Genomic DNA, 57,671 nt, shown 5'->3' on the forward strand with positions numbered 1-57,671 from the left:
CCATTGCCGATCATCAAGCCAGAATTCTCCTGCCATGCTCCAAAACTCCCGTTATCAGGAGAGTGAATCATGAAGAAGTAATTTGATCAAATGTTTAATTGGGTTTGGAGCCTAGAGCGTGTTGCGCTTAATCGCACCCATGGCGCTCGCTCTAGATTCTTTTAACTATCGCATGTTCGTGGCAGCTCAAATGAATCCATTTGAGCGCGACATGCTTTAATCAGCATGTCCTTACTCCCAGAACCGGTTCCCAGTTTTGGATGCATGCTTTAGCGGATATGAAAGCGCACCTTGCGCGCTTCCTTGTGAGCCGCACCCCGCGTTATGCCAATATCCCGGAGTTGTTCATCCGTCAGGTCCATCAACTGAATGCGACTGCGGCGCAGCATGAGACGTAGAGAACACCAATCAACGAAACTCTGCCAGATCGGGCGCGGTGTATAAGAAACAACGCTTTCCCTGCCTTGCATTGTACCAATTGTATCTATTTCATCATGCTTGACTGACACATAGGTCATAGCACACTGCCTTCATTTCTGGGCTTAATCACTATTTTGCACCAATCAGGCGCCTGTGAAGTAAATACAATTGACTCAAATATCGATACAATGCTTATATTGTGACCATGACAAATTGGCTCCCAGACCTCACCGATAAATCCGGCCCTCTCTACCTTCAACTGGCTGATGCCATTGAAGAAGCAATTGTAGATGGCGCGCTGCCAGCCGGACAGAAATTGCCACCGCAACGTAATCTCGCCTATGATCTCAAGGTGACAATCGGCACAATTGGACGAGCCTATGCTCTCGCGCATGAGCGAGGACTTGTAACCGGTGAAGTCGGCCGCGGTACGTATGTACTGGGCAATCAAGATCGCAAGAATGCACCTCCGGCCTATTCAAGCGATGGCATCGCCGGTACGCGCGTTCAGGATGCTCCCCTCGATAAGGGGCGTTTCGATACGACTGCTGCACCCGATGTTGGGCAGAACGCCGTGCTTGAGCCGCTTATCGCATCCGTTATCCGCAATTTCCCACATGAGGTCGTCAATTACACGCGGCATTTCCCGCAACATTGGCTGGAAGCCGGGCGACAATGGCTCAATCAGGAAAACGCGCCCGCCGATGCGAGTAACATCGTGATTACCAATGGCGCTCATGCGGGAGCAATCGCTGCAATCACGGCTTTTACCGCCCCCGGCGACCGGATCGTCTTTGAAGACCTCACCTATACGCAGGTCAGTCGTTCCGTGCGGATTACGGGGCGGCGCATCGCCATTGCTGCGAGTGACGAATATGGCATGATCCCTGAAGAGTTCGAGCGGGTCTGCAATCAACAGCACCCGGCAATGGCATTTCTGATGCCAAGCATTCACAATCCAACGCTCGCAACCATGCCCTATGAGCGTAGGTTAGCTATTGCCAGTATCGCAGCACGTCATAATGTCTGGCTTATCGAAGATGACACCTACGGGGTCATGACGCGATCAAACATACCGAAAATCGCTGATATTGCGCCGGAACGCACTTTCTTGCTGGGCAGTCTTTCAAAGGCTGTGACTGCCGGCTTGCGTTGCGGATGGGTCGCCTGCCCTCCGCATTGCGCGCAGCGTTTGCGTGTCACGCACAAGCTGATGACGGGAGGCGTTTCGTTTCTGCTTGCTGAAACCACCGCTCAAATGGTGCTTTCCGGTCAAGCGACAGCTCTTCTGGACAAATGCTCTGCTGAAATCGAATGGCGGGAGCAACTGGCCCGCAAAATCTTTGCCGGTTATGACTTTGTTTCTTCGCCGCACGTGCCAATCCTGTGGTTGAAGCTGCCGGAACCCTGGCTCACGAGCACATTCAAAGCAGCCGCATATGAAAACGGCCTGTTGATCGATGACGAAGACGAGTTCAAAGCTGGACGCATTGATCGGACATACCACCGGGTTCGCATTGCGTTTTCTTCGCCAACAGACCGTGCTCTGGTGGAAAATGGCTTCACAACTTTGCGCCAACTGCTGGAAAATGAACAAGCAGGCTATGAAGGCAGCATTTGAGCCGGGAAATCGGCATTTTCCTGTCGCGCTTCTGACAGAGTTAGGTTAAAGAGGCCCCTTGAAACCTTAGGTGTCCGCCCTTCGGCAGAAGTTTTCGGGTACCGCAGCCTGCCACGGGGTCCCTCAGCTCAATGACTATTTCCAATAAGCGCGACATCACGCCGGAACTTATCTCTGCCCACGGCCTCAAGCCGGACGAATATCAGCGTATCCTCGACCTGATCGGACGCGAACCAAGCTTCACGGAGCTCGGCATTTTCTCGGCCATGTGGAATGAACATTGTTCCTACAAGTCGTCGAAGAAGTGGCTGCGTACACTCCCGACAACCGGCCCTCGTGTTATTCAGGGCCCCGGCGAAAATGCCGGTGTTGTGGACATTGGCGATGGCGATTGCGTCGTCTTCAAGATGGAAAGCCACAACCACCCATCTTACATCGAGCCTTATCAGGGCGCGGCAACTGGCGTTGGCGGTATTTTACGTGACGTGTTCACAATGGGTGCTCGCCCGGTGGCAGCAATGAACGCGCTGCGCTTTGGCGAACCTGATCATCCAAAGACCCGCCATCTTGTTTCCGGCGTTGTTTCCGGCGTTGGCGGCTACGGCAATGCTTTCGGCGTTCCGACCGTTGGCGGCGAAGTGAACTTCGACAAGCGCTATAACGGCAATATTCTCGTCAATGCATTTGCTGCAGGCCTTGCCAAACATGACGGCATCTTCCTGTCCGAAGCCAAAGGCGTTGGCCTGCCGGTTGTCTATCTTGGGGCCAAGACCGGTCGTGATGGCGTTGGTGGCGCTACTATGGCATCGGCAGAGTTCGATGAATCCATTGAAGAAAAGCGTCCTACTGTTCAGGTTGGCGATCCATTTACTGAAAAGTGCCTTCTGGAAGCCTGCCTTGAGCTGATGGCTTCGGGCGCAGTTATCGCCATTCAGGATATGGGTGCCGCTGGCCTCACCTGCTCGGCTGTTGAAATGGGTGCCAAGGGCGATCTTGGTATCGAACTCATTCTCGACCACGTTCCTGTACGCGAAGTAAACATGACAGCGTATGAAATGATGCTGTCCGAAAGCCAGGAGCGTATGCTCATGGTTCTCAAGCCGGAAATGGAAGAAGAAGCGCAGGCAATCTTCCGCAAATGGGGCCTCGATTTCGCAATTGTCGGCAAGACCACCGACGATCTGCGGTTCCGCGTCATCCATCAGGGCGAAGAAGTTGCCAACCTGCCGATCAAGGAACTTGGCGACGAGGCTCCTGAATATGATCGTCCATGGATGGAACCGGGCAAACATGCTCCTCTGCCAGCAAGCAATGTGCCTCAGGTTGAAGACTATTCTGAAGCCCTGTTGAAGCTTATCGGATCGCCTGATGGCTCATCGCGTCGTTGGGTTTATGAGCAGTACGACACACTCATTCAGGGTAATTCTTTGCAGCTCCCGGGTGGCGACGCAGGCGTGATCCGTGTTGAAGGTCACGACACCAAGGCTCTCGCCTTCTCGTCGGACGTCACACCGCGCTATTGCGAAGCCGATCCGTTTGAAGGCGGTAAGCAGGCCGTTGCCGAATGCTGGCGCAACATCACTGCGACCGGTGCCGAGCCGCTGGCTTCAACCGATAATCTCAACTTCGGCAATCCCGAAAAGCCGGAAATCATGGGTCAGCTGGTCAAGGCTATCGAAGGCATTGGCGAAGCCTGCCGTGCGCTTGATTTCCCGATCGTTTCTGGCAACGTATCGCTCTACAATGAAACCAATGGTCAGGCGATCCTGCCAACACCAACCATCGCTGGCGTTGGTCTGATCCCTGATTGGTCACAAATGGCCAAGATAGGCGGCATGCAGGACGGCGATACGCTGGTACTTTTGGGCACCGACGGCACGCATCTCGGCCAGTCCGTCTACCTGCGAGATCTGTTTGACCGCGCTGATGGCCCTCCTCCGCCTGTTAATCTTGCGTTTGAAAAGCGCAACGGCGAATTTGTCCGTTCGGCGATCCGCAATGGTCAGGTAACTGCTTGTCACGATTTGTCCGATGGCGGCCTTGCAATTGCAATTGCTGAAATGGCAATCAAATCAGGCAAGGGCGCTGTGCTTGACGCAGGTGACGGCCTGCCTCATGCGGCTCTCTTCGGTGAAGATCAGGCGCGCTATGTTATTGCCGCAACACCTGAAATGGCAAAACTCATTGCATTGAATGCCGAAGGTGCCGGAATTCCATTCCGCGTACTGGGAACAGTCGGTGGCGATCGCCTGCAATTCACAGGAACTGCGGACGTTGCTGTTGCTGATCTCAACCAGGCTTTTGACGGTTGGTTCCCAGGCTTCATGAGCGGTGAAGCTGCAGTCGACAACTAAACCTTATTGGCTAGAACTGCTACCAATGAACGCCCGGCTGGGGACACCTTGCCGGGCGTTTGCTTGCCGACAATTTAAGCCTTCGCTTTTCGCATTATCCGAAGCAATACCGCTGCGCACTTTTGCTGGAAATGCTGTAGACAGTTCAATGTTGACGTATCACGATGATACGTTACGATTCGATGTACCTATTTGTTCTTCGCATTATCCAACGCAAAACCGCTATGCACGTTTGTTGGGAATGCTATAAAAAGCCAGAAATGGCGGGAGTTTTTGCATGGCTATGGACGCTCATGAGATCGAAAAACTGATACGCGAAGGGATTCCCGGCGCAAAGGTTACGATCCGCGACCTTGCCGGAGATGGAGATCATTATGCTGCCGAAGTGGTCGCGGAAAGCTTCCGTGGCAAGTCGCGCGTTCAGCAGCATCAGATGGTTTATGACGCTCTAAAGGGTAATATGGGCGGCGTACTTCATGCGCTCGCCCTTCAGACCAGCATACCGGAATAACTGAAATACACCGCCTCTGATTATTACGCTTGCGGGACAAACTATCTGGGCATGGAAACGTGCAAGAGCAGCATCGGAATTAACAATTAGAGGCGGTGATTTTCTTCCTGCGGCAAGATGTTGCCCCCAATCTAGCCCGAATTCGCGCTAATTTGACTTGCTTTCACCTCTAGAGGGTGATTACCAAAGCTCAGCTTACTATATTGAGGTAGAACCTCTCCCTACGCGGGCCGGGATTTGAACCGGCATCCTGAAAGGAATTGAAATGACCGGAATCAACGATTTTATCGACAATGAAGTGAAGACCAACGATATCGTGCTGTTCATGAAGGGCACGCCAGGCTTCCCACAGTGTGGTTTTTCCGGTCAGGTCGTACAGATTCTTGACTATCTCGGAGTCGACTATAAAGGCGTTAACGTGCTCGCTTCCGACGATATCCGTCAGGGCATCAAGGATTATTCCAACTGGCCAACCGTCCCTCAGCTCTATGTCAAGGGCGAGTTCATTGGTGGCTGCGATATCGTACGCGAAATGTTCCAGTCAAACGAATTGCAGACACTTTTTGCTGACAAGGGTATTGCCACCAAGGCTGCTTGAGGATTAATTACCCCTCATACGGCTTTTGCCTCCGTTTTATTCTAAAAGGCGCCGATTAGTGGCGCCTTTTATATTGGCCTGATATTCAAGCTAAGCGGGTCTCGACCGCCAGACTTGTTTAAGAAATCTCCGATCTCACGCCGCCTGTTCTGCAAGTGGCACATAATTATGCCAAGGAATACCAGTCATGCCGCTAGACATCAGGAACGGTTCGCCGGACCAGAAAGCATCCATGCGCGGACGCACCGAATTTATCGCTCTTATCGCTGCAATCATGGCAATCAATGCGCTTGCGGTTGATATCATGCTGCCCGGCCTGCCGCAGATTGGAGCTAGCCTTGGGGTTCTCACTGAAAACCACGCGCAGTTTGTCATCACGGCCTATCTGTTGGGCTTTGGCGTATCGCAGCTGTTTTACGGCCCACTGAGCGACCGCTTCGGTCGACGACTGCCGCTATTTGGTGGCTTGGCGATCTATATTCTCGCAGCTCTCGGAGCTGCGGTTGCAACCGATTTTACAACGCTCATTGTCTTGCGCGTGCTACAGGGGCTGGGTGCCGCAGCAACACGTGTCATTGCCGTTTCCGTCGTGCGTGATCGCTTTGCCGGACGCCAGATGGCTGAAGTCATGTCGCTTGTCATGATGGTTTTCATGATCCTGCCAGTCATAGCGCCGGCCACGGGACAGCTGATCATGTTGTTTGGCGAATGGCACCTGATCTTCCTCTCGATGGCGATAATGGCCGCGGTTGTCGCCGTCTGGGCCTATATCCGCCTGCCTGAAACCCTGCCCGTTGATCATCGCCGTCCGCTTACAGTGAAGAGTGTTATTGGAGGTTTCGGTATTGTTCTCTCCAACCGTGTTGCTCTTTTCTACATGTTCGGCACGTCATTCATTCTCGGCGCGTTGTTTGGCTACATCAATTCCGCGCAGCAGATTTTCGTCGGCATATACCAGCTCGGCACGATGTTCCCACTGGCTTTTGCTGCCGTGGCAATGACGCTTGCACTCGCCTCATTCCTTAATTCGCGCCTTGTCGGGCGTTACGGAATGCGCCGAATTTCGCAGACAATGTTGCTGGTATTCGTCGGCTTTAGCCTGCTTTGGGTTGTGCTTTCAGTAGTGTTTAGTGGCCCTGTGCCGTTCTGGATTCTGATGGCGATCTACATGACTATCATGTTCTCGTTCAGCCTGGTTGTATCAAATTTTAACGCCCTCGCCATGGAGCCACTCGGTGAAGTGGCTGGCACTGCATCCTCCGTTCTGGGTTTTGCACAGACGGTGATCGGTGCAGCACTTGGCGCAGTCATCGGTCAGGCATTTGACGGAACGACGACGCCTGTTGCAGCAGGTTACTGTGTGTTGGGCTTCATTGCATTCATCTGCGTTTTGATTGCCGAGCGCGGTAAAATGTTCAAACCGCACAACAAACCGATCTGATGGCTACTAAAAAGCCCGCCAATTGGCGGGCTTTTCGTTATTCTGCCCAAAGGGCAGTCTGAATAGCCTTCCAGCTTTCCTTGTCAGGCGCGACCAGTATTCCGCCACCGGTATGTGGCGGCAGATATGGGCTTTCATCCCAGCGCGCGAGATATCCGCCTGCTTCCTGATGAATGAGCGCACCCGGTAAATGATCCCATGGCATCAGCTTGTTATAGACCGCAAAATGCGCGCCACCGGTCGCGATAATGCGATATTCATGTGCGGCACAGCGATAGCCGATTTGTGACAGGAACTTCGTGTGATTGCGCGCAAGACGCGACCGTGTCGGCTCGGCTGTATATTGCCAGGAAACCGATCCCGTCATCTGCGATATATCCGCAGCTACTGCCACGCGCACGGGACTCGTGGAACCATTTAGGTAGCGGATATGACTACCACCGCCTTTTGCGGCCAGTATCCAGTCCTTGCCAACCGGATCATAAATAATACCGGCAACCGTTTCACCCTTCGACACAACTGCCAACATCACACCAAACAGCGGAACGCCTGATGCGAAGTTGAAGGTGCCGTCAACCGGATCAATGGTGAATGCAAGGTCCGCATCGCCGAGGCCATTCAACAGCGTTTCATCGTCGGAACAAGCTTCTTCGCCAACAATCAAAGCGCCGGGAAAGCGTTCATTGAGACGTGCTGTGATATAGCGTTCTGCGTTTACATCGGCTTCGGTCACGAGGTCTGCCGGAGAGGTCTTCTGGCGAATATCACCCTGCCCCAACTGCCGAAAGCGCGGCATGATTTCTTCGTTTGCGGCGTCTGCGAGAAGGTCAGCCAACCAATCGATCTGATTTTCATCAAACTTCACTGTCATTCTCCATATCACCACCCGCCGTCAGGCCAGCGAAATCAAACAGGTTGCGATCAAGCAGATGGCTTGGGCGCACGCTAGTCATGGCGCGGATCATTGTATCCTTGCGGCCAGGCATACGCTTTTCAATGTCGGTCAGCATCGCCTTCATTGCATTGCGCTGAAGACCTTCCTGACTGCCGCACAGATCGCACGGAATGATCGGAAACTCCATTGCCGTGGCAAACTTTTCGAGATCTTCCTCAGCTACGTACGCAAGCGGACGGAACACCATCAGATCGCCTTCGTCGTTGAGAAGCTTTGGTGGCATGGCCGCGAGACGACCACCATGAAACAAGTTCATGAAGAAGGTTTCGAGAATATCTTCTCGATGATGACCGAGAACGATTGCAGAGCAGCCCTCTTCACGCGCGACGCGATAAAGATTGCCACGACGCAATCGCGAGCAAAGCGAGCAATAGGTGCTCGTTGCAGGCAGCTTCTCAGTCACAATCGAATAAGTATCCTTATATTCGATGCGGTGTTCGATGCCGTAATTGTTCAGAAATTCAGGCAGAATATGTTTTGGAAAATTCGGTTGCCCCTGATCCAGATTGACCGCCAGCAATTCCACCGGCAGCAAGCCACGCCATTTAAGATCGAGCAGCAAAGCAAGCAGACCGTAAGAATCCTTGCCGCCTGAGAGGCACACCATCCAGCGCTCACCGGGCTTTACCATGGCGAAGTCATCAACAGCCTGACGTGTCAGCCGCAACAGGCGCTTGCGCAGCTTGTTGAATTCGACCGACGTCGGCACATCACGAAAAAGCGGATGACAACCGTCAGCTCCGGCATCTTCAGCAATGTTTGGATCGAAAGCGTTCATAGTGCTTCCTACGAATGAGAGAAATTTAGACCTACATACAAAAAAGCCGCCCTTGGGGGAACCAAGGGCGGCCATTTATTTCTGCAGACTGAGCTAGAGGCTCAGAATTAACGCGAATAGAATTCGACGACGAGGTTTGGTTCCATCTGAACTGCGTATGGAACGTCACCCAGAACTGGAACGCGTGCGAAGGTTGCAACCATCTTGTTGTGATCGACTTCAACGTAGTCAGGAACGTCGCGTTCTGCGAGCGAAACTGCTTCGAGAACAATAACGAGCTGCTTCGACTTTTCACGAACTTCAACAACGTCACCAGCCTTGAGGCGGAACGACTGAATGTTGACGCGGCGACCGTTCACGTTCACGTGGCCGTGGTTGATGAACTGGCGTGCAGCGAAGATCGTTGGAACGAACTTTGCGCGGTACACAACCGCATCCAGACGCGATTCGAGCAGGCCGATGAGGTTTTCACCGGTATCGCCCTTGCGGCGAGCTGCTTCGTCATAGGTCTTGCGGAACTGCTTTTCCGAGATATCGCCGTAGAAGCCCTTGAGCTTCTGCTTTGCACGGAGCTGTACACCGAAGTCGGACAGCTTGCCCTTACGGCGCTGACCGTGCTGGCCTGGGCCATATTCACGACGGTTCACAGGGGACTTCGGACGCCCCCAGATGTTTTCGCCAAGACGGCGATCAATTTTGTACTTAGCGGATTCGCGCTTGCTCATCGCATTTCCTTTAAAAAGTTGGTGCGCCTTGCGGCACAGATAGGAAACGCGCCCTCCTCTGCCCTTGTTTTACAAGGACTGACAGAATGAAGCGCGCAGCTGCGATCTTCATCCACGGGACACGTCAAATGAAACGCCGGAGCGTTTAGGCTCCAGCGATGGCGGCTTTTAGTCATGGAGGTGTCATCTTGTCAAGGCTGAAGCCCTGATTTTCGGCCATTTCAGCCGTTTATCGCGCATCCAGAAAAGTGTGAAGCCATTTTCGGGTACATACACGTTGATATCCCCCCGAAGACTAAATGCAACGATCTGCCATCAAGTGTGAAGGAACGACAAGCCCTCCTTCGACATTAGGCCATAGCGCTCGCTATCAAAAGAGGTGAACATGGCCGTTTCTTTCTCTTTCTTTCAAAAGATTATTATTACCTGTCTCGTCGCCGTCGCTATCACGATACTCCCCGGTGAAAACATGACCGGACCTACAACGGCAAATGCACAGAACCTCATTGAAAGGGTGTTGAGCGGTAACGCAAAGCAGTCGTCTGCCAAAAAACGCCCAAAGAAAAAACGCAATACGAAGCGCCAGCAATCAAAGGCCGCCTCTTCGACCCAGAGCAAGGCGTTACCATCCTCCAACATAGTTCCGGTGCCAACGCCTGCCCCGGCACGTGAAGAGGCAAAAGAGCCTACACCAGTGGTGCCTGTGCCTGCGCCCGCCGATGTAACGCCATTGCCTGAGAAAAAACCCGAACAACCTATGAAACAATCCAAGCCCGTTGATGAACAGCCTGAGCCAAAAAAGGCCGAACGTATCTATCAGGTATCGTGTCCAGCATTGATGGCAGGCGACGTGGAGGGAAAGCTTTTGCCACCGATCGAAGATGGCTCGCAATGCAGGGCGCTTTCGCCGCTCTCACTCACTGCTATTGGCAAAAATGAACCTGTAAAATTTGCAAATGCAGTCACGACAAACTGCGCCATGGCCGTCACACTCGCTGAATGGTCTACAAACGTCAAAGATGCCGCTAAAAAAGTGTATGGCGATAGCGTCAAGATCACCGAAATTGGCACTGGATCGGATTATCAATGCCGCAACGTTAATGGCGCATCAACCGGCCGTGTTTCTGAGCATGCATTCGCCAATGCGCTCGATATCATGTCGTTCAAATTCTCGGATGGGTCTAAAACTGAACTCGAAAGCGGCTGGAACGGATCAGAAAAAGACAAAGCGTTCTGGCGTGCTGTGCATGGCGCAAGTTGCAAGCTTTTCATGACCGTGATCGGACCAGATGGGGATGCGGCACACCTTACAAACATGCATCTGGATCAGGGTTGCCACGGCAAATCCTGCCTTGCTCGAATCTGCCAATAAGATATTCTCGAGCTGGTATGATATTGAATCGAGTGTGGTTTACGGATTTGAAGTTCCTAAACGTGGATGCAACACAAATGATGGGAACTTCAAATCCACCACACTAGACGGGGGACATCATTAAAAAGCCCAAACTGCCTTTCTAATAGCATCGTCATTATCGATTTTGCTCACTGCACTTTTGCGCGGTGACCTTTCAAAGGAAACGATCCATGAAATCGACCAAAATTATACTTTCGGCAATTTTTACTCTTGGCATCGCGGGCGCGGCTCATGCAGACGCTGTACCGAAACGCTCCAAGGATTTCACTGGCAACTACCAGACCCTCGTGAAAGACCAGCAAGCGTCGCCACAAGTCGCTGATTGCATAGCCAGCGCCTATGATTACGTGAAGAAGAGTAAGAAATATGATCGTCTCGGCTTCACCAAGGACGATATCGCTGCTGCCACAACCAATGACAAATCATCGAAGTTCAGTACGAAAGACGCGAGCAAGGTTTCTGCCGTTATTTCAGTACCCGGAGAAGCCCGCACCAAAAGCGGCGGCACACAATGGGATACGATCACCCTGCGCTGTGGCATAACTGGCGGTAAGCTTAAGGCAATTGAATTGGCACCCGGAAAAGGCGCGTAATAAGCGCTGGTTGCTCCGGATATCAGAGCAGCTGATGTTAATCAGTTGCTCTTTTTGTCTGAGACGTGTTCTGGCAGGCCTTTATGTTTGGTCTCAGCAAACTCTTCGAGCTCTTTCTCGGTCATCGATTCGTACATTTCTTTTGAAGCGCCGATCAGCTCGCTTTTCTTGATCTCGCCACGCTTGGCGGCAAGAGCGGCACCTGCAGCTTTTTGCTGAGCCTGTGATTTTGCTGGCATTGTTCTTACTCCCTTTGCTGGGAGAGTAACGAATGCGCCGGTATCAGGTTCCCTATTCTTCGACACCGCCATCAAAGCGTGAACGAGCTTCGCGCATTTCCTTACGATTCCTGACCGCCCACTGGCCAAGAACATCAATCGGCACCGCCAGCGAGTGGCCAAGCTCGGTCAGCGAATATTCAACCTCTGGTGGCGACGTTGGACGGACATGGCGCGCCACAAGCCCATCACGCTCAAGCGAACGCAAGGTGACAGTAAGCATCCGCTGGGAAATCCCTTCAATAGCACGACGCAATGCATTGAAACGCATCGACCCCGTTTGCAAATTGAAAACAACGAGGATGCTCCACGTATCACCGACCCGGTCGAGAACTTCGCGGATAGGACATAAGCCTTCGCCATCGGGGGCGGACTGAAACGCAGCCGTCGATGACAATAACGGCACCTTAGCATCCGGGCGTCTGTTGATCGTCATTCTATCTCCTTGGGCAAACTTCTGGCGCTTCATTCTCGACTGATCGCCCTTGCCAGCCGCGCGGTTACTTCCATGTACCCTAATCATGAAAAAGTGCGTTCTTCACAAGGCTCGTCGTATCGACTACCTAGTTACCATAAAGAACCTGATTATTAAATATCACTTCTCCAGTTGGAACTGAAAGGAAACTGTCATGGCTAAAATCGCACTGATCGGCGCTACGGGTTTTGTTGGCACTGCCGTTCTCAAGGAAGCCGCATCGCGCGGCCATAGCGTAACCGCGCTCGTCCGCAATACGGATAAGGTTGCGAAACTCGATAATGTTACTGCGGTGAAGACGGACATATTCGACACCGATGCGCTCGCAAAGCAGATTGCAGGGCATGACATCGTCATTTCTGCGTTCAATCCCAGCTGGGCGGACGCCAACATCCGTGAAAACCACATCAAGGGTAGCCGTTCCATCAATGAAGCTGCCAAAAAAGCAGGTGTTAAGCGTCTCATCGCAGTAGGCGGAGCCGGTAGCCTCGCGATCAAGGGCCACCAGCTTGTGGATTCCCCTGAGTTCCCTGCCGAATGGAAAGAAGGCGCACTAGGTGCACGCCAGGCATTGAATGAGTTGCGCGAAGAGAAGGATCTGGACTGGACCTTTGTCTCTCCTGCAATCATCCTCCAGCCCGGCGAACGCACAGGCAAATATCGCCTTGGTGCAGACGAGCCTGTTTTTGACGACAAGGGCGAAAGCAAAATCTCGGTAGAAGATCTGGCCGTTGCAATCGTGGATGAAGCAGAACAAGGCAAGCAAATTCGGAAGCGCTTCACCGCAGCATACTAAAACCATCTATTGCCGGGCGGGCAACCGCCCGGTTTCCTCAAGGTAACCCAATCACCTTTCAGTGCGTTCTTAACAAGCGGCATGAGTCATCTTAACTAGGTTGCAACAGCCAACGAATTGATGGAACGCCATGGAACTCGGTATTTATACATTCGGCGATATCGGGCCTGATCCCGAAACCAATCGCCTCCTTTCGCCGCAACAGCGGCTCAACAATCTTATTGAAGAAATCGAGCTTGCCGATCAGGTGGGGCTTGATGTTTTCGGTGTGGGCGAGCATCACCGCCCAGACTATGCCGTTTCTGCGCCACCAATTGTGTTGGCAGCAGCCGCATCGCGCACCAAAAACATCAAACTGACCAGTGCCGTGACGGTTCTCTCGTCCGATGATCCGGTACGCGTTTATCAGCAGTTTTCGACGCTTGATCTCATCTCCAATGGTCGCGCCGAAATCATGGCCGGACGCGGGTCGTTTATCGAATCCTTCCCGCTGTTTGGATATGATCTCGACGATTACGACACGCTTTTTGCTGAAAAACTTGACCTCCTCCTCAATATCCGGGAGAATGAACGCGTAGACTGGACCGGAACTACGCGCCCCGCAATTGATGGACGCGGTGTCTATCCCCGTGCCTTCCCGGGCTCTTTGCCAGTATGGCTTGCGGTTGGTGGGACGCCTGCCTCGGTGGGTCGCGCAGCGCTTCTTGGCTTACCGTTGGCAATTGCCATTATTGGCGGATACCCGGAACGCTTTTCACAGCTGACCGATTTCTATCGCGAGGCTGGCCTCAAGGCCGGTCATACTCCTGAAAAGCTCAAAGTTGGAATCAACTCACACGGCTATATTGCTGAAAACTCTCAACAAGCTGGCAATGAGTTTTTCGACCCTTTCTCTCATGTGATGAGCAAAATCGGGCGGGAACGCGGCTGGCCACCAACCACTCGAGAACAATTTGATGCCATGTGCCAGCCGCGCGGTTCGCTGCTTGTCGGTAGCCCTCAGCAGGTGATCGATAAAATTCTAACCCAGCACAGCTATTTCAAACATGATCGTTTCTTGTTGCAGACCGCCCTTGGTAACCTGCCGCATAAGCATACAATGAAATCGATAGAGTTGTTCGGGACCAAGGTTGCGCCAGAAATACGCAAAGCATTGAACCTGAAAGCATCTGCATAAAGAAAAAACCGGCCAATCACCATTGGCCGGTTTTTCATTAAAGCGCGTTTCGATCTGATTGGATCAGATCGGCGCTCTAATTATCTGTTTTAACGCGCATCTTTGTCCGAAAACCGTTTCACACTTTTCGGGACGCGCTCTAAACCAGTTCGACTTCCACGACACCGGGAATTGCCTTCATGGCGCTGGCGATTTGTGGACTGACGCGATAGCGGTGCGGAAGTTCGATCTCGACTTCGCGCTGGCCTTCTTCCTTGATCACGATAAGGCTCACCTGACCGTCACCACGCGTGTTGAAATGCGGCACGATACTTTTAACCGCCTCTGCAGAGCGCAGATAAAGCCTCAATGCCTTCTGCATCCGACACGCTTCATCTTCGAGAGACTGGACCGTCTGGATGCGCAGACCAATGCCTTCTGGACGGTTTTCAGCAGCAACAGTTATCACCACCGATTTGCCGCTTTCGAGAAGATCGCGATACTGCGCAAGACCTTCCGAAAAGAGCACGGCTTCAAACTGACCACTGGCATCCGAAAGCTGCACGATACCCATCTTGTTGCCAGTGCGAGTCTTGCGTTCCTGACGGGTCGTGACAGTGCCTGCCAGACGCCCGGCATTTGCACCGCGCTTCACAGCAGCCGAAAAATCGGCCCAGCTCTGAACGCGCATACGGTCGAGAACCTGACGATATTCATCCAGCGGATGAGCGGACAGGTAAAAGCCTACCGCCTGAAATTCACGATGGAGCTTTTCTGACGGCAGCCAGGGTGCTGCCTGTGGCAGGATCAATTGTTCTTTCGGTGCTCCCGAAAGGCCGAAAATATCTGACTGGCCACTTGCTGCATTTTCCTGCGTGCGCTGTGCAAAGCCCATGATGCGGTCCATGCCGGCGCTCATAGCGGCGCGATCACGCCCGAAGCAATCCAGCGCGCCTGCATTGATCAGGCTTTCCGTCACACGTCGATTGACGATTTTCGGATCGATCCGCTCGCAAAAATCCTCGAGACTTTCAAAAGGCTTCTCAGCCCGTACGTTGACGATGTGGTCTACAGCCGCTTCGCCAACGCCCTTGATCGCCGCCAGCGAATAGAAAATCTTTCTTTCGCCCACCTCAAATGTGCGGAAGGAAGTCATGACGGATGGTGTCACGACATCAATACCCAGACGATTGGCCTCGCGCCGGAAGTCATTGAGCTTGTCGGCGTTGGACATATCGTAGGTCATAGACGCGGCGAGAAACTCGACCGGATAATGCGCCTTCATGTAGGCGGTCTGATAAGACACGATAGCGTATGCTGCGGCGTGAGACTTATTGAAGCCATAGTCGGCGAACTTGGCCAACAGGTCGAAGATCATATTCGCCTGCGCCTTATCGACACCGCCTGCAATCGCCCCTTCGACGAAACGAACGCGCTGCTTGTCCATCTCCACGCGGATCTTCTTACCCATGGCGCGACGCAGAAGGTCAGCTTCACCGAGCGAGTAGCCCGAAAGCACCTGCGCGATCTGCATTACCTGCTCCTGATAAACGATAACGCCTTGCGTTTCCTTGATCAGGCCATCAATTTTTGGGTGAATGGAGGCGATTTCCTCCTCCCCATTCTTACGCGCATTATAGGTCGGGATATTCTCCATCGGACCCGGACGATATAGGGCCACAAGCGCGATGATGTCTTCAATGCGGTCGGGACGCATGCCGAGCAGCGCCTTGCGCATGCCCGCACTTTCCACCTGAAACACACCGACCGTCTCGCCGCGCGAAAGCATTTCATAGGTCAGTTCATCATCAAGAGGCAGGCGCGCAAGGTCGATTTCAATGCCTTTACGGGCGACAAGCTTAACCGCTGTTTCCAGCACAGTGAGCGTTTTCAGGCCAAGAAAGTCGAACTTGACCAGCCCCGCTTGCTCAACCCACTTCATGTTGAACTGCGTAACCGGCATATCCGAGCGCGGATCGCGATACATTGGCACGAGTTCAGAAAGCGGACGATCACCAATCACGATACCGGCGGCGTGCGTTGAGGCGTGTCGGTAAAGACCTTCCAGTTTCAGCGCCATATCGAGAAGACGGCCAACGACCGGTTCTTTCTCGCGCTCCTCGTTGATCTTCGGCTCTGTCTCAATAGCCTGCGCCAGAGAAACTGGGTTGGCAGGATTTTGCGGTACCAACTTACAAAGACGATCCACCTGCCCGTAAGGCATCTCGAGAACGCGGCCCACGTCGCGCAGCACAGCGCGCGCCTGAAGCGTTCCGAAAGTTATAATCTGTGCGACCTGATCGCGCCCGTATTTCTCCTGCACGTAGCGAATGACTTCTTCGCGACGTTCCTGACAGAAGTCGATATCGAAATCGGGCATCGATACGCGGTCTGGATTGAGAAACCGCTCAAACAGCAGCGAGAACCGCAACGGGTCAACGTCAGTAATGGTCAATGCATAAGCGACAAGAGAACCGGCACCCGAACCACGCCCTGGCCCAACGGGAATGCCATGCGACTTCGCCCATTTAATAAAGTCCGCAACGATTAGGAAGTAACCCGGGAACTTCATGCGGGTGATAATGCCAATCTCGTAATCGAGACGTTCGGAATATTGTTCTTCCGTATATCCTTCAGCAAGACCAGCTGTTTCGAGCCGCATCTTCAAGCCTTCACGCGCCTGTCGGGCCAGCTCCTCCGCTTCGGCCTCAATAGCTGCTTTCGGATTGTCAGATTCGCCAGTAAAGCGCGGGAGAATTGGCTGGCGTGTCTGTGTGAACCAGCTGCAACGCTCTGCAATTTCAATCGTATTTTCGAGCGCTTCCGGCAGATCGGCAAACAGAGCCGTCATTTCGGCGCGGCTTTTAAGATGATGGTCGGGCGTCAGACGGCGGCGATCATCATTGGAAAGGATTTGTCCCTCAGCAATAGCGAGCAGCGCATCATGCGCCTCAAAGTCCTCCGCCTTGAGGAAGAAGGCTTCATTGGTTGCCACAAGCGGCAAGTCCATCGCATAGGCGAGTTCAACGGTCTTCGCCTCAAGCCCGCGGTCATAGCCAGATTGACGCTGCAATTCGACATATAGCCGATTGCCAAAAGCTTCTTTCAAGAAAGTTAGACGCGCTTCTGCACGGTCCGGGCGATCTGCAGCAAAAGCCCGTCCGATTGGACCGAGCTGTCCACCCGAAAGCACGATGACGTCATCGGACAAGCCGGACAGCCAGCTTGCATCAATGTGAACCGGATCGCCCGATGGGGTATCGAGGAATGCACGGCTGACGAGCCTTACGATATTGGCATAGCCCTCTTCGGTCGAAGCGAGCAAAACGATAGGCGCCAAATCAAGGACCAGTCGGCGATTGGCACTACGGCTATTATCGTTGTGATCGCCGAACCCTACGTCCAGTTGACACCCGATAATTGGCTGCAAGCCATCTTTCGAAGCCTTCTGGGCGAATTCCAGAGCACCAAAAAGATTATTGGTGTCGGTTATCGCGATGGCCGGTGCTTCATCGGCAATCGCCTGTTTGATGATCTTGCCGACGGGCAGAGCACCTTCGAGCAAGGAATAAGCAGAATGTACCCGCAAATGAACGAAACGAGGTGACGACTTGCCCTCGCCCGCTGCAATGCTTGCTGTATCACTCATTCTATTTCCCCGATCTATGCAGAGCTGATAGCACCGCCATAACATGATAGCGAAATCATGTTCCGGCGCAAACCGAGCACGTCTCAGTGAATGAGAGCTGCACCCGGTAACGGGCGACTCTTATCGCCCACTACGCCAGTTTCGGGGAATACGGCAACGATGTCCAGAGCGACGGTCGTTACAATCAACGGGGTTCACAAGAGAACCCTTATCACGTTTTCAGATTACACTTACCCAGATGGCGAAAGTGGCAACGAACAGGCTGACGGAGACGAAAGACAAAACGTCGTAGACGAGATCGGTCATAGGAATAACTCCTCTTTGTTCACGTATGTTTAGTTTTTGTTCCATTTTTGTTCTAATGTCAATACCTGCCTTAATGGCCACGTGTATTTAAGGTTTATGAAAAATAAACGTGCAATCGCCGGCAGCGTGGCTGTCGGCGTTGAACAAATGAGATATGTGGGAAATTGCTTTGATACCGCATGGCAGACACGCTTCCCGCCTTGCCATATGCTTACAGCGGCTCCAGTTGAGATCGAATTGTTGGAACCGCTGTTACTATTTGTTTGTACGCTTTTACCTCACGCAAAACCGCTTCGCACTTTTGGCTCAAACGCTATGATCAGACGTCGACGACCTTGCCTTCGCGAAGCGTCACGCGACGATCCATACGGCGGGCCAGTTCGTGGTTATGCGTCGCGATTAATGCTGCAAGCCCCGACTGGCGCACAAGAGCCTCCAGAGCACCGAAGACATAAGACGATGTCGTCGGATCAAGATTGCCCGTTGGCTCATCAGCCAACAGCACCAGAGGCGCATTGGCAACTGCACGCGCAATCGCGACGCGCTGCTGCTCACCACCGGAAAGCTCTGACGGACGATGGGATGCGCGCTTGCCGATCTTCATATAGTCGAGCAGCTGCTGTGCCCGTGCTGATGCTGCCTTCTGCGGCAAGCCACGGATCATTTGCGGCATCATCACGTTTTCGAGTGCTGAGAATTCCGGCAACAGATGATGGAACTGATACACGAAGCCAACATCGTTTCGGCGGATAGCCGTGCGTTCATCTTCAGAAAGCGTGCTGCACGAGCGACCATCCAGAATAACGTCGCCGCTGTCCGGACGCTCCAGCAGACCCGCAGTATGCAGCAAAGTCGACTTGCCCGCACCAGATGGTGCAACGAGCGCCACCATCTCACCACGACGCAAAGTGAAACTCGCATCCTTCAGGATAACCAGTTCACGATCGACTTCCTTATAGGCCCGGCTCACATTTTCCAGGCGCAGAATGACTTCAGCCGCCATTATTCATACCTCAGTGCTTCGACCGGATCGAGTTTGGCAGCGCGCCAGGCCGGAAAAATGGTGGCAATAAAGGAAAGGATCAAGGCCATCGCAATGACGGAAACTGTTTCACCGACGTCCATCTTTGCTGGAAGCGTACTCAAGAAATACAGTTCCGGATTGAACAATGTCGTGCCTGAAAGCCATGAGAAGAACTGTCGAATCCTCTCGACATTAAGACATACCACGACACCTAAAACCACACCGGCAAGAGTACCGGTCACACCAATCGCCGCACCAGTCATCAGGAATATACGCATAACCGCGCCACGCGTTGCTCCCATGGTTCTGAGGATCGCAATATCCCGCCCCTTGTCCTTCACCAGCATGATAAGGCCGGAGATAATATTGAGCGCAGCAACAAGCACGATCAAGGTCAGGATCATGAACATAACATTGCGTTCGACCTGTAGTGCCGAGAAGAAAGTCTGGTTGCGCTGACGCCAATCAACCAGAGAAATCTGCCTTGCCGCCACCTCCTCGACAGGCGCGCGCATCGCATCAACCTTGTCAGGATTGTCGACAAATATCTCTAGTGATTGCACCTTGCCTTCCTGATTGAAGAAAAGCTGCGCCTCTGAAAGCGGCATCATCACAATTGACGCATCATATTCCGACATGCCGATCTCAAAGATTGCGGCAATCGGATAGGCCTTCACGCGTGGATTGACACCAAAAGGCGTGACGTCACCATCGGGCGAGATAACGCGCAGTGAATCGCCAATAGAAAGGCCCAGATTTTCAGCCATACGGGTACCGATTGCCACGCCGCCGCTCTGATCGAAGCCCTTCAAGGTGCCCTGTTTTACGTTCGTGGAAACCAGCTTGAGCTTGTCCAAATCCTCTTCCCGAAGTCCGCGCACCAATGCACCGGTGCCAGCTCCGATGTTGCCCTGAACGAGAGCCTGCCCCTCGACCACAGGAATGGCGAACTGGACGCCCTTGATACCATCTATGCGCTGGATGAGGCTCGCATAATCATCAAGCGGCCGATCCATCGGCTGCATGATGAGGTGGCCATTGATACCCAGAATGCGGGTCAAAAGCTCGGCACGAAACCCGTTCATCACCGCCATAACGATGATGAGTGTGGCAACACCAAGCATGATGCCGGTGAAAGAAAAACCGGCAATGACCGAAATAAACGTCTCGCGGCGGCGCGCTCGCAAATAGCGCCATGCGATCATCCGCTCAAAGGCTGAGAACGGACCGGAAGAAGGCGCCTTGCTCGATGCCTTCTGCTTGCCATCAGATTTTGCTGCCGCCGCATTGCTCATATTTAAGCCGTCAACAGGTTGATTGCCGCTTCAACAGTGAGGTTCTGACGCTCACCCGTCTTGCGATCCTTAACTTCGACTTCACCCGCGGCAACGCTGCGTGGACCGACGATCACCTGATAAGGCAGACCAATCAGATCAAGAGTTGCGAATTTGGAGCCCGGACGGTTGTCCGTGTCGTCCAGCAGCGGATCGAGGCCAGCATTAGTGAAGGCTTCGTAGAGCTTTTCGCTCACGCCATCACAACCTTCGTCACCTGGCTTCATATTGACAATGCCAACGCCGAACGGTGCGATTGCCTTTGGCCAGATGATGCCTGCTTCATCATGCGAAGCTTCAATCGCGGCAGCAACCAGACGCGATGGGCCAATACCATAAGAACCCATTGATACAAGGTGGTCCTTGCCATCAGGCCCCTGCACTTTCGCACCCATTGGTTCGGAATACTTGGTACCGAAATGGAAGATATGACCAACTTCGATACCCCGAGCCGAAACCTGATCGTCGGCTTTCACCGCAGACCATTCTGCTTCGTCGTGCATTTCATCAGTTGCCGCATAAGGCGTTGTCCAGCGTGTAACGATATCCGTTAGCTGCGCATCATTACGGAAATCCGTATCAGCACCTGGAACCGCCAGATCGAGATAAGCCTTGTCGCAATAAACCTGGCTTTCGCCTGTTTCCGCGAGAATGATAAACTCATGAGAAAGATCGCCACCGATCGGGCCGGTATCGGCACGCATCGGGATCGCCTGCAGGCCTACGCGGGCGAAAGTGCGCAGATAGGAAACGAACATGCGATAATAAGCCATTTTCGCGCCCTCATAATCGAGGTCGAACGAATAGGCGTCTTTCATCAGGAATTCGCGCGAGCGCATTACGCCGAAACGTGGACGTACTTCATCGCGGAACTTCCACTGAATATGATAGAGGTTGAGCGGTAGATCCTTATAGGAGCGCACATAGGAACGGAAAATATCCGTGACCATCTCCTCATTGGTCGGACCGAAGAGCATATCGCGCTCCTGACGGTCCTGAATGCGCAGCATTTCCTTGCCGTATGCATCGTAGCGACCACTTTCGCGCCAAAGATCGGCGGATTGGATCGTCGGCATGAGAATTTCGTTGGCCCCTGCACGGTTCTGCTCTTCACGAATGATGTTGCAGACCTTGTTGAGGACCTTAAGACCAAGCGGGAGCCATGAATAGATGCCTGCCGACTGCTGCCGGATCATACCGGCGCGCAGCATCAACCTGTGAGAGACAATTTCTGCCTCCTTTGGGTTTTCTTTCAGAATGGGCAAAAAATACTGCGACAGACGCATCGTGACCACCGATCAAGAGAGAGATTGCCTGAGTATCAACTGAGTGTGTGTAGAATCAGGCAAAAATTAAGCAAACTTGGCGGTTTCATATCGGGTTATGCCGCTGTTGAAAACCCGCCTCTCCGCGCTTTACTGAGGAGCCTTTTTGCCGTCCACAACCATCATCGGCGACTTGTTAAATACAGATAAGGAAAGACTGCTGAAGGATTCACTTTAATTTTCAATGTATTATGTATCTGAGATATTAAAACAGAAAAAAAATACGAAGGAAATATGACGACTCGAAAGATTTTTGGTGACAAAAGGTGTGCAGTCCGCTATTTTTTTCATCAACAAGCCTAACAACGGAATAGAACCGTTGTATCACGCGGTCAAAGTCTTGGGAGGATGGATCCAGGCGCGAAATTCCGCCGCCGCCAGTAAAATGGAAACGGGTCGAACGCGTATTCGACTAGCAAGGCGTGAGCCTTGCTTTTTTTTTGGCTTTATCGCGACTGCAATCTGCGAAACCGCAACGCTCAGCACAAGCCTTTGATATTCTTTTTACTTTTCTTATTTTCATCATGCTGAACGGCTGGCGTTAAAGCATTTCCAGCAAAAGTGGAAACCAGTTTTGCGTTCGGAAATGCGTAAAAAGAAATAGTTACAGCGGTTCCAACGATTAAACATCAACTGGAGCCGCCGTAAGCTTAGTTTCGATGCGCATCCATCTCGAAAAACTTCATTAAAATAAAGCATGTCGCTTCGCTAATTGTCTATCTATTCAAACAGTTATGCAGAAACAATAAGTTTTAGATTCACGGCATATTCTCAATAAAATGCGCCCACTGCCCAACGCAAAACGACGCCTAAATTTTAGGCGCCGCTCCGTCAAATCAGAAAAATAAGCACTATAGAACGACCGCTTTTACTTCAGATCAGGGAAGAAGTGCGGGATATCGTCAAGGCCGAAACCTTTGATCTGCGTCATGTAATAGTAAAGGCAGAAGATAGCCGTAGCCACCAAGGTTGTTCGCAGAAATGCAAGCCCGATGCGCGGCTTGGCAGGAGCGCTTGCAACCGTACCCAGTGTCACATCGTTTTCTTCTGCTTGCGTCCGCAGGCCGACAGGCAAAAGCGCAAACAGCGTCGTCCACCAGATGACAAAATAAATCGCGATGCCTGAAACCCAGGACATTATTATACCTCCTCCAGTTCGATCAGTGTCCCATTGAAGTCCTTGGGATGCAAAAACAGAACGGGTTTGCCGTGTGCGCCGATCTTTGGCTCACCATCACCGAGAATGCGCGCGCCTTCGGTCTTGAGACGATCGCGGGCAGCAATAATATCGGCGACCTCATAGCAAAGGTGATGCATGCCGCCAGATGGATTCTTTTCGAGGAAGGAGGCAATGGGTGATCCCTCACCCAATGGCTCAAGCAATTCGATCTTGGTATTGCCAACATCGATGAAGACCACCGTAACACCATGTTCAGGCAAGGCTTGTGGCGCTGTTACTTTCGCGCCCAATTGGCTGCTGTAAAGCGCGGAAGCAGCCTTTATATCTGGCACCGCGATTGCGACATGGTTCAGGCGTTCAAGCATCAGTGTCCTCCTCCCGAAAACAGAGCTACTTTATCCGGTTGATAAACACCGTCACTACCGGCTTTTTGCCCCATGCCTCATTTGTCGCAGAGCGAACAGCTCGGCGGACCGATTCACGAACCACTTCGAGATCTTTACGGCGCGCGCGTGGAATGCTGTCGATGGCCTCGATTGCAGCATCGAGCAGAATGTCTTCCATCAGATCGCCCTGCCCGTCTTCTTCCGGCAAACCGAAAGCCACGAGATCGGGTTCATCCATAATCTTGAAATCACGATCGAGCAGTACTGAAACAGCGACATGACCGACAAAAGCGAGCTTACGACGCTCTACCATGCCTATCTCGTCTTCGTCACCGATCAGCTTGCCGTCCTTGTAGATGCGACCAACCGGTGCTTCATCGATGATTTCGGCTTTGCCGGGTGCAAGACGCAGCATATCGCCGTCACGAACCTGAGCAATTTCTTCGATGCCTTCCATTGCACCAAGCGACCCTTGGGCAACCAGATGTGCTGCCTCTCCGTGTACCGGAACAAGAATTTTCGGTCGCACCCAAGAATACATGCGCTTGAGTTCATTGCGACGCGGGTGGCCGGAAACATGCACGAGCGCATCATCATCGCTGATTAGCTTGATACCCTGATCGATGAGCTTGTTCTTGATATCCAGAATAGCCTTCTCATTACCGGGAATAGGCCGCGATGAGAAAATCACTGTATCACCCGCCGACAAAGCGATGCTGCGCATTTCATCGCGAGCAAGTTTTGCAAGCGCTGCGCGTGGCTCGCCCTGACTACCCGTCAGAATAACAACGACATTTTCACGCGGAATATAGCCGTAATCGTCTTCACTGAGGAACTCCGGCAGGCCTTCCATATAGCCAAGCTCGGTTGCCACAGCGATCGTGCGCTTCATCGAGCGACCGACCACCAACACCTGACGTCCGGCATCGCGTGCTGCTTCGGTAATGGAGCGGATACGACCGACATTAGACGAGAAGGTTGTAACAGCCACGCGACCGCGTGCATTTTCGATCAGCTCACGCAGGCTATCGCCGACTTGACGCTCGGAAGGAGATTCACCTTCGCGCATCGCATTGGTGGAATCGCAGATGAGTGCCAGAACACCCTGATCGCCAAGCGCGCGAAACCGTGCTTCATCAATGAGCGGCCCCATCGAAGGATCGGGGTCCATCTTCCAGTCGCCCGTATGAACAACCGTGCCAAGTGGCGTGGTAATAGCTAGCGAAACGGGTTCAGGGATCGAGTGCGTAACGGCAATTGCTTCGAGCTTGAATGGACCGACTTCGAAAGTTTCGCCAGCCTTGAAGATCGTGACCGGGATTTCCGGTGCACCAAATTCAGACTGACGTTTTGCTTCAAGCAAGCCTGCCGTGAATGGGGTCGCGTAGACCGGCGCTTTCAAGCGTGGCCAAAGATCGAGCAGCGCGCCGTAATGGTCTTCATGCGCATGCGTAATGATGATGCCGCGCAGATTGTTCTTCTCGGCTTCAAGGAAGCGAATATCCGGCAGGATCAGATCCGCGCCAGGATGTTCTGGACCGGCAAAGCTTACGCCCATGTCGACCACGATCCATTCACGATTGTCTTCTGGACCAAAGCCATACATAGCCAGGTTCATGCCGATTTCGCCGACACCGCCAAGGGGCAGGAAGACAAATTGGGTCGATGGTGAGCGGGGCATAATGCCTCCCTGTTCTAACTCATGGTTTAGAGCGACGACTTGCCGAGTTGATTCAGCTTTACGCTCTAACTTTTTGATTTAACGCATAACCTTTAGTAAAAGTGTCTAACACCTTTTGAGCTATGCGCCGTAAGTTTTCGTTCTTTCGCCTGTCATCATGGGAAAACCTGTTCCCATCATTCAACGACACGCCCTAATTATGACCCTGTTGAACCGGCTGCCGATAGTTTGCAAGCCCGGAACAACGCGCACAGCGATCAATTGTGCACAATATTCACTTAGGAAACGGGTTTAACAGAGGCCGCTGTTCCAAAATAAACGTCCCCAGCTGTCACCGGAACACGTGTACCGTCATCCTCGCGAATGACAAGCCGGCAATCCGAATCGATAGTTTCAAAAACGCCTTCGACAATGCGACCATTCAATTGCATCACAACAGGCTGACCAAGTCCGTGTGCCCGCTTGAGCCACAGCTCACGGATCGTGTTGAGGCCACGGCCATCATCCCAAATGCGATAATAATGGCACCATGCATCAGACAACGCCAAAAACAAGATACTAGCATCGGCGTTACCGCCCAATCCGTTGATGGACGTCGCAGCGTAAGGCAAGCCATCCGGAGCGGCCACGACATTCGTGCCCATACCCACAGCAAGACCAAACAGGCCTTCGGCAAGCAACGTCGATTCCAGGAGAATACCGGACAGTTTTGCACCGTCAACGAGAACGTCGTTCGGCCATTTAAGCGCAACGTTCACGCGGGCCGCAACAGTCGATGGCAGAACCGCATCGACAGCATCGGCCAAAGCCAAACCAGCCACGAAACCTAAAGTGGCGGCAATCTTGGGATCAAAACGATCAACCAGAAGCAATGTTGCTGCAAGATTGCCTTCAGGAGCAGTCCATGTACGGCCGCGTCGGCCGCGTCCGCTCTCCTGCTTGGGAGAAACGAACCAGAGGCGTCCTGCATCGCCGGCATTCGCCCGCTCCAGCGCCTCTGCATTGGTAGAACCAACGACTGGAAAAAACTCCAGTCTGTATCCGTCTGCTAAAGCCGCAGGTGCCAGCGTGAAACCCATGCCATCACCTGCGGCTTTATTTATTGTCATGCTCAGAAGAACGTCTTGGCTGCAGTTTCAGCCAAACCGCCAAGCCAGCCGCCAATCAATCCATAGAACAGAACGAATGCACCCGAAGCGAGCAGTACCAGACGAAGCTCGATTGCCGGTGTAACGAAGGTCGTTACCGGCTCATCGAACCACATGATCTTGATCATGCGCAGGTAGTAGAACGCGCCGACAACGGAAGCGACAATACCGATGATTGCGAGCGGATACAGACCCACTTCAACGGCTGCGACGAAGGTGTACCACTTACCGAAGAAGCCAGCGAGCGGCGGAATACCTGCAAGCGAGAACAGCATCATGGTCATGATTGTTGCCATAACCGGATTGGTCCGCGACAGGCCTGCCAGATCTTCAATCTGCTCGACATTGCCTTCCTTTGTCCGCATGGACAGGATGAAAGCAAAGCTACCAAGCGTCATGACGAGATAGATCAGCATGTAAAGCGCAACGCCGCGAACACCAACAACCGTACCAGCTGCCAGACCAACGAGCGCATAGCCCATGTGGCTGATCGATGAGTAAGCCATCAGGCGCTTAATGTTACGCTGGCCGATAGCAGCAAAGGCACCCAGCACCATCGAAGCGATTGCGACGAAAGTAATGACCTGCTGCCAGTCGTGGGTGACAGGAGCGAAAGCGCCTTCCACAACACGAACGATCAGAGCCATTGCAGCCATCTTAGGGGCAGCAGCAAAAAACGCGGTTACAGGTGTTGGCGAACCTTCATAAACGTCCGGCGTCCACATATGGAACGGAACGGCAGAAATCTTGAAGCAAAGGCCTGCCAGAATGAACACCAGACCGAAGACCAGACCGAGCTGACGCTCGCCACCGGAAATAGAACTGGCGATTTCCGCAAAGCCGATGTGACCAGTGTAGCCGTAAACAAGGCTGATACCGTAAAGCAGCATGCCCGAAGAGAGCGCACCCAGAACAAAGTATTTCAGTCCGGCTTCTGTCGAACGAACGCTGTCACGATTGAAAGCTGCGAGCACATAGAGTGCGAGCGACTGCAGCTCGAGCCCCATATAAAGCGTCAGCATGTTGGATGCTGATACCATGATGAGCATGCCAAGCGTCGCAAGAACGATCAGCACTGGGAACTCGAACTTGTCGAACTTCTCTTCACGCGCAAAACCAACGGACATGACGAGCGTCACGATAGAGCCGATCAATGTCAGCACTTTCATGAAGCGTGCGAAACCATCGTTCACAAAGCTGCCGCCAAAGGCGATACCGTTGTGCGGGAAGATAACGACAAGAGCCAGTGCAGCAATCAAAACGGCGACAGCGAGCCCATTGACGAGTGTGGAGGCGCGCTCTCCGGAGAACACGCCGATCATAAGCAATGCCAGCCCGCTCAGCGCGAGGAGAACCTCGGGTGCTGCGAGAGACAGGGAAGCAATCAGGTCGGTTTGCATCGGGCCTTTGCCTTTACTACTGCGCCAGCGTAGCGCTAGCGGCATTCGCCAGCGCTGCGTCGTAATTATTAACCAGTGCATGCACAGCGCTTGCGGTCGCATCGAAGACCGGCACTGGATACACACCGAAGAAAATGGTGAGGATCACAAGCGGATACAGGATCAGCTTTTCACGCGGGCTGAGATCGAGAAGGCCTTTGAGGCTTTCCTTGGTCAGCGCACCGAAAACCACGTTGCGATAAAGCCACAGCGCATAGGCTGCCGACAGAATCACACCAGAGGTTGCGAACAGAGCCACCCACGTATTGACGCGGAAGACACCGAACAGCGTGAGGAATTCACCGATAAAGCCTGACGTACCCGGAAGACCGACATTCGCCATCGTCAAGATGAGGAATGCAACGGCATATTTCGGCATGTTGTTGACGAGACCGCCAAAGGCCGAAATCTCACGGGTATGCATACGATCATAGATCACGCCGACACAAAGGAAGAGTGCGCCTGAAACGATACCGTGCGAGAGCATCTGGAAGATTGCACCCTGCACACCCTGCTCATTGGCTGCGAAAATACCCATGGTGACGTAGCCCATGTGCGCAACCGAGGAGTAAGCAATCAGCTTCTTGATATCTTCCTGCACCAAAGCAACGAGCGAGGTGTAGACGATAGCAATTGCGGAAAGTGCAAAGACGAATGGAGCGAAATCGGCAGATGCCAGCGGGAACATCGGCAGCGAGAAGCGCAGGAAGCCATAGCCACCCAGCTTCAGAAGGATACCGGCCAGAATAACCGAGCCTGCCGTTGGTGCTTCAACGTGCGCGTCCGGCAACCAGGTGTGAACCGGCCACATCGGCATCTTTACAGCGAACGATGCGAAGAATGCCAGCCATAGCCACGTTTGCATGCCTGCAGGGAAATCGTACTTGAGCAGCTCCACGATATTCAATGTACCGGCTTGCCAGTACATTGCCATGATCGCGATCAGCATCAGTACCGAGCCGAGCAGCGTGTAGAGGAAGAACTTGAAGCTTGCATAAACGCGGCGCTTGCCACCCCAGACACCGATGATGATGAACATCGGGATAAGGCTTGCTTCAAAGAAGACGTAGAACAGGAACAGATCCAGCGCGCAGAACACGCCGATCATGAGCGTTTCCAGAATAAGGAACGCGATCATGTATTCCTTGACGCGCTTGTCGATAGCGATCCAGCTTGCCAGCACGCAGAAAGGCATGAGGAAAGCAGAAAGCACGACGAAGAGCATCGAAATGCCGTCAACGCCCATGTGGTAGGAAATCCCACCACCGAGCCAGTCGACCTGTTCGACCATCTGGAAGCCTGGATTTGAATTATCAAACCCAGCCCAGATAACCAAAGACAGAATGAACACGAAAACCGTAGTCAGCAGCGCAACATTCTTAATGTTACGACGCGAGGCTTCGCTGTCATCCTTGATGAGAAGGATCAACAAGGCGCCGACGAGCGGCAGAAATGTGACCGTAGAAAGAATTGGCCAATCGGTCATCAGAGAGAGCTCCCGAGCATCATCCAGGTGACGAGCGCGGCGACGCCGATAAGCATCGCGAATGCGTAGTGATAAAGGTAACCAGACTGCATCTTCACAACGCGACCTGTAACATCAAGAACGCGTGCAGCGACACCGTTTGGACCGTATCCGTCGATAATCTTGCCGTCGCCGACCTTCCAGAAGAAGCGGCCGAGCCAACGTGCAGGACGAACGAAGATGCGGTCATACAGTTCGTCGAAGTACCACTTGTTGAGAAGGAACTGGTACAGACCGCGATGACGTTCTGCGAGTGCCTTCGGAATGTGTGGTGCTCGGATATAGAACACCCAGGCCGTAACCAGACCGATCACCATCGCGATGAAAGGAGACAGCTTAACCCACAATGGAACGTGGTGATAATGATCCAGGATTTCATTGCCTGGAGCGGTGTAGAGCGCGCCCTTCCAGAACTCTGCATATTCGTGTCCGAAGAAGTATTCCTTGAAGACGAAACCAGCAAACAGAGCACCAACAGCAAGCAGCAACAACGGAACGAGCATCACTGGCGGCGATTCATGCACATGATGCATGACTTCAGCGGAAGCGCGTGGCTTGCCATAGAAAGTCATGAAAATCAGACGCCATGAATAGAAGCTCGTGAACATCGCTGCGATAACCAGAAGCGTGAAGGCGTAACCTGACGCAAGGCTGTGCGATGCGAAGACCGACTCGATAATAGCATCCTTCGAGAAGAAGCCAGCCGTACCGATGATCGTTCCTGGAACGCCCAGACCCGTAATCGCAACAGTACCGATCATCATCATCCAGTAGGTGATTGGGATCAGCTTGCGCAGACCACCCATGCGACGCATGTCCTGCTCGTCCGAAACGGCATGGATAACCGAACCGGCGCAAAGGAACAGAAGTGCCTTGAAGAACGCATGCGTGAAGAGGTGAAATACAGCCGCGCCATAAGCGCCGACACCCAGAGCCGCAAACATATAACCAAGCTGCGAACAGGTCGAATAAGCGATAACGCGCTTGATGTCGTTCTGCACAAGCGCAACTGTTGCAGCAAAGAATGCTGTCGTTGCGCCGATAATCGTCACGATCAACAATGCGGTGTGCGAATGTTCAAAGATCGGCGACAAACGTGCAACCATGAACACACCCGCGGTCACCATCGTTGCCGCGTGAATAAGTGCGGAAACAGGTGTCGGGCCTTCCATCGCGTCAGGAAGCCATGTGTGCAGCAGGAACTGCGCGGACTTACCCATCGCCCCCATGAAAAGCAGCAGGCAAACAACAGTAAGGGCTGTTTCCTTGTGCAGTTCATAGCCGAGGAAGTTGAGAACAACCGCACCGGTATCGGCAGCACCTTCAGCAGGCAAATAATTCGCAGCAGCAGCAAAGATCGTGTTGTAATCGACCGACTGGAACAGTGCGAACAGGCCGAAGATACCGAGCAGGAAGCCGAAGTCACCAACGCGGTTGACAACGAAGGCTTTCATTGCGGCGGCATTTGCCGATGGCTTCTGGAACCAGAAACCGATCAGAAGATAGGATGCCAGACCCACACCTTCCCAGCCGAAGAACATCTGAATCAGATTGTCCGACGTTACCAACATAAGCATGGCGAAGGTGAAGAGCGACAGATAGGCAAAGAAGCGCGGACGATGCGGATCGTGGTGCATATATCCAATCGAATAGATATGCACGAGTGCCGACACCGAGTTGATCACGACAAGCATGACGCCGGTCAACGTATCGACGCGCAGCGCCCAATCAAAGGACAGCGAACCGGACGTAACCCAATGAAGCACGGGGATACGAACCGTTTCGGCATCGTGGCCGAGCGGGATTTGAAAGAACACGACCCATGACAGGATCGCAACGATCACCATCAGGCCGGAAGTAAGATATTCACTCGCTTTGGCACCAATCTTGTTGCCGAAAAGACCGGCAACAAGAAAGCCAATAAGCGGAAGGAAGACGATCGCGTTATAGAGCATTTGCCCGTCAACCTTTCATAACATTGACGTCTTCCACCGCGATAGAACCGCGATTACGGAAGAAAACAACGAGGATTGCCAGACCGATAGCCGCTTCTGCAGCTGCAACAGTCAGAACGAAGAGCGCGAAAACCTGCCCGACCATATCGCCAAGCACAGAAGAAAACGCCACGAAGTTGAGATTGACCGAGAGGAGGATCAATTCGACAGACATCAGGATGACGATGACGTTCTTGCGGTTTAAGAAAATACCGAAAACGCCAAGTGTGAACAGGATGGCTGAAACGGTCAGATAATGAGAAATACCGATTTCCATATTCTTATCCTCAGATGCCTTTGCCCGTTTCGACCTTCTTGATCTCGATCGCCGTTTCAGGCGTACGAGCAACCTGATCCGGGATCGACTGGCGCTTTACATTTGGCTTGTGCCGCAGCGTCAGAACGATCGCACCGATCATGGCAACGAGAAGAACCAATCCGGCAATCTGGAAGTTGAAAACGTAGTCGGTGTAAAGAATGTCACCGAGGGCTGCAGTGTTGGTGCGTTCTGCGAGATCAGGGATAGGAACCGAGCCCTGCCCCAGCTTAGGAGTGAACATCGAACCTGCGAACACAACGATCAGCTCGCCAAGCAGGATCAGACCAACAAGAGCACCAACCGGCGCATATTGCAGCGCACCACGCTTGAGCTCAGAGAAATCGACATCCAACATCATGACGACGAAGAGGAAGAGAACCGCCACAGCGCCGACATAAACGACAAGCAGGATCATGGCGAGGAACTCGGCCCCCGTTAGCAAGAACAGTGCCGCCGCATTGAAGAAAGCGAGGATCAGAAACAGCACCGAATGCACGGGGTTGCGCGCCGCAATCACCATGAACGCGCTGGCGATCATGATAAAGGCGAACAGATAAAAGAACGCTGCCGCAATACCTGTCAGCATGGGGATCCCCCAACACCTTTCCGTGGACAAAGCCCTATTGCTTTGCCCGCTTTAGTCTTTGTTTGTCGCGAAAAATCGCGAAACTTAAATTCAGGCAACAAGCGAGGCTGCCCCCTCTTGTTGCCGCTTTTCAAACCGGATGCCGAAACAGAGGTTTCAGCAAAACCAATCAGCGATATGGCGCATCTATAGCGATGTTGCGCGCAATTTCGCGTTCCCAGCGATCGCCATTGGCAAGGAGCTTGTCCTTGTCATAGTAGAGCTCTTCGCGGGTTTCGGTCGCAAACTCGAAGTTCGGACCTTCAACGATCGCATCTACAGGGCAAGCTTCCTGACAGAAGCCGCAATAGATGCACTTCACCATATCAATGTCGTAACGCACCGTGCGGCGCGTGCCATCATTGCGGCGGGGACCCGCTTCAATGGTGATAGCCTGCGCCGGGCAGATCGCTTCGCAAAGCTTGCAGGCAATGCAACGTTCTTCGCCGTTGGGATAACGACGCAGCGCGTGTTCGCCACGAAAACGTGGAGAAATCGGACCCTTTTCATGCGGGTAGTTCAACGTCGCTTTTGGCGCGAAAAACTGGCGCATGGAGAGGAAGAAAGCGCCGACGAATTCCTTGAGAAGGAGTGATTTCGCGGCCTGTGCGAAAGAAGCCATTTTTCTTTCTCCTTACACCAGATCGAAGACTTTAATGACGGTCGCGGTCAGAACAACCATGAAGAGCGAGATCGGCAGGAATACTTTCCAGCCCAGACGCATCAACTGGTCGTAGCGGTAACGCGGTACGAAAGCCTTCACCATAGCGAACATGAAGAAGCAGAAGCAAAGCTTGAGCATGAACCAGATGATGCCCGGAACCCAATTGAGGAACCATACGTCAACCGGAGGCAACCAGCCGCCAAGGAAGAGCGTCGTCATCAGGGCGCACATCAGCGTGATCGCCACATACTCGCCGAGGAAGAACAGAAGGAACGGTGTGGACGAATACTCGATCATATGACCGGCCACGAGTTCCGATTCAGCTTCGACAAGGTCGAATGGCGGGCGGTTCGTTTCAGCAAGTGCCGAAATGAAGAAGATCACAAACATCGGGAACAGAACCAGCCAGTTCCAGTCGAGGAACGAAGCCGGCAGTCCGAGCGATGTACCGATACCCGTATTCTGCGACAACACGATATCTGTCAGGTTAAGCGAGCCAACCGTCAGAAGAACCGTAACGATCACAAAACCGATCGACACTTCATAGGAGACCATCTGCGCTGCCGAACGAAGTGCACCCAGAAACGGATACTTCGAGTTCGAGGCCCAGCCGCCCATGATAACGCCATAAACTTCAAGCGAAGAAATAGCGAAGATGTAAAGCAAACCGACATTGATGTTGGCGATTGCCCAACCTTCATTGACGGGAATGACCGCCCAGGTTGCCATTGCCAGCACAGCGGAAATGAAAGGTGCAAGAAGAAACACACCCTTATTCGCGCCGGATGGAATGATCGGCTCTTTGAAGACGAACTTCAAAAGATCGGCAAAAGCCTGAAACAGACCCCATGGGCCAACGACGTTCGGTCCACGGCGAAGCTGCACGGCTGCCCAGATCTTACGATCCGCATAAAGCAGGTAAGCCACGACGATCAGCAATACGACAAGCAGAACGACCGACTTCAGCGCTATAATCAGCGCGGGCAAGACGTAAGCTGCAAAAATTCCGTCCATTATTCCGTCTCTCTCTCGCTTACTCAGCTGCCTGTTGGAAGCTGCCGGCCGCAAGCGCCGAGCACTCGGCCATGACAGCGGAAGCACGCGCGATTGGGTTCGTCAGGTAGAAATCCTTGACCGGGGAAACGAACGCAGCGCCGCCACCCAGGTTGGTTGCCTTACCAGCCAGCGCGACCAGATCGTCGGCAGCGGCAGGTGCAACAGTGTCAATGGCCATCATATGCGGGTAATCTGCATAGAGCTTGGCGCGAAGCTGTGCCAGCGAGTCAAATGGCAGACGCTTGCCGAGCGTGTCGGAAAGAGCGCGCAGAATTGCCCAATCTTCCTTTGCTTCGCCCGGTGCGAAACCAGCACGGTTGCCGAGCTGCACGCGACCTTCAGTGTTAAGCCATGTACCCGATTTTTCGGTGTAAGCCGCACCTGGCAGGATAACGTCAGCCGCATGTGCACCGGCATCGCCATGCGTACCGATATAGACAACGAAGCTCGAACCCTTGCTTGTCATGTCGAGTTCGTCTGCACCAAGCAGAAACACAACATCAAGATTGCCGAGCATTTCGCCTGCAACCTTGCCGCCCTCACCCGGCACAACGCCGAGATCAAGAGCACCGACGCGCGAAGCTGCAGTGTGAAGGACCGAGAAGCCGTTCCATTCGCCATTGATCGCGCCGACATCTTGCGCGAGCTTTGCAGCTTGAGCCAGAACAGCAGCGCCGTTTTCGCCAGTCAATGCGCCCTGACCAACAATGATCAGCGGACGTTCGGCTTTCGCCAGCACGTCGCGGAATGCATTTTTGCCGGAAGCGACAGCTGCAAGTGTGTCTGCACCTGCGCCAAGATATTCGTAGTTGTAACGCAGTTCAGCCTGTTCACCGATCAGAGCGATTGGGAAATGGCCCATGCGCTGACGCTTGCGAATACGAGCGTTCAGAATAGCCGCTTCAACACGTGGGTTGGAGCCGATGATCAGAAGAGCGTCAGCATTTTCAATGCCTTCGATCGTCGTATTAAAGAGATAGCTTGCACGACCCAAAGCTGGATCAAGTGCTGCGCCATCCTGACGGCTATCAATATTGGCAGAACCAAGCGACGCGATCAGGCTCTTCAGAGCATAAAGTTCTTCAACCGAAGCCAGATCGCCAGCAACAGCCCCGATCTTGTCAGAAGATGTTGCCGAAACCTTGGCAGCGATTGCTGCAAAAGCTTCAGGCCACGATGCTGCTACCAGACGGCCATCCTTACGCACATATGGGCGATCAAGGCGCTGGGTGCGCAGACCATCCCAGATGAAACGGGTCTTGTCGGAAATCCACTCTTCGTTCACGGCTTCGTTGACGCGTGGCATGATGCGCATCACTTCACGACCACGGGTGTCAACGCGGATGTTCGAACCAACTGCATCCATCACGTCGATGGTTTCAGTCTTGTTCAATTCCCACGGACGCGCCTGGAATTCATATGGACGCGAGGTCAGAGCACCAACCGGGCAAAGGTCGATGACATTGCCCTGCAGCTCCGAAGTCATAGCGCGCTCGAGATATGTGGTAATTTCAGCATCTTCACCACGACCAATGAGGCCGAGTTCAGAAATACCAGCCACTTCGGTCGTGAAGCGGACGCAGCGCGTGCAGTGAATGCAGCGTGTCATCACAGTCTTGACGAGCGGGCCGATATACTTGTTCTCAACCGCACGCTTGTTTTCGCGATAGCGTGAACCGTCGGTACCAAACGCCATTGCCTGATCTTGCAGATCGCACTCACCTGCCTGATCGCAAATCGGGCAATCGAGCGGATGGTTGATGAGCAGGAATTCCATCACGCCTTCGCGGGCCTTTTTGACCATCGGCGTGTTGGTGAAAATTTCAGGTGCTTCGCCATTCGGGCCGGGACGCAGATCGCGTACGCCCATAGCGCAGGATGCAGCCGGCTTTGGCGGTCCACCCTTCACTTCAACAAGGCACATGCGGCAGTTTCCGGCGATGGAAAGCCGTTCGTGGAAACAAAAACGCGGGACTTCCGCCCCCGCGGCTTCGGCAGCCTGAAGGAGCGTATAGTGATCGGGTACTTCGATCTCTGTGCCGTCAACCTTAATATTTGCCATCGCTTATCCAAACCTGCGGCTCTTGCCGCATCTTCCAGATGTCAAACTCTATTACGGCCCGTGGGAGACGGACCGCACCACACAATGCGTCAGCCTTATTCCGCTGCTTCCAGACGGATGTTGCGGCTCTGAACAGCGTTGCGCGTATAATCGTCAATGCGCTTTTCAATTTCCGGACGGAAATTGCGGATCAGGCCCTGAATAGGCCATGCAGCAGCATCACCAAGCGCGCAGATCGTGTGACCTTCAATTTGCTTGGTCACATCAAACAGCATGTCGATTTCGCGCTTCTGCGCGTTACCCTTGACCATGCGTTCCATGACGCGCCACATCCAACCCGTACCTTCACGGCAAGGCGTGCACTGGCCGCAGCTTTCATGCTTGAAGAAAGCTGCAAGACGAGCAATTGCCTTGATGACGTCAGTGGACTTGTCCATGACGATCAGACCGCCGGTTCCGAACGACGATTTTTTGTCGCGCATACCGTCGAAATCCATGATGGCGTCCATCATGTCTTCGGCCTTAATAATCGGGCATGATGCGCCGCCAGGAATGACTGCAAGCAGATTGTCCCAACCGCCGCGAATACCGCCGCCATGCTTTTCGATCAGCTCGCGGAAGGTGATGCCGAGGCCCTCTTCCACGGTGCATGGCGTATTCACATGACCGGAAATCTGGAACAGCTTCGTGCCGACATTGTTCGGACGACCGATCGACGAGAACCATGCGCCGCCGCGACGAAGGATCGTCGGAGCAACAGCAATCGATTCAACGTTGTTCACTGTCGTCGGGCAGCCATAGAGGCCCATATTCGCAGGGAAAGGAGGCTTCAGACGTGGCTGACCCTTCTTGCCTTCAAGGCTTTCCAACAGAGCGGTTTCTTCGCCGCAGATATAAGCGCCAGCGCCGTGATGGAGAAGAATCTCCATATCCCAGCCGCACTTATTGTTCTTGCCCAGAAGACCTGCATCGTAACATTCGTCAATCGCTGCCTGAAGCGCTTCACGCTCACGCATGAATTCGCCGCGCAGATAGATATAAGCAACGTGAGCGCCCATGGCGCAACCGGCGATAACGCAGCCTTCGATCAGCGTATGCGGATCGTGGCGCAGAATTTCGCGGTCCTTACAGGTGCCCGGTTCGGATTCGTCGGCATTGACGACGAGGTAATGCGGCCGGTCCGTAACTTCCTTCGGCATAAAGGACCATTTCAGGCCGGTCGGGAAGCCAGCACCACCACGACCACGAAGGCCAGATGCCTTCATCTCGTCGATGATCCAGTCACGACCCTTGTCGATGAAGCCTTTGGTGTTATCCCAATGGCCACGCGACATAGCGCCCTTCAGGGACATGTCCTTGAAGCCATAGATATTGGTGAATATGCGATCCTTATCAGCCAGCATGTCTCACCTGTTTCCGTTTCTGTTTGCCAATGTCGAAGTCATCATACGGGCTTCTTTCCGAATACCTTGATGTATTCTTCGACGCCGCCCTTGGCCAAAGCCTTGGCCTGCTTAACCCAGTCTTCGCGATCAATGCGACCGTGGAAGCTCAGATAGCCGTCAACCCATTCGCGCTCGGCTTTCTTCCAGGAAGCAACCTGCTTGAAGGTGAAAACACCCAGCTCATGCAGGGTTTCCTCAATCTTCGGGCCGACGCCGGAAATAAGCTTCAGATCGTCAACAGCTTCTGGACGCTCAATTGCTTCCGGACGGTTCTTATCGTCAAGCTTGTAATCTTGCTTGCTGTCAACCGAAGCAGCCTTCTCAGCAGCGTTTGATGCCTTAACATCAGACGGCGTCTTGAGGCTTGGATCGGTTTCCGTAGCATTGGTCACTGGTTTGGCTGCATTCGATGGTGCAACGTTCTTGGCTTCTTCCGCAGCTTTCGCTGCAGCTTCTGCCTTAGCCTTTGCTTCAGCTTCCGCCTTGGCTTTGGCTTTGGCTTTGGCAACTGCAGCATCGGATGCCTTACGGGTTTCCAGACCGATCTTCTTGTAGTCCAGATCTTCAGTCAGCGCTGTTAGACCGCCCATAGGTTCAGACGTAATACGCCCATCCTGCGGACCCGTCTTAACAGTGTCGCCCTTACCTGCTTCGAACGCATCGATAATTTCAGCAAGGCGTTCCGGTGTCAGGTCTTCATAAGCGTCCTTGAAGATCATGACCATCGGTGCATTGACACAAGCGCCCTGGCATTCAACTTCTTCCCACGACAGCGTGCCTTCGGCGTTAAGCTCAAAAGGATCGTGGTGGATTTTATGACGGCAAACATCCATCAGTGCTTCCGAGCCACGCAACATGCATGGCGTGGTGCCGCAAACCTGAATGTGCGCGCGCGTGCCAACTGGCTTCAGCTGGAACTGCGTATAGAAAGTAGCGACTTCGAGAACGCGGATCAGCGGCATATCGAGCATGTTTGCGACATGTTCGATAGCAGCCTTCGTGACCCAGCCATCCTGCTCCTGCGCACGCATGAGCAAAGGGATAACAGCCGACTGTTGGCGGCCTTCAGGGTATTTTGCGATCGTCTTGTGCGCCCAGTTCTGGTTTTCCGCGTTAAAAGCGAAACCAGCCGGCTGGACGGCATCATCTGCGAGACGGCGAACGGACATCAGCGGTCAACCTCACCAAACACGATATCGAGCGAGCCAAGAATTGCCGACACGTCAGCCAACATGTGACCGCGGCACAGGAAATCCATGGCCTGAAGATGGGCAAAGCCCGGGGCGCGCAGCTTGCAGCGATAAGGCTTGTTGGTGCCATCCGATACGAGGAAGACGCCAAATTCACCCTTTGGTGCTTCGACAGCTGCATAAACTTCACCAGCAGGCACGTGATAGCCTTCCGTATAAAGTTTGAAGTGATGGATGAGCGCTTCCATCGAACGCTTCATCTCGCCGCGCTTCGGCGGCACGATCTTGTTATCGGTATTGGAGACAGGACCTACGCGTTCCTTGCCGAGCAGAAGATCAACGCACTGGCGCATGATGCGGGCCGATTGGCGCATTTCTTCCATACGGATCAAGTAACGGTCATAGCAGTCACCGTTCTTACCGATCGGAATATCGAATTCCATTTCGTTGTAGCATTCATAAGGCTGCGACTTGCGCAGATCCCATGCTGCACCCGAACCACGAACCATGACGCCCGAGAAGCCCCATGCCCAAGCATCATCAAGCGAAACAACACCGATATCGACGTTACGCTGTTTAAAAATGCGGTTTGGCGTAATCAGATCGTCGAGATTGGCAAGCGTGGTATTGAGGAACGGATCGATCCACTTGCCGATATCTTCCACAAGTTGATCAGGCAGATCTTGATGAACACCACCCGGACGGAAATAAGCTGCGTGCATACGTGCACCACAAGCGCGTTCGTAGAACACCATCAGCTTTTCACGTTCTTCAAAGCCCCAAAGCGGCGGCGTCAGCGCACCAACGTCCATAGCCTGCGTGGTCACGTTAAGAATGTGATTCAGAATACGGCCGATTTCCGAGTAAAGCACGCGGATCAGCTGGCCACGCTTAGGCACGTCAACGCCGAGCAGGCGTTCGACAGCGATCGCATAGGCGTGTTCCTGATTCATCGGCGCCACATAATCGAGACGGTCGAGATAAGGCAAAGCCTGAAGATAGGTCTTCGTTTCCATCAGCTTCTCGGTGCCGCGATGCAGCAGACCGATATGCGGATCGACACGTTCAACGACTTCGCCGTCGAGTTCAAGAACTAGACGCAAAACGCCGTGCGCAGCCGGATGCTGCGGACCGAAGTTAATATTAAAGTTGCGGACCTGAGTCTCAGCCATGTTCAGCTTCCTGTTTGGCTGCTATCGCCGTCAAGAATTCCTCGCCGGTCATCCGGTGGGTCTTGTTGGCAAAATCGTAATTTGCAGGCTTGTTATCGATGAAGATTTCTTCGGCAAAATGAAACAGCTCCGGCTCGGCAAAAGCCTGCATGGACACCATCGTCATTCCATCGTGCACACTGCGCCAAAACAGCGAGGCACCACACTTCGAACAAAAACGACGCTCACCCCACTCTGAAGAGCTATAGGTCGCAAGCGCAGCTTCATTTTCAATCTCGACCGAAGTACCACAGTTCACAGCCATAAACGCGCCACCGGACCAGCGACGGCATATGCTGCAATGGCAAACGTCCATTTCCATCTTCGCAGGAGAGGCTGTGAATTTCACCTCTCCACAAAGACATTGGCCGTTCAATCTTTCGACAGAGCCCATCATCTCACCTTAATTCGTCTTTGCCTTCTCGTCGCCGGGCAGGACGTAGTCAGTCCCTTCCCACGGCGAGAGGAAGTCGAAATTGCGGAATTCCTGTCGCAGAACGACAGGCTCGTAAATGACGCGCTTTGCTTCATCGCTATAGCGAACTTCAACGAAACCAGTCGTTGGAAAGTCCTTGCGCAGCGGATGACCTTCAAAACCATAATCGGTCAGAATACGACGCAGATCAGGATGGCCGGAGAACAGGATGCCATACATGTCGTAAGCTTCACGTTCGAACCACTCGGCACCGACATAGACAGACACTGCAGACGGCACCAGCGTATCTTCGTCAGCGCGAACCTTAATGCGGATACGAAGGTTCTGACGTGGAGACATGAGCTGATAGACAACGTCGAAGCGCTGTACGCGCTGCGGATAGTCTACGCCGGAAATATCCGTCAGGTTCACGAACTGGTACTGCACGTCATCGCGCAGGAACGTGAGAACGCTGATCAAGCTTGCAACTGGAACGCTAAGCGTCAGCTCACCATAAGCCAGATTCGCCTCTTCGATCGCATCGCCGAGACGTTCCTTGATATAGCCGGAAAGTTCACCAAGAGCTTCTTCGCTCATATCTCTAACTTCCTTCTTTAGAACCCGACCCATCCTTGGGAAAACAGATCGACTTCTAACAAACCCTCTTGCACAATTCAGACAGCAACGGCCCGATTAGCGCTCGATAGTACCAGTACGGCGGATCTTCTTCTGAAGCATAAGAATGCCATAAAGCAGCGCTTCCGCGGTTGGCGGGCAGCCTGGAACATAAATATCGACTGGAACCACACGATCGCAGCCACGCACTACAGAATAAGAGTAGTGATAATAGCCGCCACCATTGGCGCAGGAACCCATCGAAATAACATAGCGAGGCTCAGGCATCTGGTCATAGACCTTACGCAAAGCCGGAGCCATCTTGTTGGTCAGTGTACCTGCAACGATCATGACGTCGGACTGGCGCGGAGATGCGCGTGGCGCAATACCGAAACGCTCAGCATCATAGCGCGGCATGGAAATATGCATCATTTCCACAGCGCAGCATGCGAGGCCGAAAGTCATCCACATCAGCGAGCCCGTACGTGCCCAGGTGATCAGAGCGTCAGCAGAGGTGACGATGAAGCCCTTGTCGGACAGTTCGCTGTTGAGATCATTGAAGAATGCGTCATCGGAGCCGACAGGCTTGCCCGTGCGAGGGTCAAGAATACCCTTTGGCTGCGGGGCAATGAGCGTCGAACCCGACGCCTGATTTGTACCGGTCAATCCCATTCCAGCGCTCCCTTCTTCCATTCGTAGATGAAGCCGATGGTCAAAACACCAAGGAAAAGCATCATCGACAGAAAGCCGAACCAGCCGATTGCGCCGAAGGACACAGCCCACGGGAACAGGAAGGCGACTTCGAGATCGAAGATAATGAAGAGAATCGACACCAGATAGAAACGGATGTCGAATTTCATGCGAGCGTCATCAAAGGCATTGAACCCACACTCGTAAGCTGAAAGCTTTTCCGGGTCGGGCTGTCTGTACGCGACAAGAAACGGCGCAACCAGAAGGGCTACACCAATTACCATCGCGATGCCGAGAAAGATGACAATCGGCAAATAGGAACTTAAAAGCTCGTTCATGATCCTTATCCGGCTTGAATACGAGGCTGCGCCGCCTGTCATAAGCTTTTTAGAGCCTACCACCATGCGACACATTGCATCTCTTGCGACCTCGTCGCCTCAAGCAGCTTCAAAAGGCATGCCGTGCGAACTTAAGTATTTGGCGGGACGGTTAGCGCAGCATGCGCGCGAGCGCAAGCCCTCCAACACGAACAGGCGGGTATAGTCCGGCCAAGATGCTTAATAAGAGGCAACATCAAGCCCATATATGCCACCCAAACCCCATATAGCACGAAAACATCATAATTTCGTGAGGAAAAGGCAAACAGCGATCTTTCGCCATTATCCACCCGATAGAATCAATCGATTTAAATCATTCGGCTCATTCTTGTGACCGATTCAGATGGATCTCAACGCGCGTCAAAGAAAGTAAAGCGTGCAGAAATGTGTAGCGATAATGCAATCCTCAGCGGACAAACTTTATACGCCGGATTTCATATGAGGCATAAGCCTCAACAGCATTTCAGACTCTCTTTATATATAGGGGTCAAAATCGAGCCCCATATCTGAAAGGCATAACAGCGCCCTGCCCCGCTGAATGAAACATTCTCCGCGTTCGGAAAATTATCACCGCGATCGTTACGGTTTTTGGAAAGATTTGGCGCATGTGAGCCAACGCGCAAGATTACTTGCCTTCAATTAACTGGGCGCACCTCTAAAATCCCATGGATCGCACATAGCGACATCGGCTCAGCACGCAGAATCGATGACTTTCAAAATTTATGTACCCGAAAGGACTGACTTTCAGCCTTGGGTGCCGGACAGGATTCGCAAGGAGAGAGCGTTGGGCACATATCTGCTCGCCAGCGGCGACGTTCTGGTCATTCTGGCCGGAATCCTCTCCGTCATTTATCTCTCGTTGAAGAAGAAGGCAAAATAGCCTCAGCTTTCAGCACGGAATCACATCGCTCTTTGGCCCGTGAACCCCATTTTTTGAGGCAAACTCACAAACGCAAAAAACGCTGAATCAAAACGATGACTGCAGCGATCTAACTCAAATATTTAGTAGATAAGGAAAAGAACGCGAGGTGCGCCATTTTCATCAAGATTTCTGTTTGATTTCCTGAATGAAAATGGCGCGAGTGACGGGGCTCGAACCCGCGACCTCCGGCGTGACAGGCCGGCACTCTAACCAACTGAGCTACACCCGCGCATTTCATTTTCAGCCGCTTGGCTGGGTAGTCACCGGCGTTTCCGTTCGGTGTGAGCGGTCGTTTAAGGGGTTCTCTCACCAGTGTCAAGCGAGTGGTTTGAAGAAAAAAGAAGAATTTTGTTTTTATTCGAAAAGCCGCGCATTTATGGGGTTCTGAGTTTGGCCTGCTTTATCCACACCGGCACGCCCCTCCCCGGAAGGTATTCAAAATTCACATGAAATGGAATCGCGATTCAGATCGGCGATCATGAAGCGTACAATTCCAGGTGCTCTAATAGGGCTGTCTCTGCCAGTTATAATTGATGAAGCCTGTGGATTGTAGCCGGAGAAATAAAAAGAATGCATTTTTGTAATTTTGCGCTTGCACTCTTCGAACGAATTGCCTAAACGGCTCTCACAGCGGCTGACAAGTCAGTCGGGCGATTAGCTCAGTTGGTAGAGCGCTTCGTTTACACCGAAGATGTCGGGAGTTCGAGTCTCTCATCGCCCACCATATTTTCCATAAGGAAAAGCCGTTTTTCACCATTATATCAGATAGTTATGATCTAGGACGTGTTTTGTGGTGCCCTCACTTGAGGCCCAAAACTGGCCTTTGATTTTATTCAGCAACCTGAAATGATCCCCTCACCGTTTCCCTGTGGACAACTTGTTAATTAGCCCTACCTCCACTTAAAATGGAGGATGAAATGAACAGACCAAAGCGCGAAGGCCCTTACCCTGACCGTGATATCGACTGTCAAGAAGAAATGGCGCAAGGAATTGCAGATTTGATTAAGCAGGCCGATTAACGCTCCGACTACCACGTCCAACATTGGTCCATTTACTAGAAACAGTGCGCTTTACTTGCATATATTTCATGATATGTTGCTTTTGCGCCGGGGGCAGATGTTTTTTATTACCTATCTCTAATGCATTGGCGTAGCTCTTACTTGTCCTTTGGCGCAAGTAGGAGCTTTTATTTGTAATTTTTCTAATTTATTATTTATCGTATACTACAATTAATTGCGATTGGCTCTTAATAACCATTCATGCTTTAACTGCTGTGCTCTATGATTTCCGCCTGATATCATAGAGTATCGCCCCGGTGTTACTCCTTCCCCGGCCCCATGAACACCGGGGCATTCCTTCTTATCCTACGCCCGCACTGTTGATATCAGATCGAGTCGGCTCGCTTATTTGTGGAACCAGCCCCATATTTTCAGGCTGTTCTCGTATAGAGATGCAATGCCGACGATTACCGCGAGAATGGTTAGCCGCCCTGCTTCACTCACAAGGTATCGGTAGTGAGCGGCTGCATCCTTGAAATGCGCTTCGAGATCACGGTTAATGCTATCAACGTCGAAGGGATAGGCCACGTCCATATGGACACTGCCGGTATCGGTCTCGTACACAAACGGGTAATCCCGTGTACCAAGCGTTGCTTCACCTGATACAACGTCTTTGACGTTCTCCGGCCTTGGCAGCGCCAGTGCTGGAACGGCAGCAGCTACAGGAGCAAGACCAAGCATTCGCAGGAATGTGCGTCTCTTCATATCCGATCCTCTGATTGATTTACCGGTCTTGCCCACTTGATCCGCATTATGAGGGGAAATCGGACCCCGGAGCGGACGGACGGCTTCTACAGCCTCGAATGTGGCCTTGTTCCAAGCGACCGGCTGTCTCGGTTGGAGATACCCGCTCCCTACATATTAATGCCATTGATGATCTGCTCCGTTGTGAGCAGATGAGAAAAGGCATCACCGCCGCTCGGTTAGGAACGGCGGTTGATGATATGGTTAAGCCAAGATGTGCGGGTCGATGTGCGAATATGCATCAAACGAGCGGCGCCAGGTGGAGAGTGGCTGATTGTAACTGTTGAAAGTCATGGCATGAACATTGTGACTTCGGTCTGGAAGTTCGACATTTGCCGGCAGGACAGCGACAGCTTTGAAAACGTCTGGAACGACATAATCATAACTGACTGAGTGGATCTGAAACGCGCCCGGACTGTAATCAACAGCCGATGCCGGAGCACTCATGCAGAGAACAGCCGCGAGCATAGCAGCGCAGCCGAAGATCAGACTTCGGAACAGTTTCATGTGTTTTCCTCTTGTTGGGTTGCAGAAACAGAAAACCCCGCACAATGGCGGGGTTTAATTTTATCAATCGCTTGTGTGACGGACTGATCTTAAAACCAAAAATCAACATGAAAATTATCATTTTCATGCGAATTGTCATACTTCAGATCTTTGTCGTTGCACCGGACTATATGCTCATTTGATTGAAATTCTTTACCAAAACCATGTGGCGGAACTGCACATGAAACATACCATCTTGCAAACTGTTCTAGTGCGTCAACAATAGCTATTTTCACAGCAACCTCCTCTTAAAAGGTCGCCCTATCAAACACCCATCCACCAATCTGCACACCCGCAACTCAGTGGCAGCTATAGCGCACTAGCAAAAAAGCCCGGCGTGAGCGAGGCTGAAAACTATTCAAGAATATTTACTTATACGGCCGGACTAACGTCAATCTACAAGGAGCAATACACAGCACAATATGCAGCCCCAAAAGGCCCACCTATCCACCCTTTACCTCCAAGAAAGCAGCGATTAACACATTCGCCGTAGGTTTGAGGAATAGGCTCCCAAGTCACATCTGCTAACGCTGATCCAGAATTAAACATGCCGATAGCTAAAATAACAGTAGCAATCATCTTTTTCATTATAAACTCCTATTAAAATACCGTCATATTAGACACGCATTCTAGCAACTACGCACACCCAAAATAAAGCCATCAATAAAAACCCCGCACAATGGCGGGGTCAGTAGTTTCACTAAGAATTCAAATTAATCAAAGCATGAAGTGATTTTCATATCTTTATTCATACAACAATGATGCCCATCCAGAGTGACCATCTTTTCATCAGCATCACACTCATATGCTGAAGCATGAGGGAAATATACTCTAACCGTACTCTTGGCAGATGCAAACTGTGTTGACAAACCGCAAAGTGCGCCAACAATAGATGCCACGACAATCAGTTTACGCATTTTGGTGTCCTTCACTTTTACAAATGGAGGACTATGCTCTGCCAATCAGACATTCGTTTCAATCCCAACATCTGGCGATCAACCCGGATGGCCCTTGGTAGGGTCTTGAGATCAGAACGGGCCGGACGCTACCCCCGGCTGACAGCGGGCGATTGCATCTAGCATCAGTGCATCGCAATCAATCAAGCTGCCGGTGATCCCCTGCGCTTCTGCTTTCAGCGCCGCCGTTCTGATTAGTATGCGAAATGCTGGCCGCTACGTGCTGCTTAGTCCGCGCCCTCCTGAAAGGTTCTTTGGCGGATACCCATTACCGAGTTCAGTTCCGGCATTTCACATTCTGTCCGAGTGGCAGGCTCGCAGCAGGATTTGAACCTACGACCTGTGAACCGAAGTCCAACGCTCTATCCAGCTGAGCTATGCGAGCCTGTTTGTCCACTCGAATTGTATGCGAGAACGCCGCAAGCCAATTTGCAGGTTTAGAGATGCCGCCCTTACAGGCCAGTCCTCGCATTCCGTTGAGGCGTTGCCTCGAATAATTGACCTGATGCTGGACACATCAGGCCTTGGATTTGCCAGCGTCCCTTGGTCGATTGATAGTGCTATCCAAGGGCGACAGCAAATTTGGCGCTGTGGGAGGATTTGCACCTCCCGGCAATCAGGTGGACATTTGATCGCCTGCTACTTGCACCCGCTTATTGGTTAAGCCGCCGCCATGAACTGCTTGAGACGTTTCGCTTGCCAGCGCCGTCTCTCAGCCTTTGCATCTTTCCATTCGAAGATTTGTTCACGCTTGGCGGTTTCAGTCTCAGTGTCTCGCTCGTATCTGACACCCTCTTTCGATGGCGGCGCGTCTACTGCGACTGTATCAGGAATATGCTCGAATTCGGGGCCAATTGGCAACAGCCAAGAATGCCAACTTTCTGCATCGGGCGAGACGCCCCGCGCAACTCCTTGTTTTATAACGTCAATCGCTCGATGTTTGCGTCTTCTGCCGGTTTCCTCGTGAATACCTTCCTGTCGGCACCACTTGGCAAATGAGACCTTGCCCAGACGCACTTTCCCGGTCTTGGTCACGGTCTGCACCATCAAGCATCCGGCCTTTGATCTCGACCACGCCCAGAGACAACGGCGGTTTTCTTCACTGGCTGACAACGCGATCAAATCCATTGCCTTTTCCCAATCGGAAACATCGGATCGGGTAATGTCGTCACTCTCCCAGAAGGACATGCGAAAATCGTGGAATGGACCTTTGTCTTTCTTGTCCAGTTGGGATGCTGTGCCTAAGCGAACCTTCTTACCGTGGCGCTGGAGCACGATGGCCTTGTCCGCATTATGCAGCCACTTGCGCTGATCGTCCTCTGACATTGGCGACATGCCGGGCAAGCTCTGCCCTTTCAGCTTCTTTGGCTTGGCGTCATTCGGGAGCTTCTGATCAATGACGGCCGCCCGGATAAACAGATCGATGATTTCCAATTCGGTCATGCTGCCATCCTTTTCTCGTCAAATAGATCGCCTTGCGCGGCGTTTGGTCCAAACCGTTTCACGACCCGCTCATAGAGCATACCGACAAGGGCAAATCGCTGATGGGGAAGATGCTTTGCAATATACTGCAATTGCGCCACTGGTGCAGCATCGAAGCACTCAAGCCATTCCATCGGGCGGCTTCACGGCACATCTTGCGCCATTCTTCGACCGCGATTTCACGCATCTGATCTTCGGTAAGATATTTATCGAAAGGGATTGTCATTACTCACCCCATGTTGTGAACCAGATCTGCCGGTTGGCGTCTTCGTGGTCCGTTGGTTGATGATGTATCTATGCACTGCGCATAACTATCAGTCAACAGAAATCTATGCACAGAGCATAATAAAATTGACTGCTATGCATAAAAAGGCTTATCCGTAGCCATCTTCAAAACAATTGCGAGACGGATATGCAGGAAGAGCAAGAGCTCACCGAGGCCGGTAAATGGTATCGAAACAGGGATGAATGGATACGGCACGTTGTGTCCCGCCCATATCTAACCGACGCGCAAAAGTTGGTCGGGACCTTCATCGCAATGCACATGAACAGAACGGACAATCATACCAAGCACCAACAGACTACGATTGCCAAAGACATCGATGTCCACGTCGATACGGTAAAGCGAGCTGTGAAGAAATTGCGGGAAGAGGGGCTTTTAGATCGGGAGCAGGTTCAGCGCGGTCGCCGAAACCGAGCGGTGAATTTGTACCGGCTTATTTTCCCGTGGGAATAGCTCAAAGTTGCACTGGTGCCACTTCGGCAAAGTTGCACTGGTGCCACCCCTAATAACGTTAGCCTAATAACATTAGTTATTATTATTTATATAAGGCTCTGAGGTATGAATTATATCTACAGGGCGGCGACTGAGTTTTTCACAGGGTCAATTGTGTTCAGTTCGATAGAGCACCCACAAGATGTAGCTGGCTAGAAAAATAACTTCTCGTTAACCATTAATTAGACTCGACTCTCCTGACAGAAACTGCTTTCAAATGAGAACAGAAGTAGAACAGATGGAGAGGGATATGTTGAAGAGTGCTCCCATTAATCACCCGGACGCCAACCGCTTAATCGTGGAATTGTCGAGTGTTTACGTGGCTTGTGATGACTGCGGCCATTCAAGAGTTCTCTATCGTTCCAATCTAAAGATCGCTGCTGGTCTTGGTGTTCACAACTACGCGCAACTCTGCCGCAAGATCAGATGCAGCATTTGCCCGCGTCAGCCTCTTTCTTCTCGCAATCTTTCCATTCGTCCAACTTGGATTTGTGAAGAAGTTCAATCAAGTGTTGGCTTTGAATACGATCTTGTGAACTGAGAAAACCGTATCTGCATCGAACTCAAGATCGTGTTCTTCGCCTTCATCCGGGTTGTACTGGTAGAGGCGGAGAACCTTGCTTGACTGAGATGTAAAGCGCTTGATGTAGCTATCTGCTGGCAAGCCTTCTTCGTCGCCAACAAATTGAGCAATCACATCGTCGCCGGATCTGACGGGCAGGTGAGGATTAACCCATACAGTCTCGCCAGCGAAATAACGCGGCTCCATTGATGTTCCGAAGACCATCACAGCATAAGCGCCTTCGACGCCTTCCAGCATCGGGGGGCAGAATACACGCCCAACCTCAGTTCCGTTCAAAACAAAGCGACCGTTAGGACCGCCTGCAGACTGGCCTAGAAGCGGAATAGACTGCCCCTGTGGAAACTCCTGGTACTTTGGCGGGAAGCTCGCGTTGGGCGTCGGAGCTTTTGGCGTCACTGGTTCGCCAGCATTCTCCGCAGCGCGGACTTGTTGTTCCTTGCCCTTCAAAAGCCAATCAGCCGTGACCTTAAAACGCCGAGCGTATAACTCGAGCGCTTCAGTCGTGACGCCACGGCTTCCGTTTTCGTGACCCGCATAGGTGGGGTACGCAACATTTAAGGCATTCGCGGCTTCCGCAGCAGAGCGAAATCCAGCGTCTTTTCGGGCTTTTTTGAGTCGGTCAGCAATTGTTTCCATCATGAATTGCTTTCTTGCATAAAAATCTATGCATGGGGCATTGACAACAACTTATGCGCAGTGCATAGATTTATGCATGATTACGAAACAGACCATCTCCGATCTACGAACCGCCAGAGGCTGGAGCCAAGGAAAATTGGCAGAAGAGCTGGGCGTTGACCAAGCAACTGTCTCGCGGATGGAGCGGGGCGGATTTATCAGCCGACCAGTTGGAAAGGTTCTGGAGCGTTTGCTTTCGGAAACACCATCGGAGGATGCAGCGTGAACTCTAAAAACATAGACAGATACGAAGCTTGCCCGGAAACAGGCATACCGCCAAGACAGGCGCAAGGGTAAGCGTTGAACTGTCTGACGGACTTCTGGCGCTGATCGAAAAGACGCCACGCAAAGGGTTGCATCTGATCGAGAGCACAACAGGAAAGCCATTTGTGAAGGAAAGCTTTGGGAATTGGTTCCGTGTCGCCTGCACGAATGCCGGTGTGACCAAGTCGGCCCACGGCTTGAGAAAGCTCAGCGCAACAATGGCGGCTGAAGGCGGCGCAGCGTCTCATCATCTACTTGCACAGTATGGCTGGACCAATCTGGCGACAGCAGAAATCTACACCAAAGGGGTGGATCGTAAGAGGCTGGGCATCGAAACTAGCCGCATAGTTGCAGACCAGATCGAGAACAGGATTGCCCCTCACCAAAAACCCGGTGAGGGAATTAATGAAAAAAACACAACAAAAACAAAGGCCGAAAAATAGGGTGGCGGTCTCTCATCGCCCACCATATTTTCCAATCACTTAGATCGAAAATATAAAGTTTCCCATAGGTTCAATGAACCTCTCCGGCTTAAGAGCCCACATACGTCCCCCCCTAGAATATCCTTCGAACTGGCTCTGAAGAATAGACCATCTCGACACTGAGAATTTGCGCCCTATTTTGTCCTGTTCGGGAGAATCATATGTGCGGGCGGTCCACACATACTTACCCATGGCGGAGATACAGGCGATGGATTCTCTGTAGAAACGCTCGAATCACATTTCGATTTTATTTCCCACAGATCTCGTGATTGCCCGGAATCGCCGACCCCACAAAACTCGTATCAGAAAGACAACTCAAAACTAGCAACAGTTGCTAGGGCTGCGTTGGGTTGCGCACTGCACGAATAGGCTTGCGTTCTTCAGCTCCTTCAGGCGACCCCATTTTACAGCACCCAATGCCTGCTCCGATTCAAAACTTCACGCTAAAATTGGCATTAACGCCGTTTTGAATATAACCCGAGCCAAATTGTCCCTGATAAGCAACCCCAAGCTTGGTAGTTGGTGTCATCGCGAAATCGAGCCCGGTTTCGATGAAAGCTGTATCCCTGCCAATCGAATTGCCATCCGACGTGAAGGCGTTGGAGCCCACCGCAAAGCTCGCCGTTGACGTTGGGATTACATCGCCAAAGGCATGCCTCCAACCGAGATCCGTGCGGACGGTTGTGAGGGCGTTGCCAAGATTAAAGCTGGTCGCTGCGCGAATGCCGAGCATCGACAGTGTTGTATCCATGCTACCAGATTGAACCGCGAGCGCAGCACCATTCTGATCGCTTTCTGTAAAGCCATCAGTTCTGACATGCACATAAGCAAGATTGGCGTAAGGCTCTAGAGTAGAACGCTGGCTGAGATTGTACTTATACCCAAGTTCGCCAAAGGCTTGGAAAGTACCGGCATTATAGTCAGCCGACAGGTTGTCGGAGAATCCATTGAAGCTGACCGAACGGCTCAATTCAATATTATGCCAGGAATAGCTCAGACCGGTACGCAGACCGATGGAGCCCTGTGCCGCGGCCCATTCAGTTCCTGTATAGGCACCCAATGTATAATTATCGCTGGAGCCGGAAGAATGGAGGCTCGCAGTTTTAAAGGTAGAACGGCTGTAACCCGCCATAACGCCGAGCCGCCAGTTATCATAGACACTGCCGTCAATACCGGAAATGAAACCACCCAGTGTGGATTTGGTGCGAGCAGCATTGTCATCACCCGACTGGCTTGCCCAACTACCAAACACAGTTCCCCAAGCTGCATAGCGGTTAAGATCTTCCGAACTGTTTGTCTCAGACGCGACTTTATCAATAGCGCCTGCAGCTTGAGTTGATTTTTGTTGCGGAGCGAAGGCAAGTACTGAAACCGGATTGACTGGCGTACCGCCAAATGCCTGCGACAGACGGTTAGTGACCGACAAACGTGTCGCCCCGCTGGCGTTGATCAATACCCCGTTCGCGGATGCATAGGCCTCGCCGCTCAATTGCGGCAATGTCGAACGAATGGTTGAACCGTCAGTGGCTGAGAAATCCAGAGCTGCGATAAGCGGTTCGAGCTGTGGCGAGGGATTAACAACAAGCCTGTCCAGAACATTCCCCACATTGTGGGCGTTTTCGCTACCGGCGTATTGTTCATAGGCATGAGCATCACGGCTCAGAGAGACGGTATAGGATGCATTGCCATTATCGGTCGCGGTTGCATTCAGTGTTGGCGAGGCAAGCGTGGTGGTGACTTCGGTAAAAGCACCATTCACCGTATTGGCCTGCAGCCACTGATCCGAATTAATGCTAAAACCATTTCCATAAAATCCGCGCTCGGGCGCAAAGCTTAAGGTGCCGACGAGATCGGCACCTCCAGTCACGATCAGGTTGCTGATATGCTTCTGGTTATTAAAGGCCAGTTGCAGTCTGCCATTATCGGACTGCTCATAATTGCCATTAATGACGATGGCACTGCCCGGCAGAGATGAGAACAAGGTCCCTCGATTAACGAAGTAACGATCGTCATTGATCCGGTACTGACCACGACCTGCAAGTGTCGCTTCTTGACCCACAATAACTTCGTAAAGATCGTGATTGCCAGTAAGGGTTGATGAACCACCCCAAAACTGCAGCGAGAGGTTATCGCCAGTAATGTTGTCAGCATAACTGATATTGAAATTTGCGTCCGTGTTATCGGTGGCTTTCCCCTGATCATCAGCTTCCAGTCCGAAGCGAAGCTGGGTCAAACGCAGATCGTTATTCTCATCCATTTCCCGATAATTGGAAACAATGTCACCAGTAATGCTTGCTCCCTGCATCACATTGATTTCACCGACATAGGCATTGTCCGACATATAGATCGCGGCCCTGCTTCCTGCCACTCGCCCCGTCAGGTCGAACGTTGAGACAAGCGGACCGCTGACTTCGGCGAGCGCTGCTGCATAATAGTCGGGAAAATAGTTTTCGAGATCAGCCACCTGCGAAGTGACAAAGTAAGAGCCACGATATTCGGTATCGTCACCCATAGAATTGTGACCAAAGTCAAAGCTGACCGCGATACCGTTTTCACCCAGCGCCTCGACATCGCCGCGCTGTGTCAGAGTGTGATCTCTTCCATAGGCAAACATAACGCCAAGGCCATTTAAACCGTCAGCATAGACGCGTGTGCCAGGTAAAATGATCAAATCATTGCCAATACCATCGACACGAATGCCTGCGCCGCCAGCACCTGCGGAGAGCAAATCGGCGCGTTGGATTACGGTGTTGTCACTGCCATAGACATGCAAGCCAAGGCCCATCGTTGCCGTGTTGAATGTATTGGCAATATAGCCAGTACCTTCACTATTACGGGCAAAGAAAGGATTGTCATTGAGAAGCGTGACGCCATCGTTATAGACCGAGTATCCAAATAAATTGCGACGATCAATCGTATAGCCAATATCCTGTAGCGCCGCGAATTCAGCCTCCATCAACGACATATAGTTGGAATATTGCTGATGGCTCATCATGCTGTTTCTCAGCTCGATATGCGAAAAAGGCTGATCCAGTCTTCCAGGCTGCAGACTTGAGTCAACGCGCAGTGGGATGCCCGGCATTGCGCCGTTGAGAACCTCATCCACGTGAGAGCCGGAAAAGTAAGCCCAACCAGCACTGACATCAAAAGTGTCTGCACCTTCCTCGGCGGCGTAACAATAATTGCAGATTATGGTCTGATTGGCTGCCGCTGCCTTGCCATTACCATCGATCAAATGGCTGCTCCAGGCATTGAGTACAGATTGGAATTCCGCTTCCACCGGAGCGCCAGGTTGTTGATCGTAATTGACCGAAGCCGATATACCCAGCGCATGCGCCATTTCATGAATGAGCGTACTGGTCATATCTACCTGAGAGGTCTGAATCAGTTGTGATGGAACAAATGGCTGCTCCCAATCCCAATCCATCTTGCCAATTGATATCATCCCATGCGCTCCGTCGAGGAGTTGTGCCGGATCGATCAAGCCATTGTTTAAAGCCGCATTGACCAGTGTGCCGGCGCCATTCACCTCTGTGGCAATAGGGCTGTATGCAAATGCGTTTTCTTCTTCTTCTGTACCGATATTGATGATGGCGGGGTTTATTCCCGGTCTAATCTTTATAATATCTGACCAGTATTGAGCTGCTGAATAGATACGGTCTAGCGTTGCGGGATCAAAAACCCAACTCGACGGCTTTTCCCCATCATAAGTTCCATCATTTGGATAGAACAGATGCAGGTCAAAAACTTTATTGCCATTGGCATCATGAATTTCATGGGGCGTGAATGCGTGAGCAGAGCCGGAAAAAATGCCGGACAAAAGTCCTGCTGAAAGACAGGTGCTCGATGCCAAAGCCAACATGGATACTAGTTTCATTCTGATTCCCCTGCCCCAAATACACTTACCGCTAATACAGGACAGTAAAGTGTCAGGAAAAACCATCACTGAAATTTGGTAACTGCTAAAAGGGTAAACACTACATCGGAAAGAAGGGGAGTTTCTATTGAAGGGGTATATTTCGAGTAAGTCGATAGCTTTTGGTTCTTCCATGCCGGCTGGAGAATCCACGCCGTCCTAAAGCATGTCGCGCTCAAATGGATTCATTTGAGCTCCGACGCACATGCGACAGTTAAAAGAATCCAGAGCGAGCGCCGTGGGTGCGATTAAGCGCGACACGCTCTAAGCTGCGTTCCTTTAGAAAAATTTGTGGCCGAGGCCCCGCCCGAAATGCAACCAAGAACGCACTTTCACTCAAATCACGCTTTAAGTACTGGGTCCAAAGTCAAGGTGCGCGACAGGCTAACCATAACCTTTTACCCCCCGTTAGAATACGAGCTTTGTTTCCTAAATCTCATCTTCTCACCGTCTACCTACAAATATGGCCCCATCTCCGGGGCCATATTTTTTTACTATCAAAGTCTCTTTTTAGCAGAATTCGTTCACCACTTGGCTTTGAACCCAACGGTCCCTTTGAGCGCATAACTGTCAGCGAAGTGATTGAGGGCCGTGTTGATGGAGCCCTCGCCATAAATGGCATATTTATTGTCAGCCCAGGCATAAGTGCCGCCAGCACCAATCCCGCCCCAGGTCTTGTCATTGTCGGTGTCAAAATCAACCCCTGCCACGTTGACTGTCGTACCGCCCAGGAACTGCTGATAGAGATTGGCAATGCCATAGACATTGGTGTTGACAGTCATGCCGTCATCGTTCTTCCAGTCATTGCGATAATTGGCGGCAAGGCCGATGCGACCAGTCAGACTGTCGCCATCAGGCAAGCTGACCCGGCTGCCCCAAGTATCATGAAACGCATCCGCATCGATTGAAGACCACATCAGTTGTGTCTGCGGTGTCAGAGACCAGCTCTGATTGATGGCAAACCGCTGACCGGCTTCAAGGCTCATCGCATAGCCGGTTGCTTTGCTGCCATCAGCAAGACCTTTATTGGCCGTGGTGGAGTTGAGATCATTGTCGAACCACGTCACCTGTGCCTGACCGTCGACATAAAGACCGTCATTGCCATACCAGGTGGCCGTAGCACCAAGGCTCCAAGCATCGGTGCTGATATCGCCATCACCATGGAAAGAAGAGACGTCGACCTTGGCATGTCCGTATTGGCCAGTGATGCCAGCGATCAGTTTGCCGTTCTCACCCTCATAGAATTGGCCATCAACGCCCGCCTGCATTGTAAGCGTGTTGATGTCCTGCTTCATGCGCGATGTAGAGGTGTCCGGTTCCAGACGGTTATGTGCTCCTTCGACGCGCGCCCAAATGCCGTAATTGTCCACAACGGCACCATTATCTGCACCATTGCCGTTCTCTCCGGTCCAGTAGCGGTTGCCCACGCGTTGCTGGAGGGTCGGCAACTTGTTGAGCGCCAGCATATTCTGCGCATAGCCTTCATAAACTGGCACACCCGCACTGTAACGAGGTTCTGGATCAGGGCCGGGATTTGGACCATCGACGTGGCTTGAGAGATACCAGTCACCGTCATCCGGTGTATGGGTGCCGCCTTGCTGCAGCGTATAGGCATAAGCGCCGCCCACCACCGCCTGTTGGCCATCTTTGGTCTGATGGCTGTTGGCGAGCGAAAAAGTCCCACCAGAGTTGCCGCCAATATCGACAACCTTAATGCCATTGACCGTCTGCGCACCTGTGCCGCCGATATTGTTGACATAGAGCTTCGTGGAACCGGACGTGTTGCCGCCGACTTTCAGCATATCGGTCTTGGAATCGTCACCGCCCAGAACCGTATTGATCGTCATCATGCCGCCGTTGCCAGCATAATTGCCTGTCACATTCAGTGTGGTGCCACCATTGCCGCCAAAATTGACATGACCGTCATTGATGAGCGCAGCCATCGACGTCGAGAAGCCACCAAGGTCAATGCCTGAGCCATTTGCAACCGTGTAAACAGATGCACCAGACAAAGCGCCTTGCGCAGCCTGTATGAGTTTGCCTTCGTTAACATTCGTTGCGCCACTGTAGCTGCTGGTTCCCGAAAGAGTCAGGTCACCAAGACCATTCTTGGTCAGAGAACCCGAACCATCGATTACACCGGCAAATGTCGTATCGATCGCTTGATCAAGAGTGAGATCGCCGGACCTCATCGCCACATTGCCCGCGCCCGCCAGACCACCAACGGTGGTGTTGAAACCGGCAAGGTCAGCTTTTGCGCCATCATTGACTGTTAGAAGACCAGAACCGAAGGCATGATCGGCGACACCCGCCTGTGCTGTGCCCTTCTCGACCGTCAGACCACCAGAGAAACTGTTGTTGCCGGAAAGAAGCAAGGTGCCGTCACCACGCTTCCAGACGCGACCATCACCGGAAAGTGCTTGTGTAACGGCAAAGCTATTGCTGGCATCGGCGATGTCAAACCCGCCGCCATGACTGCCAAGCGTCATGGTGCGATCTGTCGACGTATACTGTGTACCAGTAACCTGCAGCGTACCGCCATCGAGCGTCAGCCCACCATCTGCATTGCCAAGCTTGGCATCAGACGAGACCGAAAGTGTGCCGCCTGTAATCGTCGTACCGCCGGAATAAGTATTATCCTCGGTCAGCGTGGTCGTCCCGGCTCCCATTTGGGTGACTGAACCCGTACCGCTGATTACATTCGAGAATGTCACATCATCGGAACGATTAAAGGCCAACACGCCCTTATGCGTCGCATCCGTCCCCGTGCTAACATCAACCGCGAGATCACCGCTCGTGCCCCCATCACCAAGCTGCAACATGCCGCCAGTAATGTTCATCGTGCCGGTATAAGCAGAATTATCACCCGTAAAGACAGTCGTTCCAGCAATCTGGTTGATCGTGCCCTTGCCGCTGATCGCTGCGCGAACCGTGGTTCCATCTGTCGTGTTGAAGTTCAGAACGCCGTTGCTGCCGCCACCGTTCCGATTGAACTTGATTGCATCAACGTTCAAGTTTCCTGCGGCTTTTGCGGACTGACCGACCTCACCGCCAACGTTAACAATGCCGGTTGTCCCATTGTCATAGGCAATATGCAGTAAGCGATCATTGATGCTACCGCCGTCATAGATATCCAGTTTACCATCGCTCTGCTGCCCGACGATGATGCCATCCTGACCATTCCACGCAGAACCTTCGCCCGATATAATGGCAGTCCCTGTTCCTTTAAAAGAACCCAGGCTGATCTGGCTCCCCGTCACCTGCCCACCATCGGCTATCATCAGATCGCCATCCCCTTCAAAGCCAACGTTGATGACATTATCGTGAGCATTAAACACCGACCCCTGACCCGTAATAATCAAGTGCCCCGTGCTTCCCGCTTCGGCCCCAACAACGATGTTATTACCAACAGCTGTCGGTGAATCTACACGGCCACCATTACTGACAGTGAGAGTTGCACTATCACTTAACTCTTCTCCAATAGTGATCCCCC

Annotated in this window: 52 protein-coding genes and 3 tRNA genes (1 of these 55 running past the window's edge); 15 read left to right on the forward strand and 40 right to left on the reverse strand. The window is 52.4% G+C overall.

What is annotated here, in order from left to right; all coding sequences use genetic code 11:
• Positions 1–269 precede the first annotated feature (269 nt).
• Entirely contained in the window at positions 270–518 is a 249-nt protein-coding gene (locus OIV19_RS18790; protein ID WP_264232829.1) for a YjiS-like domain-containing protein, read from the reverse strand.
• 107 nt (positions 519–625) lie between these two features.
• Here OIV19_RS18790 and OIV19_RS18795 point away from each other — a divergent pair, with 107 nt between their 5' ends.
• The 5 genes from OIV19_RS18795 to OIV19_RS18815 all read left to right on the forward strand — a co-directional run bounded on the left by OIV19_RS18795 (position 626) and on the right by OIV19_RS18815 (position 6,945).
• Entirely contained in the window at positions 626–2,041 is a 1,416-nt protein-coding gene (locus OIV19_RS18795; protein WP_264232831.1) for an aminotransferase-like domain-containing protein, read from the forward strand.
• A 131-nt stretch (positions 2,042–2,172) separates the two neighbouring features.
• Entirely contained in the window at positions 2,173–4,395 is a 2,223-nt protein-coding gene (gene purL / locus OIV19_RS18800; protein WP_264232833.1) for a phosphoribosylformylglycinamidine synthase subunit PurL, read from the forward strand.
• Positions 4,396–4,672: 277 nt separating this feature from the next.
• Positions 4,673–4,906, forward strand: coding sequence for a BolA/IbaG family iron-sulfur metabolism protein (locus OIV19_RS18805; protein ID WP_134153339.1), 234 nt, complete (start codon positions 4,673–4,675; stop codon positions 4,904–4,906).
• Between the two features lie 265 nt (positions 4,907–5,171).
• Positions 5,172–5,504 carry a Grx4 family monothiol glutaredoxin gene (gene grxD / locus OIV19_RS18810; protein ID WP_095446464.1) on the forward strand — a complete coding sequence of 111 codons (333 nt, stop codon included), beginning with the start codon at positions 5,172–5,174 and terminating at the stop codon, positions 5,502–5,504.
• 187 nt (positions 5,505–5,691) lie between these two features.
• Complete coding sequence (locus OIV19_RS18815) at positions 5,692–6,945, forward strand: multidrug effflux MFS transporter (protein ID WP_095446463.1); 1,254 nt, start codon at positions 5,692–5,694, stop codon at positions 6,943–6,945.
• A 37-nt stretch (positions 6,946–6,982) separates the two neighbouring features.
• On the opposite strand, the gene OIV19_RS18820 is transcribed toward OIV19_RS18815, so the two are convergent.
• From OIV19_RS18820 to rpsD, 3 genes are all read right to left on the reverse strand, one after another.
• The gene (locus OIV19_RS18820; RefSeq protein WP_498831063.1) at positions 6,983–7,816 is read right to left on the reverse strand and encodes an inositol monophosphatase family protein; all 834 of its coding nucleotides are present in this window, start codon (positions 7,814–7,816) and stop codon (positions 6,983–6,985) included.
• A complete protein-coding gene (gene ttcA / locus OIV19_RS18825) occupies positions 7,800–8,678 on the reverse strand; it encodes a tRNA 2-thiocytidine(32) synthetase TtcA (protein ID WP_264232839.1) in 879 nt (292 codons plus the stop codon). Before ttcA ends, OIV19_RS18820 begins: the two co-directional genes overlap by 17 nt.
• 107 nt (positions 8,679–8,785) lie before the next feature.
• Positions 8,786–9,403: a 30S ribosomal protein S4 gene (gene rpsD / locus OIV19_RS18830; protein ID WP_024897500.1), complete on the reverse strand. Its 618-nt coding sequence runs from the start codon at positions 9,401–9,403 to the stop codon at positions 8,786–8,788.
• 385 nt (positions 9,404–9,788) lie between these two features.
• Between rpsD and OIV19_RS18835 the strand changes: the two genes are divergently transcribed.
• Together OIV19_RS18835 and bspC are read left to right on the forward strand one after the other, a co-directional pair.
• On the forward strand, positions 9,789–10,775 hold the full coding sequence (locus tag OIV19_RS18835; protein ID WP_498831064.1) for an extensin-like domain-containing protein: 987 nt from the start codon (positions 9,789–9,791) through the stop codon (positions 10,773–10,775).
• Positions 10,776–10,987: 212 nt separating this feature from the next.
• Entirely contained in the window at positions 10,988–11,410 is a 423-nt protein-coding gene (gene bspC / locus OIV19_RS18840; RefSeq protein ID WP_264232842.1) for a type IV secretion system effector BspC, read from the forward strand.
• A gap of 41 nt (positions 11,411–11,451) precedes the next feature.
• Here the strand turns inward: bspC and OIV19_RS18845 are convergent, their stop codons facing one another.
• Together OIV19_RS18845 and OIV19_RS18850 are read right to left on the reverse strand one after the other, a co-directional pair.
• Positions 11,452–11,649 carry a DUF3008 family protein gene (locus OIV19_RS18845; protein WP_094576906.1) on the reverse strand — a complete coding sequence of 66 codons (198 nt, stop codon included), beginning with the start codon at positions 11,647–11,649 and terminating at the stop codon, positions 11,452–11,454.
• A gap of 52 nt (positions 11,650–11,701) precedes the next feature.
• Positions 11,702–12,124, reverse strand: coding sequence for a winged helix-turn-helix transcriptional regulator (locus tag OIV19_RS18850; protein ID WP_264232845.1), 423 nt, complete (start codon positions 12,122–12,124; stop codon positions 11,702–11,704).
• A 193-nt stretch (positions 12,125–12,317) separates the two neighbouring features.
• On the opposite strand from OIV19_RS18850, the gene OIV19_RS18855 reads away from it, so the two are divergent.
• Both OIV19_RS18855 and OIV19_RS18860 read left to right on the forward strand, forming a co-directional pair.
• Entirely contained in the window at positions 12,318–12,959 is a 642-nt protein-coding gene (locus tag OIV19_RS18855) for an NAD(P)-dependent oxidoreductase (protein WP_264232846.1), read from the forward strand.
• A 130-nt stretch (positions 12,960–13,089) separates the two neighbouring features.
• Entirely contained in the window at positions 13,090–14,136 is a 1,047-nt protein-coding gene (locus OIV19_RS18860) for an LLM class flavin-dependent oxidoreductase (RefSeq protein ID WP_264232848.1), read from the forward strand.
• Between the two features lie 139 nt (positions 14,137–14,275).
• Here the strand turns inward: OIV19_RS18860 and dnaE are convergent, their stop codons facing one another.
• The 24 genes from dnaE to OIV19_RS18980 all read right to left on the reverse strand — a co-directional run bounded on the left by dnaE (position 14,276) and on the right by OIV19_RS18980 (position 42,926).
• On the reverse strand, positions 14,276–17,764 hold the full coding sequence (gene dnaE / locus OIV19_RS18865) for a DNA polymerase III subunit alpha (RefSeq protein WP_264232850.1): 3,489 nt from the start codon (positions 17,762–17,764) through the stop codon (positions 14,276–14,278).
• A 625-nt stretch (positions 17,765–18,389) separates the two neighbouring features.
• On the reverse strand, positions 18,390–19,073 hold the full coding sequence (locus OIV19_RS18870) for an ABC transporter ATP-binding protein (protein WP_095446453.1): 684 nt from the start codon (positions 19,071–19,073) through the stop codon (positions 18,390–18,392).
• Complete coding sequence (locus OIV19_RS18875) at positions 19,073–20,389, reverse strand: lipoprotein-releasing ABC transporter permease subunit (protein WP_095446452.1); 1,317 nt, start codon at positions 20,387–20,389, stop codon at positions 19,073–19,075. The genes OIV19_RS18870 and OIV19_RS18875 overlap by 1 nt, the downstream gene beginning before the upstream one ends.
• 2 nt (positions 20,390–20,391) lie before the next feature.
• Positions 20,392–21,714 carry a proline--tRNA ligase gene (gene proS / locus OIV19_RS18880; RefSeq protein WP_095446451.1) on the reverse strand — a complete coding sequence of 441 codons (1,323 nt, stop codon included), beginning with the start codon at positions 21,712–21,714 and terminating at the stop codon, positions 20,392–20,394.
• A gap of 907 nt (positions 21,715–22,621) precedes the next feature.
• Positions 22,622–22,891 carry a DUF1467 family protein gene (locus tag OIV19_RS18885; RefSeq protein ID WP_095446450.1) on the reverse strand — a complete coding sequence of 90 codons (270 nt, stop codon included), beginning with the start codon at positions 22,889–22,891 and terminating at the stop codon, positions 22,622–22,624.
• Between the two features lie 2 nt (positions 22,892–22,893).
• Positions 22,894–23,298, reverse strand: coding sequence for a methylmalonyl-CoA epimerase (gene mce / locus OIV19_RS18890; RefSeq protein ID WP_095446449.1), 405 nt, complete (start codon positions 23,296–23,298; stop codon positions 22,894–22,896).
• Positions 23,299–23,323: 25 nt separating this feature from the next.
• Positions 23,324–25,000, reverse strand: coding sequence for a ribonuclease J (locus tag OIV19_RS18895; protein ID WP_264232853.1), 1,677 nt, complete (start codon positions 24,998–25,000; stop codon positions 23,324–23,326).
• Positions 25,001–25,278: 278 nt separating this feature from the next.
• The gene (locus OIV19_RS18900; protein ID WP_264232895.1) at positions 25,279–26,079 is read right to left on the reverse strand and encodes a biotin--[acetyl-CoA-carboxylase] ligase; all 801 of its coding nucleotides are present in this window, start codon (positions 26,077–26,079) and stop codon (positions 25,279–25,281) included.
• Between the two features lie 32 nt (positions 26,080–26,111).
• Positions 26,112–27,548 carry an NADH-quinone oxidoreductase subunit NuoN gene (nuoN, locus tag OIV19_RS18905; RefSeq protein WP_095446447.1) on the reverse strand — a complete coding sequence of 479 codons (1,437 nt, stop codon included), beginning with the start codon at positions 27,546–27,548 and terminating at the stop codon, positions 26,112–26,114.
• Positions 27,549–27,564: 16 nt separating this feature from the next.
• Entirely contained in the window at positions 27,565–29,073 is a 1,509-nt protein-coding gene (locus OIV19_RS18910; RefSeq protein ID WP_095446446.1) for an NADH-quinone oxidoreductase subunit M, read from the reverse strand.
• On the reverse strand, positions 29,073–31,067 hold the full coding sequence (nuoL, locus tag OIV19_RS18915; protein ID WP_095446445.1) for an NADH-quinone oxidoreductase subunit L: 1,995 nt from the start codon (positions 31,065–31,067) through the stop codon (positions 29,073–29,075). Before nuoL ends, OIV19_RS18910 begins: the two co-directional genes overlap by 1 nt.
• A 7-nt stretch (positions 31,068–31,074) precedes the next feature.
• Positions 31,075–31,383, reverse strand: a complete 309-nt coding sequence (nuoK, locus tag OIV19_RS18920) for an NADH-quinone oxidoreductase subunit NuoK (protein WP_007874552.1) — start codon at positions 31,381–31,383, stop codon at positions 31,075–31,077.
• A gap of 10 nt (positions 31,384–31,393) precedes the next feature.
• Entirely contained in the window at positions 31,394–32,011 is a 618-nt protein-coding gene (locus tag OIV19_RS18925; RefSeq protein ID WP_024897483.1) for an NADH-quinone oxidoreductase subunit J, read from the reverse strand.
• 169 nt (positions 32,012–32,180) lie between these two features.
• On the reverse strand, positions 32,181–32,672 hold the full coding sequence (gene nuoI / locus OIV19_RS18930) for an NADH-quinone oxidoreductase subunit NuoI (RefSeq protein WP_094576849.1): 492 nt from the start codon (positions 32,670–32,672) through the stop codon (positions 32,181–32,183).
• Between the two features lie 12 nt (positions 32,673–32,684).
• Positions 32,685–33,728, reverse strand: a complete 1,044-nt coding sequence (gene nuoH, locus OIV19_RS18935) for an NADH-quinone oxidoreductase subunit NuoH (RefSeq protein WP_095446443.1) — start codon at positions 33,726–33,728, stop codon at positions 32,685–32,687.
• Positions 33,729–33,747: 19 nt separating this feature from the next.
• On the reverse strand, positions 33,748–35,832 hold the full coding sequence (gene nuoG, locus OIV19_RS18940) for an NADH-quinone oxidoreductase subunit NuoG (protein ID WP_264232861.1): 2,085 nt from the start codon (positions 35,830–35,832) through the stop codon (positions 33,748–33,750).
• A gap of 95 nt (positions 35,833–35,927) precedes the next feature.
• Positions 35,928–37,235 carry an NADH-quinone oxidoreductase subunit NuoF gene (gene nuoF, locus OIV19_RS18945; protein ID WP_095446441.1) on the reverse strand — a complete coding sequence of 436 codons (1,308 nt, stop codon included), beginning with the start codon at positions 37,233–37,235 and terminating at the stop codon, positions 35,928–35,930.
• A 41-nt stretch (positions 37,236–37,276) separates the two neighbouring features.
• A complete protein-coding gene (locus OIV19_RS18950; RefSeq protein WP_264232863.1) occupies positions 37,277–38,446 on the reverse strand; it encodes an NADH-quinone oxidoreductase subunit E in 1,170 nt (389 codons plus the stop codon).
• A complete protein-coding gene (locus OIV19_RS18955) occupies positions 38,446–39,639 on the reverse strand; it encodes an NADH-quinone oxidoreductase subunit D (protein ID WP_095446439.1) in 1,194 nt (397 codons plus the stop codon). The genes OIV19_RS18950 and OIV19_RS18955 overlap by 1 nt, the downstream gene beginning before the upstream one ends.
• A complete protein-coding gene (locus tag OIV19_RS18960) occupies positions 39,632–40,072 on the reverse strand; it encodes a GFA family protein (protein ID WP_498831065.1) in 441 nt (146 codons plus the stop codon). The genes OIV19_RS18955 and OIV19_RS18960 overlap by 8 nt, the downstream gene beginning before the upstream one ends.
• Positions 40,073–40,081: 9 nt before the next feature.
• Positions 40,082–40,690, reverse strand: coding sequence for an NADH-quinone oxidoreductase subunit C (locus OIV19_RS18965; RefSeq protein ID WP_264232865.1), 609 nt, complete (start codon positions 40,688–40,690; stop codon positions 40,082–40,084).
• 96 nt (positions 40,691–40,786) lie between these two features.
• Complete coding sequence (locus tag OIV19_RS18970) at positions 40,787–41,380, reverse strand: NuoB/complex I 20 kDa subunit family protein (protein ID WP_024897475.1); 594 nt, start codon at positions 41,378–41,380, stop codon at positions 40,787–40,789.
• Positions 41,371–41,736, reverse strand: coding sequence for an NADH-quinone oxidoreductase subunit A (locus OIV19_RS18975; RefSeq protein ID WP_007874537.1), 366 nt, complete (start codon positions 41,734–41,736; stop codon positions 41,371–41,373). The genes OIV19_RS18970 and OIV19_RS18975 overlap by 10 nt, the downstream gene beginning before the upstream one ends.
• A gap of 1,113 nt (positions 41,737–42,849) precedes the next feature.
• Positions 42,850–42,926, reverse strand: a tRNA-Asp gene (locus OIV19_RS18980).
• Between the two features lie 419 nt (positions 42,927–43,345).
• Between OIV19_RS18980 and OIV19_RS18985 the strand changes: the two genes are divergently transcribed.
• Both OIV19_RS18985 and OIV19_RS18990 read left to right on the forward strand, forming a co-directional pair.
• Positions 43,346–43,421: transfer RNA gene (locus OIV19_RS18985), tRNA-Val, on the forward strand.
• A 193-nt stretch (positions 43,422–43,614) separates the two neighbouring features.
• The gene (locus OIV19_RS18990) at positions 43,615–43,716 is read left to right on the forward strand and encodes a hypothetical protein (RefSeq protein ID WP_264232870.1); all 102 of its coding nucleotides are present in this window, start codon (positions 43,615–43,617) and stop codon (positions 43,714–43,716) included.
• Between the two features lie 384 nt (positions 43,717–44,100).
• On the opposite strand, the gene OIV19_RS18995 is transcribed toward OIV19_RS18990, so the two are convergent.
• The 7 genes from OIV19_RS18995 to OIV19_RS19025 all read right to left on the reverse strand — a co-directional run bounded on the left by OIV19_RS18995 (position 44,101) and on the right by OIV19_RS19025 (position 47,709).
• On the reverse strand, positions 44,101–44,460 hold the full coding sequence (locus OIV19_RS18995; RefSeq protein ID WP_264232899.1) for a hypothetical protein: 360 nt from the start codon (positions 44,458–44,460) through the stop codon (positions 44,101–44,103).
• 243 nt (positions 44,461–44,703) lie between these two features.
• Positions 44,704–45,006 (reverse strand): hypothetical protein, encoded by a 303-nt coding sequence (locus OIV19_RS19000; protein WP_264232872.1) that lies wholly within the window; start codon positions 45,004–45,006, stop codon positions 44,704–44,706.
• A 435-nt stretch (positions 45,007–45,441) separates the two neighbouring features.
• Entirely contained in the window at positions 45,442–45,633 is a 192-nt protein-coding gene (locus tag OIV19_RS19005; RefSeq protein ID WP_264232875.1) for a hypothetical protein, read from the reverse strand.
• A gap of 125 nt (positions 45,634–45,758) precedes the next feature.
• Positions 45,759–45,962, reverse strand: coding sequence for a hypothetical protein (locus OIV19_RS19010; RefSeq protein ID WP_264232877.1), 204 nt, complete (start codon positions 45,960–45,962; stop codon positions 45,759–45,761).
• Between the two features lie 351 nt (positions 45,963–46,313).
• Positions 46,314–46,386 (reverse strand) — tRNA-Arg (locus OIV19_RS19015).
• A 275-nt stretch (positions 46,387–46,661) separates the two neighbouring features.
• Entirely contained in the window at positions 46,662–47,444 is a 783-nt protein-coding gene (locus OIV19_RS19020) for a hypothetical protein (protein ID WP_264232878.1), read from the reverse strand.
• 58 nt (positions 47,445–47,502) lie between these two features.
• The gene (locus OIV19_RS19025; RefSeq protein WP_264232880.1) at positions 47,503–47,709 is read right to left on the reverse strand and encodes a hypothetical protein; all 207 of its coding nucleotides are present in this window, start codon (positions 47,707–47,709) and stop codon (positions 47,503–47,505) included.
• A 186-nt stretch (positions 47,710–47,895) separates the two neighbouring features.
• On the opposite strand from OIV19_RS19025, the gene OIV19_RS19030 reads away from it, so the two are divergent.
• The gene (locus OIV19_RS19030; protein WP_264232882.1) at positions 47,896–48,219 is read left to right on the forward strand and encodes a helix-turn-helix domain-containing protein; all 324 of its coding nucleotides are present in this window, start codon (positions 47,896–47,898) and stop codon (positions 48,217–48,219) included.
• A gap of 289 nt (positions 48,220–48,508) precedes the next feature.
• Positions 48,509–48,799, forward strand: a complete 291-nt coding sequence (locus OIV19_RS19035; protein WP_264232884.1) for a hypothetical protein — start codon at positions 48,509–48,511, stop codon at positions 48,797–48,799.
• Here OIV19_RS19035 and OIV19_RS19040 read toward each other — a convergent pair.
• Positions 48,764–49,480, reverse strand: coding sequence for a S24 family peptidase (locus OIV19_RS19040; protein WP_264232886.1), 717 nt, complete (start codon positions 49,478–49,480; stop codon positions 48,764–48,766). The genes OIV19_RS19035 and OIV19_RS19040 overlap by 36 nt on opposite strands.
• Before the next feature lie 73 nt (positions 49,481–49,553).
• On the opposite strand from OIV19_RS19040, the gene OIV19_RS19045 reads away from it, so the two are divergent.
• Positions 49,554–49,742, forward strand: coding sequence for a helix-turn-helix domain-containing protein (locus OIV19_RS19045; protein WP_264232887.1), 189 nt, complete (start codon positions 49,554–49,556; stop codon positions 49,740–49,742).
• Between the two features lie 28 nt (positions 49,743–49,770).
• Positions 49,771–50,223 (forward strand): tyrosine-type recombinase/integrase, encoded by a 453-nt coding sequence (locus OIV19_RS19050; protein WP_264232889.1) that lies wholly within the window; start codon positions 49,771–49,773, stop codon positions 50,221–50,223.
• A 469-nt stretch (positions 50,224–50,692) separates the two neighbouring features.
• Here OIV19_RS19050 and OIV19_RS19055 read toward each other — a convergent pair whose 3' ends face one another.
• Together OIV19_RS19055 and OIV19_RS19060 are read right to left on the reverse strand one after the other, a co-directional pair.
• The gene (locus OIV19_RS19055; RefSeq protein ID WP_264232890.1) at positions 50,693–54,139 is read right to left on the reverse strand and encodes an autotransporter domain-containing protein; all 3,447 of its coding nucleotides are present in this window, start codon (positions 54,137–54,139) and stop codon (positions 50,693–50,695) included.
• 563 nt (positions 54,140–54,702) lie between these two features.
• Positions 54,703–57,671 carry the 3' portion of an autotransporter outer membrane beta-barrel domain-containing protein gene (locus OIV19_RS19060; RefSeq protein ID WP_264232891.1) on the reverse strand. 259 nt of this gene lie beyond the right edge of the window, so 2,969 of the gene's 3,228 nt are visible here — the last part of the coding sequence; its start codon lies beyond the right edge, outside the window — the gene reads right to left on this strand; it ends in the stop codon at positions 54,703–54,705.

Origin of the sequence: Brucella sp. HL-2 (assembly GCF_025846885.2) — a bacterium.
Lineage (GTDB): Bacteria > Pseudomonadota > Alphaproteobacteria > Rhizobiales > Rhizobiaceae > Brucella > Brucella quorumnocens.

What these genes read in the sequence shown, in the direction of transcription:
- OIV19_RS18790 (WP_264232829.1), bottom strand. Translation starts at nt 518, where the DNA reads ATGACCTATGTGTCAGTCAAGCATGATGAAATAGATACAATTGGTACA.
- OIV19_RS18795 (WP_264232831.1), top strand. Translation starts at nt 626, where the DNA reads ATGACAAATTGGCTCCCAGACCTCACCGATAAATCCGGCCCTCTCTAC.
- purL (WP_264232833.1), top strand. Translation starts at nt 2,173, where the DNA reads ATGACTATTTCCAATAAGCGCGACATCACGCCGGAACTTATCTCTGCC.
- OIV19_RS18805 (WP_134153339.1), top strand. Translation starts at nt 4,673, where the DNA reads ATGGCTATGGACGCTCATGAGATCGAAAAACTGATACGCGAAGGGATT.
- grxD (WP_095446464.1), top strand. Translation starts at nt 5,172, where the DNA reads ATGACCGGAATCAACGATTTTATCGACAATGAAGTGAAGACCAACGAT.
- OIV19_RS18815 (WP_095446463.1), top strand. Translation starts at nt 5,692, where the DNA reads ATGCCGCTAGACATCAGGAACGGTTCGCCGGACCAGAAAGCATCCATG.
- OIV19_RS18820 (WP_498831063.1), bottom strand. Translation starts at nt 7,816, where the DNA reads ATGACAGTGAAGTTTGATGAAAATCAGATCGATTGGTTGGCTGACCTT.
- ttcA (WP_264232839.1), bottom strand. Translation starts at nt 8,678, where the DNA reads ATGAACGCTTTCGATCCAAACATTGCTGAAGATGCCGGAGCTGACGGT.
- rpsD (WP_024897500.1), bottom strand. Translation starts at nt 9,403, where the DNA reads ATGAGCAAGCGCGAATCCGCTAAGTACAAAATTGATCGCCGTCTTGGC.
- OIV19_RS18835 (WP_498831064.1), top strand. Translation starts at nt 9,789, where the DNA reads ATGGCCGTTTCTTTCTCTTTCTTTCAAAAGATTATTATTACCTGTCTC.
- bspC (WP_264232842.1), top strand. Translation starts at nt 10,988, where the DNA reads ATGAAATCGACCAAAATTATACTTTCGGCAATTTTTACTCTTGGCATC.
- OIV19_RS18845 (WP_094576906.1), bottom strand. Translation starts at nt 11,649, where the DNA reads ATGCCAGCAAAATCACAGGCTCAGCAAAAAGCTGCAGGTGCCGCTCTT.
- OIV19_RS18850 (WP_264232845.1), bottom strand. Translation starts at nt 12,124, where the DNA reads ATGACGATCAACAGACGCCCGGATGCTAAGGTGCCGTTATTGTCATCG.
- OIV19_RS18855 (WP_264232846.1), top strand. Translation starts at nt 12,318, where the DNA reads ATGGCTAAAATCGCACTGATCGGCGCTACGGGTTTTGTTGGCACTGCC.
- OIV19_RS18860 (WP_264232848.1), top strand. Translation starts at nt 13,090, where the DNA reads ATGGAACTCGGTATTTATACATTCGGCGATATCGGGCCTGATCCCGAA.
- dnaE (WP_264232850.1), bottom strand. Translation starts at nt 17,764, where the DNA reads ATGAGTGATACAGCAAGCATTGCAGCGGGCGAGGGCAAGTCGTCACCT.
- OIV19_RS18870 (WP_095446453.1), bottom strand. Translation starts at nt 19,073, where the DNA reads ATGGCGGCTGAAGTCATTCTGCGCCTGGAAAATGTGAGCCGGGCCTAT.
- OIV19_RS18875 (WP_095446452.1), bottom strand. Translation starts at nt 20,389, where the DNA reads ATGAGCAATGCGGCGGCAGCAAAATCTGATGGCAAGCAGAAGGCATCG.
- proS (WP_095446451.1), bottom strand. Translation starts at nt 21,714, where the DNA reads ATGCGTCTGTCGCAGTATTTTTTGCCCATTCTGAAAGAAAACCCAAAG.
- OIV19_RS18885 (WP_095446450.1), bottom strand. Translation starts at nt 22,891, where the DNA reads ATGTCCTGGGTTTCAGGCATCGCGATTTATTTTGTCATCTGGTGGACG.
- mce (WP_095446449.1), bottom strand. Translation starts at nt 23,298, where the DNA reads ATGCTTGAACGCCTGAACCATGTCGCAATCGCGGTGCCAGATATAAAG.
- OIV19_RS18895 (WP_264232853.1), bottom strand. Translation starts at nt 25,000, where the DNA reads ATGCCCCGCTCACCATCGACCCAATTTGTCTTCCTGCCCCTTGGCGGT.
- OIV19_RS18900 (WP_264232895.1), bottom strand. Translation starts at nt 26,079, where the DNA reads ATGGGTTTCACGCTGGCACCTGCGGCTTTAGCAGACGGATACAGACTG.
- nuoN (WP_095446447.1), bottom strand. Translation starts at nt 27,548, where the DNA reads ATGCAAACCGACCTGATTGCTTCCCTGTCTCTCGCAGCACCCGAGGTT.
- OIV19_RS18910 (WP_095446446.1), bottom strand. Translation starts at nt 29,073, where the DNA reads ATGACCGATTGGCCAATTCTTTCTACGGTCACATTTCTGCCGCTCGTC.
- nuoL (WP_095446445.1), bottom strand. Translation starts at nt 31,067, where the DNA reads ATGCTCTATAACGCGATCGTCTTCCTTCCGCTTATTGGCTTTCTTGTT.
- nuoK (WP_007874552.1), bottom strand. Translation starts at nt 31,383, where the DNA reads ATGGAAATCGGTATTTCTCATTATCTGACCGTTTCAGCCATCCTGTTC.
- OIV19_RS18925 (WP_024897483.1), bottom strand. Translation starts at nt 32,011, where the DNA reads ATGCTGACAGGTATTGCGGCAGCGTTCTTTTATCTGTTCGCCTTTATC.
- nuoI (WP_094576849.1), bottom strand. Translation starts at nt 32,672, where the DNA reads ATGGCTTCTTTCGCACAGGCCGCGAAATCACTCCTTCTCAAGGAATTC.
- nuoH (WP_095446443.1), bottom strand. Translation starts at nt 33,728, where the DNA reads ATGGACGGAATTTTTGCAGCTTACGTCTTGCCCGCGCTGATTATAGCG.
- nuoG (WP_264232861.1), bottom strand. Translation starts at nt 35,832, where the DNA reads ATGGCAAATATTAAGGTTGACGGCACAGAGATCGAAGTACCCGATCAC.
- nuoF (WP_095446441.1), bottom strand. Translation starts at nt 37,235, where the DNA reads ATGCTGGCTGATAAGGATCGCATATTCACCAATATCTATGGCTTCAAG.
- OIV19_RS18950 (WP_264232863.1), bottom strand. Translation starts at nt 38,446, where the DNA reads ATGTCCGTTCGCCGTCTCGCAGATGATGCCGTCCAGCCGGCTGGTTTC.
- OIV19_RS18955 (WP_095446439.1), bottom strand. Translation starts at nt 39,639, where the DNA reads ATGGCTGAGACTCAGGTCCGCAACTTTAATATTAACTTCGGTCCGCAG.
- OIV19_RS18960 (WP_498831065.1), bottom strand. Translation starts at nt 40,072, where the DNA reads ATGGGCTCTGTCGAAAGATTGAACGGCCAATGTCTTTGTGGAGAGGTG.
- OIV19_RS18965 (WP_264232865.1), bottom strand. Translation starts at nt 40,690, where the DNA reads ATGAGCGAAGAAGCTCTTGGTGAACTTTCCGGCTATATCAAGGAACGT.
- OIV19_RS18970 (WP_024897475.1), bottom strand. Translation starts at nt 41,380, where the DNA reads ATGGGATTGACCGGTACAAATCAGGCGTCGGGTTCGACGCTCATTGCC.
- OIV19_RS18975 (WP_007874537.1), bottom strand. Translation starts at nt 41,736, where the DNA reads ATGAACGAGCTTTTAAGTTCCTATTTGCCGATTGTCATCTTTCTCGGC.
- OIV19_RS18990 (WP_264232870.1), top strand. Translation starts at nt 43,615, where the DNA reads ATGAACAGACCAAAGCGCGAAGGCCCTTACCCTGACCGTGATATCGAC.
- OIV19_RS18995 (WP_264232899.1), bottom strand. Translation starts at nt 44,460, where the DNA reads ATGAAGAGACGCACATTCCTGCGAATGCTTGGTCTTGCTCCTGTAGCT.
- OIV19_RS19000 (WP_264232872.1), bottom strand. Translation starts at nt 45,006, where the DNA reads ATGAAACTGTTCCGAAGTCTGATCTTCGGCTGCGCTGCTATGCTCGCG.
- OIV19_RS19005 (WP_264232875.1), bottom strand. Translation starts at nt 45,633, where the DNA reads ATGAAAAAGATGATTGCTACTGTTATTTTAGCTATCGGCATGTTTAAT.
- OIV19_RS19010 (WP_264232877.1), bottom strand. Translation starts at nt 45,962, where the DNA reads ATGCGTAAACTGATTGTCGTGGCATCTATTGTTGGCGCACTTTGCGGT.
- OIV19_RS19020 (WP_264232878.1), bottom strand. Translation starts at nt 47,444, where the DNA reads ATGACCGAATTGGAAATCATCGATCTGTTTATCCGGGCGGCCGTCATT.
- OIV19_RS19025 (WP_264232880.1), bottom strand. Translation starts at nt 47,709, where the DNA reads ATGACAATCCCTTTCGATAAATATCTTACCGAAGATCAGATGCGTGAA.
- OIV19_RS19030 (WP_264232882.1), top strand. Translation starts at nt 47,896, where the DNA reads ATGCAGGAAGAGCAAGAGCTCACCGAGGCCGGTAAATGGTATCGAAAC.
- OIV19_RS19035 (WP_264232884.1), top strand. Translation starts at nt 48,509, where the DNA reads ATGTTGAAGAGTGCTCCCATTAATCACCCGGACGCCAACCGCTTAATC.
- OIV19_RS19040 (WP_264232886.1), bottom strand. Translation starts at nt 49,480, where the DNA reads ATGATGGAAACAATTGCTGACCGACTCAAAAAAGCCCGAAAAGACGCT.
- OIV19_RS19045 (WP_264232887.1), top strand. Translation starts at nt 49,554, where the DNA reads ATGATTACGAAACAGACCATCTCCGATCTACGAACCGCCAGAGGCTGG.
- OIV19_RS19055 (WP_264232890.1), bottom strand. Translation starts at nt 54,139, where the DNA reads ATGAAACTAGTATCCATGTTGGCTTTGGCATCGAGCACCTGTCTTTCA.